Origin of the sequence: Mariniphaga sp., assembly GCF_041687215.1 — a bacterium.
Classification (GTDB): Bacteria; Bacteroidota; Bacteroidia; order Bacteroidales; family Prolixibacteraceae; genus Mariniphaga.
This window is the reverse complement of sequence record NZ_JAWLCI010000001.1, coordinates 1-55,834: the sequence shown is the minus strand read 5'-3', so window position 1 is coordinate 55,834 and position 55,834 is coordinate 1. Positions and strand designations below refer to the sequence as shown.

Below are 55,834 nucleotides of genomic sequence, written 5' to 3'. Positions count from 1 at the left end.
ACTTTTACCAGGCATGGTGGTTTTACTTCCTGGTGATTTTATTTTTTGTCGGAATTATTTATACTTTTCATCGTCAGCGGTTTAACAGGCTTCTCGCCGTTGAGCGAGTCCGGAATAAAGTGGCCCGCGACCTGCACGACGATGTGGGTTCTACACTGAGCACCATAAATATTCTTAGTTCGATGGCTAAAACAAAATTGCTGACTGACCCGGTTAAAACAAGCGAATATATTTCGAAAATTACCGACAACAGCCAGCAAATGATGGAAGCCATGGACGATATTGTTTGGAGTATAAAACCCGACAACGACAACATGCAACGAATAGTTGCACGAATGCGGGAATATGCCGCCTCCATTCTGGAACCCAAAGAGATTGGAATTGAATTCAGTATCGATGAAAATATTTACGATCTGAAACTTGATATGGAAACCCGGCGCGACGTATTTCTTATTTTTAAGGAAGCGGTTAACAACAGCGCAAAATACAGCCACTGTTCCGAAATTAAAATTCGTATAAATTTTGAAAATAAGAAACTAACAATCAATATTTCAGACAACGGAAAAGGTTTTGATGTACAAAAGGCTGATTCGGGTAACGGATTGGGAAATATGTACAAACGGGCAGAAGCATTGCATGGCACAATCAGCATTAACAGCGAAGAAGGGAAAGGGACTCATATTTCACTGATTGTGCCGGTAAACAGTTAATTTTTCACATGTTTATGTGGAAACAACATGATATTTTGTTGTTTACATTTGCATAAAACACGAAGTATGATAAAGGTTCTGATATACGAAGACAACCCTCAGTTAAGAGAAGGGCTTACCATGCTAATTGATGGCAGCGAAGGATTTAATGTGGTGGCATCCTATAATAATTGTACAAACATTGTTAGCGAACTGAAGACATGGAAACCGGATGTTATATTGATGGATATTGATATGCCGGCCATGAATGGGATTGAAGGCCTTAAAAAAATCAGGGAAATCAACCAACAGGTAAAGGTGCTGATGCTTACTGTTTTCGATGATAATTCAAATGTTTTTGAAGCCCTGAAAAATGGCGCAAACGGATACCTTTTGAAAAAAACTCCGCCTGCAAAATTGCTGGAATATATTGATGATGTTGCTTCGGGTGGCGCACCCATGACTTCGTCGATTGCCACACAGGTTTTAAAAATGTTCTCCGAACTGCCCGGTCAAACTAAAAACGAATATCACCTGAGTGAGCGTGAAAAGCAAGTATTGCAATTGCTGGTTAACGGCTACAGCTATAAAATGATTGCCAGCGAAATGTTTATTGCCATTGACACGGTGCGTTCCCATATTAAAAAAATTTACGAAAAACTTCAGGTAAACAGCAAAAGTGAGGCCGTGGCCAAAGCATTTAAGGATAAGCTGATCTAATCTTTATTCAATTACAAATACTTCCCCAAAACAGATTTTTACCATCAAAATTATGTAGGTGTTAAGCCCTCAAATAGCAAGAGAAAAACAAAACGCCAACGCTTTAGCAATATTATCAGGAGGCTCATAAACTTTCAAACCTCGTTCTGCACTTCACAATAAAGACATAAAACTCTGAAAATATGTGATAAACTATCACATTTTATTTCACTATAAACCAGCATATTTCACATTTCTATGCGATTGTGCCCCGCTCATATTTGCCTTTACTTTGCTTTAGTTCAATTTTAATTATTACAACTATGAAAACAAAATTTACAACAATTACAATGTTTGCTCTTATTTGCCTGGGAATTGCTGCCCACGGGGTAGAAAAAAATGCTGAACCCGGCAAAATACACCTTTCAGATGCGAAGAAAGCTCTGATGGAAAGATCTGAAAACTCAGGGCATCTTAAAACTCTGTTTTTTACCGGAAATCAACTCTCGGTTCCCCGTAACAGCGAAGATTATTCATGGGATGAGGATTTAAACGATTGGAAACATGTGTCAAACACCTCATACACCTACAACAATGCCGGAAAATTAACAGAAGAAATTGTCAGGGATGCAGAGACCAATTATTACCTCACAAGAGATACGTATTCAGACAATCCAGACTACATTTTTGAAGAAGTATCCTATACCTGGATTATGGATGGATGGATTTCAGTTACCGGAGAAAGAGCATCGAGGACAATCAGCGCAGAGAGCCCGTTTGAGGGTTATAACAATGGGATATTATACCAAACCCTGGAAAATGAAGAATGGGTATTCAAAACCTGGATCAAGTATATACTGAATGATTACGGAATTCCGACGATATTGGAAGAAAACCATTGGGAGAGAAACAACTGGATTCCGTACAGCAGAATGGGACTTCTTACCTGGGCCGACTGGCCAAATCGCAAGCTGGCTGCCTACACAAAGCAAAATATGCAGGGATACAACTGGGTGAATGCCGAACGTGTTTCCATACAATACAATGGTGAAAATTATACCGAAACAACCGAAATTTGGGAAAACGCAGAATGGGTAAACAGTACAAGAGAAACTTATTCGCTAACAAGCACCGAAGAAGAATTAACATTAGAAAACTGGACTGCACAGGGATGGGAAAACACTGAAAAATACCAGGGTACATTCGACAATTTTGGCAATCCTACCGGATTGAAGTACAGCTCGTGGTACGACAACGACTGGAAAGTTGATTTGGCACTCTTTATGGACCTTACCTACAACGAATCGAATGATGTTACGGAAATGGTTATTCGCCAGTGGGACCCTTCGTTAACTGCTCCCGAAAGCCTTTCAAAATACGTTTTCAGTAACTTTTTGCACTTTACAACCGATGTTCCTGAAATGAGTGTGCTTGGCAATGTGAAAGTTTTCCCCAACCCGGTAAGTAACAATTTTAATATTCAAATCAATGAAAACCTAACATCAGATTACCAGGTAAATATTGTAAGCCTTGCCGGACAGACTGTTTTTAGCAATACATATTCAGATTCTAACATATCGATAAATGCAGGAGGATTGCCTTCCGGAATGTATTTGCTGAATGTAAAAAGTGATGAGGGATGGACATACACCAGTAAATTATTAAAGAAATAAAAACATCATGAAAACAATGAAAACAGAAAACAAAAATCGAAAATTTGTTCCCGGCAGTAAATTCAGCCGGGACAAATTTTTAAATCTCAACCTCGAGAAGTTCGTTTTATTCGTACTTCTGGTCTTCCTGCTTTTACAACTGAGTGCAAAAGTTAATGCTACAAAAGATTCCTGGCAATACACATTATCGTCGGGAGTTCATTCTTTTTATGCCCCTATCGAAAATTTAAAGTGGAATAATTCGGGATTTGTAGTTTCGGGTGAAATTAACCGGCTGCTTGGGCAAAAGCAATTATTTTCTGCCGGCTTGCAGCTTCAGCACGGGCAAAACAATTACCAGGGAGACGCTACCAGCATTCAGCTTCTGGGGCAGTTTTTACCGGTAGTTTTCAGTAAAATGGAACTGGGGATTGGCACCGGTGCCGGCTACAGGTTTTCCGGGTACAACTCTTCTCCTTTAATATGGAATGGCAGTGGGTGGGAAAATGCAAAAAACTACAAAGGTATGGTACAGATACCGCTTCAGTTAAGTGCCGGTTACCGCTCAATAAATATTTCACCGCTAATGGTAACACCTTTTGTGGCTTACCAAATGCAGGCCTTGTTTGGCTATAATCCAGATATTAGTCCGTTGCCAGATTCCAGCCTCATGTTCGGGTTCAAATTTAAATTCAAATAAACATTGAAACACCATGAAAACAATTCAAATTTTAATTTTTGCAATTTCCGTTTTGGTTTTGGCGGGTTCCTGCCAGCAAAACCTGCTCGATACTGATTATCTGCCCGGAAACGATAATATTGATTCCAATCCGGATCACCCGATGAAAGACTCCATTCAGGCTTTGGTAAATAAATACATTTCCGATGGAATACCGGGAGCGCAGATTGTAGTAAAAAGCTACGATGGCTGGTTTTATTACTCAGGCGGTTATGTCAAACTTGAGACAAAAGAACCTTATCGTTCGGGGGGAACAGCCTGGTTGTTCAGCATCACAAAAACTTACACTGCAGCGCTGATAATGCTTCAGAAAGAAGCAAATAAAATTCATCCCGACACATTGATTTCAGCCTATTTGCCAGCTCATGTGGCAAATAAAATTTCGGAGCATGAAAAGATAACAGTTCGTATGCTTTTAAATCACACCTCGGGGATTGTAAATGTTACTGAACTTCCTGAATTTGTTGTTGGTCAGTTGAATGACCCGCTGAAACAACCAACAATTGACGAACGCCTGGAAATGGTAAAAGGAAAACCGCTTTTGTTTGAACCCGGAACCGATTTTATGTACTCAAATACAAATTATCTGCTACTTCAACTTATACTGGAAAATGTAACCAAAAAAAGTTACTGGGAGTTATTGGAACAGAACATTCTGCAACCACTGCATCTTACTAAAACCCGGTATAACCTTTCGGAAGGACAAACAATTGGAATGGGATTCCCGAATTATTATTTCGACCGCCATGCCAACGAACAACTGGAAAACATTACCAAATGGAACAACGCTTTGGCCAATGCCAGCGATGCTTACGGCGCACTGGCAGCCCCACCTGCCGATGTTATTCGTTTTCATGAGGCTCTGCTTGAAGGAGAAATTGTAACGGAAAGTTCACTCGAAGAAATGCAAAACTGGATTGAAGGTGTTCATTCTACCGAACCTGAATACGGCGAGGGTTTTGAATACTGGCAGTTCAACCCTGGTTCATCACCTCAATTCGGGCACGAAGGCGATGGAATTGGATGCTCAACACAATTCTTTTATGTGCCGGACAATAAAACTTACATGTACATTAACATTAATGCAGGACGACAATTGTACGGGCCGTATCTTTTTAAAATAACTGATATGAAACGCGATTTGTGCCGTTTCGTAGCAAACTGGCAATTGTAAAATTCCGGCAGAGTGAACATCGGAATTAAGACAAGCAGCTATAAAAATCACACAATTATGTGATTTACACAAATTTGTTTTTGCCCGAACTTTGTGTTTTTCAACAAAGGAAAATCTGAGTAGTAACATGAAAAAATGTATCACAAAACTTTAAATACCATGAAAAGAATTTATTTGTTCTCAGCATTTTTTGCAGCTATGCTTTTTGCCTGCGCACCAAAAACAAACGAACCGGTTGAAACCCAAAAAATTTCGCTGGACGATCAAATTGCGAAAGGAGAAAATCTGGTAACCGTACTGGGATGCAACGATTGCCATTCGCCTAAAGTTATGACTGCAACCGGACCTGGTTTTGACACATTAAGACTTCTTTCCGGTCATCCTGCCGATGAACAATTACCACCCTTTGAAAAAGAGGTTTTAAAATCCTACGTATTATTCAACATGAACAGTACAGCAACTATTGGCCCCTGGGGAACTTCGTTTGCCGCCAATCTCACTTCTGACCAAACCGGTATTGGAAACTGGACGGAAGAACAGTTTATCAGGGCAATGACGAAAGGAAAATGGAAAGGAATAGAAAACAGCAGAGATTTATTACCGCCAATGCCCTGGCAGGGTTACAGTCAGATGCCGGTAGAGGATTTGAAAGCAATTTTTGCTTATCTGAAAAGTACGAAACCAGTAAATAATGCATTTCCAATGGCTATTCCACCAACGGAATAAAATTTACAGGTTTGAATTAATTAACTCTAACTTTCATGATAATTATCTGTAATGCCTGAGCCGGGAACTTTGTTAAACCGGCTCAGGATTTTATTCTGATAATTAAAAATCTGGTTATTGTATCATTTTGATGGAATGAATTTTTACCGGTTCCTTCAAATACTGATTTTCATCAGGCAGTTGCTGAATTTTCCGAACCACATCCATGCCGTTTAAGACCTTTCCAAAAGCTGCGAATCCCTGACCGTCCGAATTTCGTTTGCCTCCAAAATCCAATTCGGGCTGGCTGCCCATGCATATAAAAAACTCGGTGGAAGCTGTGCCCGGTTCATTCCGCGCCATCGAAATAGTACCGTCCAAATGTTTCAGACCGGTTTCCTTTGTGGTTTCGTGTTGTATTCCCGGGTGCTTTTCTATTTCCGCATCCGAATACAACCCGCCCTGAATCACTTCAATTTTAATATCATTATTTGGCTGATTATCCTTTCGGACAGTGCGATAAAAAACAGCATTTTTAAAAGTGCCGTTTTCAACGTGTTCCAAAAAGTTTTTGGCAGTAACCGGTGCATGCACTGTGTCAATTTCCACAACAATTTTTCCCGGTGGAGTCTGAAATTCAACTTTGGGAAGAGGTTGGCTCCATAAAGAATAATTTGTTAAGAACAAAATTGAAAATATGAGTAAAAAGCGCATAACTTAAAAATGAATTGTTTAGGCTAATGTAAAGATTTTATTTCCTTTTTTCGTTATAAACCAAAATGAACTAAAGTTCTTTATTGAAATAATTGAATAGTTTTTATTTTTGCTTGTATGAACTACGAATGTTTGATTTGCCAGGTAAAAGCGTTGCAGCAGAGGCTTGAAAAATATGAAATCCCGGAAGAAAAACGTGACCATGTGGTAAGTGAGATGTTGAAAAAAATTGCTGCTACCGATTTGGAAACGAGTTTTTCGCCGGAAATTACGCGGAATATTCTGGCGCGTTTAAGGGAGTATTCAAATGTTGAAGATCCTTACCGGAAAGAAAAACAGGAAGGGAATCGTTTGATGCTTGAACGTTACGGTGAATTCCGCGAAATGGTGCACAATTCAAAAAATCCGTTCGATACGGCACTGCGGCTGGCTATTGCAGGCAACATCATCGATTTTGGCCCCACAAATCATTTCGATGTGGAAGGGACAATCGAAAAAGTATTGAATTCAGCTTTTGCCATTGACCATTCACAACAACTTCAAAATGAAATAAGCAAAGCAAAAACCATTTTATATCTGGGCGACAATTGTGGCGAAATGGTGCTCGACAAACTGTTTATCGAAACTATAAATCACCCCAATGTATTTTTTGCAGTGCGCGAAAAACCTGTGCTGAACGATGCAACTGAAAAGGAAGCCCGCGAAGTAGGGATTCATCACGTGGCAAAAATCATCTCCAATGGCGACGATGCTCCTTCTACACTGCTGCATCGTGTGAGTCCGGAGTTCAAAGAAATTTACCAAAAGGCCGATCTCATTATTTCAAAAGGAATGGGCAACTATGAAGGACTGATGTTTGAAACTGACCCGCGACTTTTCTTTTTGTTGATGATAAAATGCCCGGTTATTGGCCGGAAAATTGGTGCTGAAAAAGGGGAGTTTGTGGTGAAAAGGAGTGTTGTACCGGGTTAAAACGATTTTTCAGTTGTTTTCAATCATATTCTCCACTTCATTTTTTAAAAGAGGAAGATGTTTTATAATGATTGCCCAAATATTCTCGTCAGAAATATTATCATAAGCATGAATGATTTGATTTCTTAATCCCACAATCCGTCTGGCATTCTCAATCGGAAAATTTGGGTCGTTATTGAGAATTCGTTTTACGGCTTCACCAATAATTTCCAAATCCCTTTCCACAGCCCTTTTAAGAATAGTATTGTTTTTATAATATGTAAAATCCAGTGGTAGATTGGTGAAATAACCATCAATCTCGTTTAGAGCATTCCGAATATCATACAGCCACTTTAGAATCTTCTCGTCCATATAAGAATATTTTATTTCGGTTTATCGAACGTTTGAGTATCGGATTCTTTAAAGTTTGAATTTCTACCAAGTCAACATTTCTGGAGAGAAGTTTTTCCAATTGCTCTTTTAAATCCATATAATTATCGAAATATTCCCTGTGGTCAACATTTTGAAAACGAACTAAAAAGTCGATGTCACTTGATGCCGAAAAATTTTCTTTGGTAACAGAACCAAAAACATACAATTCGGCAACATGATACTTGTCACAGAGTTTTTTAATTTCGGATATATTTTTTTTAATCAGCTCCATTTTTCAAATTTATAGAAAATTAGTTCGTGTGATATAAATTCTCTAAAAGATTCTACCCTTTCGGTACCATCGTTATCAGCGGGATAATCATTTCTTCCAGCGAAATTCCACCATGCTGAAACGTATCTTTATAATAGTTTGCGTAATAGTTATAATTATTCGGATAGGCAAAAAAGTCGCTGTTGCTGGCAAAAACATAACTGGTGCTCACGTTTCTCGACGGGAGGTAAGCTAGCCTTGGGTCGCGCACTTCAAAAACATGTTTCGATTTGTAATTCAGGTTTTTACCCAATTTGTACCGCAAGTTGGTGTTGGTTTCGCGGTCGCCAATCACTTTTACCGGATTATCTACCCTGATGGTACCATGGTCGGTGGTAATTACAAGCTTAATATTGTTTCCGGCCAGATTGCGGATAAGTTCGCGCAATGAAGAATGATTAAACCAGCTCAGCGTTAACGAGCGGTAAGCCTTTTCATCGTTGGCCAGTTCGCGAATCATTTCCATTTCGGTGCGGGCATGCGAAATCATATCCACAAAATTGAAAACCATTACCGAAAGGTCGCTGTCCAGAATGTTTTTCAGGCTTTCTGAAGTCTGGCGGTCGCGCCGGATTCCTGAGCCCTTTTCATAATAGAGCTTTTCTTTGCGCCGGTGCCGCTCCATCTGTTTGCGCAGGAGTTCTTCCTCATGGCGGTTTTTATTTCCTTCATTGTCATCGTCTTCCCACAATTGCGGATATACTTTTTCAATTTCGGACGGAAGCAGACCGGCAAACATGGAATTGCGCGCATACATGGTAGCTGTGGGCAGAATACTCAAATAAAGTTCATCGGAATCGATCCTGAAATACTCTTCAAAAACCGGACTGATGGTTCGCCACTGGTCGAAACGCAGGTTGTCGATTACCAGCACGAAAACCTTTTGCCCGGAATCGAGCATCGGAAATATTTTATGGTGAAAAATGTCGTGCGAAAGCAACGGGCGCTCGCCAAAATCTTTGTTCAGCCATTCCAGGTAATTTTCCTTTATAAACTTAAAAAAAGCTTTGTTGGCATCGTCCTTTTGCATGGCCAGTATCTGATCCATGGCATCGTCTTCCGAAGTGGCCAGTTCAATTTCCCAATGAACCAGCTTTTTATAAATATCAACCCACTCATTGTAGTTTAAACGGTCGTTTATGCGCATGCCAATTTGCGAAAACTGCGTTTGGTATGCCGATGTGGTTTGCTGTGTTACCAGCCGTTTCTGGTCTATGTTTTTTTTCAGCGAGAGCAGAATTTGTTTCGGGTTCACCGGTTTGATGAGGTAATCGGCAATCTTTGAACCAATAGCCTCGTCCATAATATTTTCTTCTTCGCTTTTGGTAATCATCACCACCGGCACATTGGGCGAAACTGCTTTTATTTCAGTCAGGGTTTCCAATCCCGACATCCCCGGCATGTTTTCATCCAGAAAAATAATATCGAAAAAATTTTCTTTTACTTTTTCAATGGCATCCAGACCGTTGTTGGCTGTTTCTACTTCGTAATCTTTACTTTCCAGAAAAATAATGTGTGCTTTCAGTACATCTATTTCATCATCAACCCAAAGTATTCGTGGTTTCCTCATAATCTGCTTCTTAATTGTTTTCAATTGTTGTAAAGGTAGTAACAAAAAAAGTGCCGGGGTAATGGCTTAACAAACTTTAACCCGGTTATTCACTCAGGTAAATACGTTTGTAAAAGTCTGTATATTCGTTAATGTTTTTTTCCTGAAGGAATATTTCGAAGTTTTCGGTTGAAATAAGAAAGTTGCGATAGTTGGCAGCGCCCAGCGGTGCATACAAATCGCGGTTTTGCACCACAGTTCTTGAGTAGCGGGTTGCAGCTTCATTATCAGGCAGGCCGGAGATGACAATGGCAACGCGATAATCATCAATTGTTACCTCTTCAATTTCCATCGTTTCGTTTTTACCAGCCTGGTTAAATTGTTCCAGACCATTGATGAATTGTGTTTTATCAACACCTTGGGCAGGAATAACAAACACAAAATAATGCGGTTTATCAATTTCTGTGCTGTATGGGCCTGCATACGTTTCAGGTGTTTCTTCCGGTTCATCCATTACAACCTCTTCCGTAGTTTGAACCGGCTGTTGTGTTTCTCCTGCGGGCTGTGCTTGCTGTGTCGGACTGCGCTGAATGTAATTATCACGGAAGAAATTGATGTACTCCTCTACGTTGTTTTCTTCCATGAGTTTTTCCAGATTTTCGTCTGAAATCAGGAAGTTGCGGTAAGTGGTTTGTCCAAGCGGTTCAAACAGGCTTCGGGTAATAACCACTTTTCTGAAGTACGACATGGCCTCGTTGAGCGAAGGAATTCCCTGCACCACCATGAGCTGATATTCACCTGACGGTTTTACCTGGGTTGCCAGATTCCAGCCTCTGAACTCGTCGCGGTTAAATTGTGCAAAACCACTCAGCGCCTGGCGCAGGGACAAACGCGTGTCTTTTACCGCCAGCACAAAATTTTGGGTTGTATCAATATTTCGGGTAAACATTGAACTTGCCCCGGTTTCAACAACCCTGAATTCGCCCCGTTCACGCAGCATTTGTTCTTCTTCGCGTGCACGTGCCATCAGTTCTTCAGGTGAAATTTCAAGCTCATCGTCGCTAAAGTCGGGCCCAATGTAGCGACTGTAGTTTTTCACGAAAAACTTAAGGTAATCGGCCATGGAGCCTTCCGAAAGAATTTGCCTGTAATTGGTGGAGGAAATAGCAAAATTTACATAGTCGATTCCTGAAAGGGTTTGAAATACCGGCGCACTGCGGATAATTGCACGGTGGTAAATCACTCCGTCTTCTTTATTACTTAACGACCTGACCACTATAAAATTAATCTTTTCATTCAGCGCTTCGGTTTCAATATCGAAATCAATTTTGGTGTAATGGTCGATGTTGTAATTGGCAATGTCGAATTTTAGGCGATTTAAATCTATATTTTCATTACGTGGGTAAGCAATTATGAAATAGTGGAGCAAGTCCTCATCGTAGGTAAACCTTCCGCCAAACTCATCGTTTTCCATCCGTTCAGCCAGCAATACTTCTTCGTTTTGAATTTCTTCGTTGATGTATCCCAGGTCCACCAGCTTTTGATAGTCGGCCAGCGTGCTGTCCTGAATCAGTGTAAGTATTTCTGTTGCCAGCGGAGTTGGTTCAGCCTTAGGCCAGGTTTCAATGTAATTTTTCAGCAGGCTTTCAAAGTTATGAATATCGGTTTGTGTTCCCTGGGCCACAGTTTGCATAAAATCAATTTTCGGAACAATTATACTGTCTGGTTGCAATTGTTTCATTGAATTGGCCAGTGTAATTACATTCCGGTAATTGCCCGAGCGGTAATTTCTGAATGTTTCTTCGTACATCCGGTTCAGGCTGTCGGTGCGGGCCTCCAGTTCCACAAAAAAGTTGGGATTCACAAGATATTGTGCGTATTTGCTGTTGGGAAATTTGGAAATAATAAGGTTTCGGTAGTAATCCGATTTTTGCTTGTCGCCCATCAATTCATACAAATCGTATAAATCGAAATAAGCCGAAAGCTGATACATATTATTGGGATAACGTTTCAGCAACTCTTCAAAAGCCTCGGCAGAACGCTGGTAATTAGAAAAGTCAGATTTATAAATTTTTCCGGCGTTATAAAGTGCATCCCTTATTTTGTCGTGCGAAATGGCCATTAGCGAGTCAGTAAGCGGGAGGTCCTGAGTGTAAAACTCTTTTTGAAGGGGATCTTCGACGCGAACTACAATTTGCGAGGAATCAATAGCTTCTGCCATTTCGTCCATCTCATCCATTGAAACTGTACTTTTATTCGATCGTCTCCAGTCGTCTTCCAGTTTTCGCTGCCCCCATCGCTGCTGAAAAGTTACCTGCCCGTAAGCTACGGTTTGCGGATTATAGAAGTACCAGCCTGCACCCTGCTGCCCGCTTCCCATTCCCATCCTGTAACGGTTGGAGCGGTAATATCCTTGTTCGCGTTGGCCCTGTAAGGCCAGGCTTTCCATATTCCGCTGTAGTTCCTGTTCTTCGCGCATCAACCGGGCAATTAGAGCTTCCCGTTCCGTTTCGGGCATAAGTGCAATGCGTTGTAAACTGTCTTCCCGTTCAACGGTAACAATATTATCCACCAGGTTCGACAAACTCCGGTATTGAATGGAAAGCTTGTTATAATTGGGATATGTTTCGTCAATAATAATCATGGCGCTGTCGTAATAAGCCTGTGCTTCACGATAGTTTTGATCTTCGAAATAAAGTTCGGCCAGTGTAATTGCCGACTGAGCCCTCTGGAACTGGTTATTGTAACTGCTGGCTACCGAACTCCGGTAATTATCAATGGCTACGCTGCGGTTTCCTTCCCTGAAGAAAATATTGCCCATTGCAAAATATATCTGGTCACGAAACTCCACATTTTTTTTGTCGCGCAGCATTTTTCGTAATTCCTTTTTGGTTTTTTCCGCATTACCTTCGCCTGAAAAAACTCCGGCAGCATTTATTTTTGCGTTGAAAGCCATCCGGTAATCAGGGTTCATGCGGGTTACCTTTTGGTAAGCCTGTGCAGCCTTCATGGGCTGATCGAGTTCTTCGAAGAGTTGAGCCTCAATGTATTGTAATCTGGCTTTTTGTTTTTTCCAGAATGTTTTACTCAGGGTAATATCAATAAATTTTATCGCCTCGGCAAATTCCTGTTGTTTTATGTAATAGTCGGCCGTTGCCACAGCCAGTTCTTGCTCCAGTTGTCGCGGGAAATCGTTATCATTTTGAACAGCCTGAATCACTTCCGAAGCTTCGGCAAATCGTTCCAGTTCAGAATAACTTCTGATTAACCAGATTTGCGCTTCGTGCCGGGCATCACCATCGGGATATTTCCTGAGAATGTAGGAAAGATTATCGATAGCAGCCATAAAGTTGTGCTGGTAAAAATAGGCTTTCCCCATTAACAGATAGCTGTCGTCAACCCAGGGGTTAAATTCTTCCTGGCTGGCAAATTCCTGATACCGGCGTGTACGGTTTCGTCTTCGTTTGGGTTTTTCGGTAATGGAATGCAGTTCAACAAGTTTTGAAGCTTTGATTACTGCATTGTCCATATCGGATTTGGCCAGGTTGGCTGCCGAAGGATCACTTTCTTTGTAGATAGGAAGTAACCGGGTAAAATCGTCTTCAATGCTGGTTTCTATACGCTCAACTCCGGCTTTAAAACTTTCATTTCCGTTAAAATATACATTGTATTGCGACGTAACATTATGGTACGCACGTGAAGCAAACGTGTTCTTTTCAGTAGAACACCTTTGATAAAGCGGCATAAGGAGCAGCAGACCTATGGTATGTAGAAAAAATCGCTTCAAATACAGTTTATAAGTGGCTTTAGGAATAAACTAAGATTTTGCCAGAATATTGTCAATTTTATCCCAATTTTATTCCATTGTGCAAAGGCACAAAAATAATAATTTTTACAGGCCTGATGCTGCAAACGGGAGTTATGTTCTGTTAAAGAAACCGAAGACTATTTTCTGGTTATTTTTACTTTTTTTGTTGGTGCGCGTTCTATGTTGCGCAAATGCACCTGATGGGCCACATTTTTAGCCACTTCAGCAAATGCAATTCCGGTAATGGAATCTGTATCTGTGGCAATTGGAACTCCTGAATCGCCCCCTTCGCGAATGCTTTGAACGATGGGAATTTGCCCCAGCAGTTTCAGCCCCAGTTTATCAGCAAGCCGCCTGCCTCCATCCTGCCCAAAAATGTAGTACCTGTTGTTGGGAAGTTCGGCAGGTGTAAACCAGGCCATATTTTCTATCAACCCTAAAACAGGTACATCAATAGATTTGCTTTGGAACATGCTTGTGCCCCGAATTACGTCGGCCAGGGCAACATCCTGCGGAGTGGTGACAATTACAGCCCCGGTTACCGGAAGCGTTTGAACCAGTGTAAGATGTATATCGCTGGTTCCGGGAGGAAGATCGATGAGCATATAATCGAGTTCGCCCCAGTTGGCGTCCATAATAAGTTGCTTTAGTGCATTGGAAGCCATTGGACCACGCCAGATAATTGCATTTTCGGTTTCCACAAAAAAACCAATGGACAGGAATTTTAAGCCATATTTTTCCACCGGGTTAATCATGTCGCGGCCATCAATTTTTTCACCGGTAGGGCGATCTTGTTCGGCTCCAAACATTTTGGGAATGGAAGGCCCGAAAATATCGGCATCAATCAAACCTACTTTTGCTCCGGCATTGGCAAGTGCCACAGCCAGGTTAACCGCAACGGTTGATTTTCCAACGCCACCTTTCCCCGAAGCTACTGCAATAATATTTTTAACGCCCGGCAAAACAGGGCGTTCCATGTTGTGTATAAACTTAACGGTAATGTTGTCTTCAATTTCAACCTGTTCGCCCAAATATTCTTTAATTGCTTTTTCACATGCCAAAACCAGCGACTCAATATTTTCGTCGTTGCTTTTCTGGAATACCAGCGAAAAGCTTACCCGCTGGCCGGCAATCCGGATTTCCTGAACCATGTCGAGTGAAACCACATCTTCATCACTGCCGGGATATTTTACATTTCGAAGAGCATCGGTAATATTTTTGGGAACAATTAATTTACGAGGTATATCATTCATGATAATTCATTTTTTTAGTGGACTACAAAATTAAAAAATATCTTTAGGTATTTTAAATTATTTAAAACGATATAATCTCTGTTCATTTGTAATAAATTGAGTCGCGAACATAAATTTGAAATTATTCTAACTTTGCTGACGAAAGGTTGAAATAACAATTTCAGAAGGAGTATTAAAATGGAAAACAATCAGTTTGTCAAATATTTTTCTGAAGAATCGCTTTGGAAAAAAATCAAAAACTACTCAAAATCGGCAGGAACCACTGTTGTTTACGGGGTTCTGCTTTTGTTTTATGTGATGAAAGACAAAGATGTTGCCATGAGAAAGAAACTTTCCATTGCGGCGGCTTTGGGCTATTTTATTCTACCAACCGATGCTATTTTCGATCTTACTCCGCTCATTGGGTATTCTGATGACTTGGGAGTTTTGTTGTTTGCGTTAACTCAGGTTTCTTCGAGCATTTCACCCGAAATAAAAGAAAAAGCACGCAGTAAACTGGCCGACTGGTTTGGCGAAATTAGCGATGAAGAGCTGCAGGAGCTGGAAAACAAGATTTTTTAAGATTCTGCTCCTTTTGTCAGCACAAATGATTTCACTTACCTTTGGAATCCAAAATCCAGACGAATGATAGATTTTACACTTTTACAATGGCTCCTGTTGTTTTGTTGTGCCATGTTAATTGGTATGTCGAAAGTTGGTGTGCCAGGTGTTTCATTGATTGTAGTTCCGGTTTTGGCTATCATTTTTGGCGGAAAAGCTTCAACCGGAATTTTACTGCCCATTTTAATGATGGCCGATTGGTTTGGCGTTGGTTACTATCACCGGCACGCACAGTGGAAATACCTGTGGAAATTGCTTCCATGGGCGTTTGTGGGAGTTGGAATTGCCCTTTGGGTGGGCGAGGTTGTAAATGACATTTGGTTTAAAAACATCATTGCTATTTTAGTGTTTGTTTGCATTGCCCTGATGCTGTTGAAAGACCGGCAGAAAGGCAGAAATTTTTTTCCGGATACCTGGTGGTTTGCAGCATCGATGGGAGTTTTAGGCGGTTTTGCCACCATGATTGGAAATGTTGCCGGGCCAATTTTTGCCATTTATTTGCTGGCCATGCATCTGCCTAAAAATAGTTTTATCGGAACCGGTGCCTGGTTTTTTCTCATCATCAATATCAGCAAATTTCCGTTGCACATTTTTGTGTGGAAAACTATAAACTGGCAAACCCTGAAACTTGATTTTATTTTACTGCCGGGTATTGCGCTGGGTGCATTTCTGGGCGTTTGGCTGGTGAAAAAAATTCCGGATAAAACCTACCGGGCTTTTGTAATTGTTGTAACTGCTTTATCAGCATTTTTACTGCTCATTTAACCAAACCCATAAATTTCATATAAAAGGGATTTTTTACTTTTGCATGAACAGAACAAGAGACTTAAAATCAATTAAAACGAATTTCCGAAAACATGGAGCCACTTATAAACTATTTTAAAGATATTGAAGTTCACCGAATTCTTGACGTTGGAACGGGCAGAGGCGGGTTTATTCATGTATTGAAAAAAACATTTCCTTATGCCAAAATTATCGGCGTCGATCCGCACCTGAAGTCACTTGAAGCAGCTTGGGAGAATTTTCCGGATGTATCTTTTATTGAAATGGAAGCAGAAAAACTGGACTTCGACGATAACTCGTTTGATGTAGTAAGTATTTCCATGGCACTGCACCATTTGCCCAAAATAAAAAAAGGATTGAAGGAAATTAAACGGGTGGTAAAGCCTGAAGGTTATATTATTATAAATGAAATCATTAGTGATAATCTGAATTCCGCACAGGAAGTGCATAAAATGTTTCACCATTTTCGCAGTCAAATTGACAGGTTGACAGGTAAATTTCACCGAAAAACCTTTACTAAAGATGCAATTATACAAATGCTTAAAGTTGCTGAACTTCCTGTTCAATTCTTTTTCGAGCAGCGAAAAAATGTGAATCTGGTGGAAAACGATGCTGATCTTGCAGAGAAAGTAAATAAAATGAAATTGCTGCTGGAAAAAATAAAGGGCCGGCCGGAATATGATACACTTCATCCTCAAATTGAAGAATTCAGAACTAAAGCATTAAAATACGGATTTCAACCGGCAACCAATCTGGTTATTGTAATTCGGAAAAAGATGAAAGCCTAACCTTTCAAAGCTTCTGCACCGCTTACAATTTCAAGAATTTCGTTGGTAATAGAAGCTTGGCGAACTTTATTGTATTGAAGTGTTAAATCTTTAAGCAGCTCGGTGGCATTGTCGGTAGCCTGGTGCATAGCTGTCATTCGGGCGCCATGTTCTGCAGCGTGTGAATCGAGCATGGCTTTGTAAAATTGTATTTTCAGACTCTTGGGAATCAGTTCTTTAATCATGTATTCTTTTGAGGGTTCAAAGATATAATCGTAAAACTGTTTCCCTTGTTCCTCAGTTTCTAGTTCAATTGGAAGAAATTGCTCGGTAGCATTTATTTGGGTGGCTGCATTTAGAAACTGGTTGTAAACCAGCTCCACTTTGTCGTACTTTCCATCTGCAAAACTCTTCATAATTTTTTCTGCAAGAAGATAAACATGGTCAAAATCAAGGGTTTCGAAAAGTTCATGATGGCTTTCCACCACATTCATTCCCCGGAGTTTCACTTGTTTTTCAGCCTGTTTACCAATGCACATAAAATCTACTTCGCCCAGTTGCAACTGGAGGCTGTATTTTTCATGAACCAGTTCAACCGATTTTTTGGCAATATTCATGTTAAATCCGCCACACAAGCCCCGGTTCGATGATACCAGCACAATTAAAATCTTTTCCGGCTCCCTTTGCTGCGTGTAAACCGATTCGTCTGCATCTTCGAGACTTGCACCAAGTGAAATAAGAATATGGTGCAATTTGTTCACGTAAGGACGAATTTGCAAAATGGCATCCTGTGCTTTTTTGAGCCTGGCTGCTGAAATCATCTTCATGGCGCTGGTAACCTGCCGGGTGGTTTTAACCGATGATATGCGTGTGCGTATTTCTTTTAACCCTGCCATCTTTTAACAATTCAACCTTTTTTTACATATCTGACAGCTACTTCAGCAGCTACATCTGTTAAAACTTTTTCAATTTTTTCAGTCATATTTCCTTCTTTTATGGAATCGAGTACATCGCGATGTTCCATTTCCATCAGCTCGAGGAAAGCATTTTCAAACTCCTTAACTTTTTCCACCGGAACCATCCTTAACAATTCATTTACCCCGCAGTAAATAATGGCTACCTGGTGTTCCACTTTCATGGGCGAATACTGATTTTGTTTCAGTATTTCCATGTTTTTCCGACCCTTGTCGAGTACGCGCATGGTGGCCGGATCGAGATCGGAACTAAACTTGGAAAAGGCTTCCAGTTCACGAAACTGTGCCTGGTCGAGTTTCAGTGTACCGGCAATTTTTTTCATTGATTTGATTTGCGCGTTACCACCCACACGCGAAACAGAGATACCCACATTAATTGCCGGTCTGAACCCGGAATTAAACAGGTTCGATTCCAGAAAAATCTGCCCGTCAGTGATTGAAATTACGTTGGTTGGAATATAAGCCGAGACGTCGCCGGCCTGGGTTTCAATAATTGGGAGCGCAGTAAGTGAACCTCCTCCTTTTACTTTATTTTTTAGTCCTTCGGGCAGGTCGTTCATTTGGGCTGCAATTTCGTCCGATTCAATGATTTTGGCTGCACGCTCCAACAATCTGGAGTGCAAATAAAAAACATCTCCGGGATAAGCCTCGCGGCCAGGTGGACGACGCAACAACAATGAAACTTCGCGGTAAGAAACAGCCTGTTTCGAAAGGTCGTCGAGCACAATCAGTGCATCCCGGCCTGTATCGCGGAAATATTCTCCGATAGACATTCCTGCATAAGGTGCATAAAACTGCAGTGCTGCCGGATCCGATGCAGTGGAGGACACGATAATGGTGTAGTCCATTGCTCCGTATTTCTGAAGTGTGGAGGCAATATTCGCCACAGTCGATCCTTTTTGTCCAACGGCAACATATATACAATAAACCGGTTTCCCTTTTTCAAAATTTTCACGCTGGTTAATAATGGTGTCAATGGCTACAGCAGTTTTCCCGGTTTGCCTGTCGCCAATAATCAGTTCACGCTGTCCGCGGCCAATGGGAATCATGGCATCAATAGCTTTTAGCCCTGTTTGGAGAGGTTGTTTAACCGGTTGACGGTAAATTACGCCTGGTGCTTTACGTTCCAGTGGAAATTCAATGAGTTCACCCGTAATGGGACCTTTCCCGTCTATTGGCTCGCCAATGGTATTAATTACCCTGCCAACCAGGTTTTCACCAACATTAATGGAGGCAATTCGCTGAAGGCGTTTTACTGTATCGCCTTCTTTTACTTCTTCCGAAAGGCCAAGTAAAACCGCACCCACATTATCCTCTTCCAGGTTCAGAATAATGCCTTTAATTCCGCTTTCAAATTCAATCATTTCATTCGATTCCACATTCGAAAGACCGTAAATACGGGCAATTCCATCGCCAACCTGCAAAACGGTACCAACCTCTTCCAGTTCGGCTTCCGATTTGAAGCCTTCCAGTTGCTGCTTCAGAATTTCAGATATTTCAGCCGGTTTAATGTTTATCATTTTTAATATTTTCTTTTTGAAATTTTTACAATTGTGCTTTCAGCATTTCCTGTTTCAATTTATTAAGCTGCGTTAAAATGCTGGCGTCGTATTGTTTATCATCAATGCGTAAAATCATACCACCAATAAGTTCGGAATTTACTTTTGCCGAGAGTTCAACTTTGGTTCCCAGCTCTTCTTCCAGTATTTTTTTTGCCTTTTGCAGCAATTTTTCATCTATAGCTTGTGCAGTGGTAATTACTGCTGTTTTTATATTTTTTTCTTTTCGAATAAGTGTTAAAACGTTTCTGCAAATTGAGGGGATAAAAACCTCCCGGTTGTTTTGTACAACCAGTTCGAGAAACTGCAGGGTAAGCGAACTTATTTTTTTTTGAAAAATGAGCTGGATAATGTGCACTTTTTTCGAAGTTTTTACCACAGGACTTTTCAGCAGAAGGATAAAATCTTCAGACTGGCTGGAAACACCTGAAATCAAATCCATGTCTTCTTTAAGCGAAACAAGCTGGTTTTTTTCTTTGGCCAGCGAAAAAATCGCTTTAGCATACCTTACTGTTATTGCGCTTTCGTCCATGCCCCTAATTCAGTTTTATTTCGTCCATTAGGTTGTTAACCATTTCCTGTTGCTGTTTGTTTCCGGCCATTTCTTTCCTGATAACTTTTTCAGCAATCATAAACGAAATTTCAGTCATTTGACGTTTCATTTCGTTAATGGCTTTGGCTTTTTCATTTTCAATTTGCTGCCGCGCATTTTCAAGGCTTTTTTGGGTTTCGAATGAAGCTTTTTCTTTGGCTTCTGCAATAATGCCATCTTTTAGTTTCATGGCTTCGCGCATGATGGCATCTTTTTCCTTTTTTGCTTCTGCCAAAAGCTGTTCGTTTCCGGCTTTCAGATTGGCCATTTCCTGTCGGGCTTTTTCTGCTGCATTCAATGCATTTTCAATGGATTCTTCACGCTCATACAAAGCATTCAGAATAGGCTTCCATGCGAATTTTTTCAACACAAATGCCACCACTCCAAATATGATGACCATCCAGAAAATTGTTCCTAAATTAGGAGTAACAAGTTCCATAATTTTTCATTTATATTTATGAATTTCCTGAGTTCTGTTTAAAGGCAGCTAATCTCTGGCAATCCCAAAGATTGCTGCCTGAAAACGGTTGCTACACAAACAAAATTAGTGCACAAACAATTACGGCGAAGAAGCAAACTCCTTCAATCAGTGCGGCAGAAACAATCATGTTGGAACGGATGTCTCCACTTGCTTCCGGTTGGCGGGCAATGGCTTCCATTGCGCTTGAACCAATGCGGCTGATTCCGTAAGCTGCGCCAATAGCGGTAAGCCCGGCTCCAAGAGCTGCGCCAAATTCGCTCAGGCTAACTGCACCTGCTGTGGCTTGTAGCAATACGCTTAAAATAGCTGATAACATAGCAATTAATTTTAAAAATGAATATTAATGATGGTCTGCTGTGGCCATTCCAAAATAAATAGCCGACAACAGGGTAAAAACATATGCTTGTATAAATGAGACTAATACATCGAGCAACATTATAAATACCGAAAACAGTATAGAAACCGGGCTCACTCCGTAACCGGCGGCAGGTCCCATTAAGTTGCTGAATATAAAAATTAAACTCAGGAAAACTGTTACAATGAGGTGGCCTGCAAGCATGTTGGCAAACAACCGCACCATTAAAACAAAAGGTTTAGTAATCATGCCGGTTACTTCCAGCAGTGGCATTAGCGGGATTGGAAGTTTTAACCAGATTGGAACATCCGGGTTAAAAATTTCTTTCCAGTAATGTTTGTTTCCGTTAATATTGGTAACAAAAAAGGTAAATAAGGCCAAAACCAATGTTACGGCAATATTTCCGGTTACATTGGCTCCAAACGGAAATATGGGTATCAATCCCAGTAAATTGTTCAGCAAAATAAAAAAGAAAAGAGTGAGGAGTGGGGCCATAAATTTTTTATAATTTTTTTCGCCAATGGAAGGTTTTGCAATTTCATCGCGAATGAAAACGATAACCGGTTCAATAAAGTTCTGAACGCCTGAAGGCGCTTTGCCCCTGCTATGTTTTGCAGCCCGCACTGCTGTAAATAAAAGGGAGAATAGCACAATTACTGAAACCAGGGCACCCGCAATGGCTTTCGTGATGGAAAAATCCAATGGTCTTCCAATTTCATGTCCTTGTTCGTCAAGTTCAACAATTTTTCCGTTAAATTCTTCGCTGTGTGAAATCCGAAAACCCTTATAATCATCATGCCCGTGGTGAAATTTTGACGACATAAAAACATGTAGCTTTTTGCCGCCATGCAATTCGGGGGATTTGCTGTATAAAATTACCGGGAGGGGAATACTGAAGTGTTTGTCGCCAAAAGAAGCAATATGCCAGTCGTAGGCATCCAAAACGTGTTCAATAACAAATTTTCCTGCATCAAATCCTTCTTCAGAATGGGAGCTATCGCCCGGGTGGCTTTGGTAGTCCCCGTTATTTTGAGCTGTCACCGGAGTTAACCAGAAGACAGTCATCATTAAGATCAGAAACAGCCCTTTGAAAATTGCCGGCATAGTTTTTATTTGTTTTACAAGCTGCACAAAAATAAAAGAATTTTCAACTCAGGTGAACTTATTTGTATTTAAATTCCAAATAGTAAAAGACAATCAGGTGTTTTGTTGATATATATCAATGTTTTAATTATCAGATGCTTATTTTTTAAAGTTTTTCGTAATTCGGGTTAACTCGGCCACTTCCAAAAAAGTAAAAACAAGGTAGAAAATGACCAGGCAGACTACAAAAACGGCTGCATTTTCGGGCCTTTTTGCAAGGTAAATAAACGCAAAAGCTGAGTATAGGACAAGCCTGAAAAAAGATACAAGTAAACTAATATTAGAAAAACGGGCCATGTTTTTTTTGGCCACCCGTAATTGAAAAATGAAAGTAACCAGTGTAATAATTAAAAATATTAACATCATCCAGGGTAAAACAGCTATATATTTACCAGGAACAAAAAAGGTGAAAATAATCCACCCAAATGCTAATAAAATTAAAGCCGCCGAAAATATTTTAATGATGAACTTATTTAATTCCCTGTTCATTTTTTTAAGAGATTTCGTATTGAATAAAAAACTGCCCCAATTACTGAAAGAATCATGAGTCCAAGGGTAAATCCTTTGAATTCGTTTGCCATCCATTGGTCAATTTTGTAGCCCAGGAATGTGCCAATTGCAATAATGCCCATCATTTCGAATGCCAGGCTGGAATAACGAATAAAAGAATCAAACTTTTTTTTGTTCTTTTGAAATTGGTTCTTTTGGAATTGGTTTTTCATATTGTTCTTTGGTATCTCCCATGGTGCAGGTTCCAGTGAAAAGCGAGCCTGGTTCAACGGATAATTTTCCTGCAATTACATCGCCAAAAATACGCGCAGAGGATTTCATGGTGAGCAATTCCGATACAGAGATTTTCCCTTTCAAATATCCTGAAACCTCAATGTTGTTGCAGTCAACTTCACCTTCAACCTTTCCCTTAGGACCAATTACCAGCCTTCCCTTTGCTTTGATATTTCCCCTTAGTTCACCGTCAATCCTTATGTCGCCATTAGCCGAAATGTCTCCTTTAATCAGGGTTCCTTCGCTAATAATGTTTATGGATTGATTGAGGTTGTCGCCATAGTTTGATGTTTGTTTTGCCATTTTAAATTTCATTTTATTATATGTTCATTGAAACCGGAAATTTATAATATTTTGTCAGGTTTACTAAAGACAATTTAATGCTCTTTAGTTTTCATTTATATTATCAGTAAAACCAGATTCAGGAAAATAAACCTCTCTTCCTGTTAAAAACCGGATGAAATTACAAATAATTCCTTGTACAACAATGCCTGCGGTTAATTTATCTGTTCAGAAGTGAAGAAGACCAATGGCATATTTTAAAATCGCTGGAAATCTTTATTGACTGTTATAAGCCCATTTCAGGTAAACGCTTCCCCAGGTAAAACCAGCGCCAAAGGCAGCCAGAATAATATTGTCACCTTTTTTTAACTTTTTTTCGTAATCCCACAGGCACAACGGAATGGTTGCTGCTGTTGTGTTGCCATATTTCTGGATGTTGATCATTACCTTGTCTTTGCTAACGCCCATCCTTCTGGCTGTGGCATCAATAATGCGCATATTGGCCTGGTGCGGAACCAGCCAGGAAACATCTTCAGATTTGAGTTGGTGGCGTTCCATAATTTCGGCAGCAACATCGGCCATCCCGGTTACAGCATATTTAAAAACTGTCTGACCTTCCTGGTAAACAAAGTGTTCTTCGTTTTCAACTGTTTGGCAGGAAGCCGGTCGCAATGAACCGCCTGCTTTCATGTGCAGGTGATGGCGCCCCAAACCGTCAACACGGTGAATGTAGTCCATTACACCAACTTCGTCTATGGTAGGTTCCAGCATAATAGCGGTTCCGGCATCGCCAAAAAGTGGGCAGGTTGTACGGTCTTTGTAATTGGTAATGGCCGACATTTTATCAGCGCCAACCACAATTACTTTGCGGTACCGGCCCGATTCAATAAATTGGGTTGCAGTTGCCAGGGCGAAAATAAATCCGGAGCAGGCAGCATTCAAATCGAAACTCCAGGCATTATGTATTTCGGCTTTATGTGCGATAATGTTTGCTGTGGCGGGAAATGGCATGTCTGGCGTAATGGTTGCACAAATGAGCAAATCCACCTCGTCCGGCGAAGTGTTGGTTTTTTTTAACAGTTCTTTTACTGCCTCAGCTCCCATAAAGCTGGTAGCTTTTCCTTCTTCTTTCAGAATACGGCGCTCTTTAATTCCAATTCGTTGCATAATCCATTCGTCTGAAGTATCAACCATGGTGCTAAGCTCCTCGTTTGTCAATCGGTATTCCGGCAAGTATGCACCCACACCGGTAATTGCTGCCCTTATTTTAGCCATTTGAATATAATTTTTGCTTTACAGGGCGCGAAGGTATAATGAATTTAAGACGAAAAGGTATTGAACTGGGGATAAAGGAACAGGATGTTAAATAAAACTTAAGTTTTTGTTGAACAATCAATTCTTAAGTTCGAAAAGTCCGGGTGATTAGTCAAAAAAAGCTGGCCATTTTTATTTGACCAGCTTTTTTTTAAACTGCAATTTCTTTTTCAATTACCTGTTTGCCTCTGTAGTATCCGCATTCAGGACAAATGTGATGGTATTTTACCGTTGCCCCGCAGTTTGAACAAGTAGCAAGTGTTGGAAGGGATGCTTTGTAATGTGTACGCCTTTTGTCCCTTCTTGTTTTCGAAATTCTGCTCTTTGGATGTGCCATGATATTTCAATTTTAATTATTATTCCAATTTTTTAAAGCCGCCCATCGCGGATCGACTATTTCTACTTTTTCTTCCTCTTTGTGTTCGTATTTTTTCAGTTCTTCAAGCATTTCCATGTTGCATCCGCTAACACCTTTTTTTTGGGGGTGCACATGCCTTATGGGAATGCTTAAAACAATGTATTCATAAATTAACTGGGCCAGGTTAATCCGGTGCTCTTCGGGCAAAACCCAAATAATTTCGTCGTCTTCATAATCATTTTCGCCGAACTTTACAAAAAGCTCGCTTTTGTGTTTAATCTTTTGCCGGTAGTTTTCGAGGCAACGGTCGCAGGTGAGTTCCACCCATCCGTTAAGTTTAAAGAAGAGTTTCAAAAATGAACTTCTTCTTTCAAGTTTCAACTTAACCTTGATGTTGCCAACGCTAACCAGTCCCTGTTCAAAATGTTCAAAGAACGTGTCCTGAACCTCAAATTCGAACTCGTGAAGGCCTTTTTTAAGACCTTTAAACTCTACATCGTATTTTGCTCTCCAGCCCATGGTTCGAAAAAAGTGTTGCAAAAGTATAAATTTTTTGGAAACAGGTGAAAGATAGTGAGAAAAATAGTGGATTTCACCCCAACAGACACTTCCGGAAATTGAAACAGAAAAATGGTTTCTGTTTATTTCAATCCTGAAGCTGCTTTGCTTTTTGCGTATTCAAATTTAATTCTCATTTCATCAAGTACGTTTTTATAATCCTTGTTGTCAGCAAGATTCACAAGTTCCTCCGGATCATTGTTGTGATCATACAATTCTTCATTTTCCTGTTCAATGTTTTCACCCCAGCGGGTATATCTCCAGCGGTCGGTACGAAGGGTAGCATCACGCCCCTGATATGAAACTGTATATGCGTAAGCATCCGTATTATCCGGGTTTGCCCCATTAAGGTAACCTGCCAGACTTTTCCCCTGCAAAATTTCCGGCTCTTTACCGGCGAAACCACACAATTCGGTGAGCGTGGGATACAAGTCGAGCAGCTCGGTAATGGTGGAGCACGAAGTTCCGTAATTACTTTCATAACCCGGTACTGAGATGATAAGAGGAACACGAACGCTTCCTTCCCACAGACTTATTTTCGACCAGCAGTCGTGTTCGCCCAGATTATAACCGTGGTCGGATAAAAAAATGACAATGGTTTCTTCCCTCAGGTTTAACCGGTCGAGTGCATGGAGCAGTCGTCCTACCTGTTGATCCATAAAGCGGACACTCGCCATGTATGCACTGATGGTCTGGCGTTTTTGAAGTTCATTCATTCCAAAAACTTTTCCGTTTTGCCGTCGTAATGCCTGTTCCGGAACATTTTCCCCAATTTTAAGCGGTGGCAAAACCACCTCATTTTCAGGGTAAGGAGCAAAACAATTTTCGGGTGCAATTAGTGGCACATGTGGCCTGACAAACCCTACAGCCAGGAAAAACGGAGAGTCTTTTTTAATACGCTGTTTGTTTGTCCCATCCTCCGGGATTTTTCCTGCCCGGTTTTCCAGAATGGCAATAGCCTGGGTTGCAGCCATGTAATCGGCCTGAGTTTCTTCCAGTTTGTCGGGGATGATCATCCGGGCAAAATTGGAACCGTAATGAGTATTTTTTGGAGATAGAAGCTCGAGTTTCCCTGGCCCAAGAGTTTCCGGAGCCATCACATTATAAGCGTAATCCCACGAGTCAGGTTCATCGCCACCGGGTTCACCGCGCTCAATACCGCCGGGAACGCCCATGTGATAAATTTTTGAAACCCGTGCTGTGAAGTAGCCGTTTTCGCGAAAAAAGCCGGCCATTGAAGGATGTTCAGCGAGTTCCGGTGTCTCTTTTTTGTAGCTTCCGGGCTGGTCGTTATTGTTTAAAACGCCATTGGTTTCAGGGTAAAGCCCGCTCATAAACGAAGCCCGCGAAGGCCCGCAAATCGGGTACTGGCAAAAGGTACGTGTAAATTGTACACCTTCATTGGCCAGCCGGTCGAGATGTGGCGTGTGTTTGTCAATATTCATGTAAGGTCCGATTCGGGTGTTCAGGTCGTCGGAAATAATGAGAAGTATGTTGGGTTTTTGGGCAATTGTTTCCGGTATTGCAAAAAAAAGACATATTATTACTGTTAAAAGAAAATTGCTTTTTTTATTGACTTGATTTTCCATGATAATAATAAGTTGCAGTCATTTATAAAAACTTTTTCCTGACAGAGAAAAAACTGAGATGTAAAAGTAACCAAAACTACTTTCCTTCAAATCATTTCTGCAATTTATCACGCTTTATCTGAATTTTGTTTATTTATTTTGTAACACTAAAATATATATTTATGTACGGCCAAATGAAACAAAATCTGCTCAAAACACTTGAAGAACTGAAAGAGCAGGGATTATACAAATCAGAACGAATTATTTCTTCATCACAGGATTCTGAAATCCGTGTATCTACAGGTGAAACGGTATTGAATTTTTGTGCCAACAATTACCTCGGACTGGCCAACCATCCCGAGGTGGTAAAAGCAGCCCAGGAAGTAATGAACTACTGGGGGTTTGGATTGTCGTCGGTGCGTTTTATCTGCGGAACACAGGAAATTCATAAAGAGCTGGAACAAAAAGTTTCGGAGTTTTTGGGTACCGAAGATACCATTTTATACTGTGCCTGTTTCGATGCCAACGGCGGGGTTTTTGAACCATTGTTGGGCGAAGATTCAGCTATCATTTCCGACGAATTGAACCATGCTTCCATTATTGATGGGGTTCGCCTTTGCAAAGCACAACGCTTTCGTTATAAGCACTCCAATATGAAAGATTTGGAAAAATGCCTGAAAGAAGCATCGGAAGCCAAATACCGGTTGATTGTTACTGACGGTGTTTTTTCCATGGACGGCGATATGGCCAAACTGCCCAAAATTGTGGAACTGGCTGATAAATACGATGCTCTGGTTATGGTTGACGATTCGCACGCAACTGGTTACATCGGAAAAAACGGACGCGGCACGGCAGAGCATTTCGGGTTACTGGGAAAAATTGACATCATAACTACAACTTTTGGCAAAGCTCTGGGTGGTGGCAACGGAGGTTGCACTTCGGGCCGAAAAGAAATTATTGAAATGCTTAGGCAGCGGTCACGTCCATACTTGTTTTCGAATACACTGGCGCCGGCAACTGTTGGGGCTACCATGAAAGTTTTGGAAATGCTTACTGAATCGAACAAACTGCAATCCAAAACCATGAAGAATGCCAAGTATTTCAGAGACAAAATGAAAAAAGCCGGTTTCGACCTGGTAAAAGGAAATACGGCCATTGTTCCTGTTATGATTTACGACGAACCACTGGCCATAAAGTTTGCTGACGAATTGCTAAAAGAAGGAGTGTATGTGATTGGTTTCTGCTTTCCGGTGGTTCCACGAGGAAAAGCACGCATTCGTGTTCAACTATCGGCTGCCCATAACACAGAAGAAATTGACCAGGCCATAGAAGCCTTCATAAAAGTAGGGAAGGAGTTGAATATTATTTAATTCCGCGGATGGAAAGCAGTGAAATCCCTTTTTGGTTTTTCTGCTTTCCGTTTAAACGATTTACCTGGCATTTCTAATGGTAACCATTTCAATGTCGCTTTTTACCTTTTCTACCATTTTTTCAAATTTCTTTGGCTTTTGTGCTCTCATCTCAAGCGTAAAACTGGCGTTGTTGCTGCTTGCTTCAAATTTTCCAATTTCAACAACCTTAACATCTCCATCGTAAAAAAGATTGTAAACCGGTGTGATGTTTTTATTTTCCAGTCGTTTTATTTTGGAATAGTTGAATGTGAAAAAACCTTCCGGTTCACGCAAAAAATATTGTTTTTTGTCGCTGTGGTAACCTACCTGCAGTTCACAATCAATATTATCGCGCCCGCGCATCAGTTTGCCTGATTGTTGCGGAAGAGTAACCTCAATACGGTAAACTCCGCTTGTGAGGTGCGAAAAAGTGACTTTCCCGTTATCGCCTGTTTGCATAAAAGCAGCCGGTTGATTGTTTCCTTCCTGCCTGATATAAACCTCAGCTCCCGGTACAGGTTCACCCGGCGTAAAAAGAAATCCAATAATTGCAAAAACGCTTAAAATTGTAGAAAGTAGTATCGTTTTCATGATGATGATTTTTTATTTATTCAAATATCAGCTATTTTTTTCAGAAATAACCTTATTTTTTTCTGCTCAGTTAAAATTAAATTACAGAATTCAACAGGTTAAAAAGTCGAAATAAGAGCCATTTCTGCATCTTGTTCGTATTTTTTTACCTGTTTTTGAAATTTCTTTTCTGAAAGTGCTGATAATTTGATTGCTAACTTTCCATAATTACCATTAACTTCCATTTTGCAAATTGCAATTCGGGCATTTGATTCAGTGCCTTCTGTTTCGTGCATAGGTGTAATGTTTGATTCGGCCAGTTTTTCAACATCAGTAAATTTCACCAAAAAATTTCCTAATGGATTTTGAAAAAGCAGGATCATTTTTTTGCTGTGGTAACCAACCAAAAAATTGGCTGCTGCACTTTCTGACTTGTCCTGCAGGCTGTCTTTTTGTTTGGGAATCTCCAAAAAGATTTTGTAAACCCCTTTGTCAAGATGAGAAAAAGTTGCTCCACCTGCATCCCCGGTTTGCTGAAAAGCAATAAGTTTTTTGCCTGGTTCAGTTTCGAGGTAAATTTGGGCTCCCGAAACAGGACTTCCCGGATTTGACTTGAATAATCCGAATAAAGCAATTCCTGATGTATTTTTTATTATTTTCATTTTTATTGTTTTTAATTGTTTCATTATAGTTAAAATTTTTGATTTTTCAAAATCGCAGGTTAACTAATTCCTTAATTTTCAGAAATAATCGGTATATTTTTTTTGTATTCTTCCTCCATTTGGCAGATTATTCATTTGAGGATTTTCCTCTATCTTTGCCTTAAATTTTTCAGGATGAAGGAAAAGCTTTACGGAAAGACACTTACAGAGTTGCAACTGGTGGCAAAAGAACTTGGTTTGCCCAAATTTACCGCCAGGCAAATGGCCGACTGGTTGTATAAAAAAGAGATTTCGACCATTGAGGAGATGACCAACCTTTCTAAAAACGCCAGAGAACAACTTACTGAAAAGTATGAAATTGGATTAGTGGCTCCCACTCGGATACAGAAAAGTAAAGATGGAACCAAAAAATATTTGTTCCCTACCACCGGCCACAAATTTGTTGAAACGGCCATGATACCCGAACGCGACCGCATTACGGTTTGTGTAAGTTCGCAGGTAGGCTGCAAAATGGGTTGCCTGTTTTGTTTTACGGCCAAACAAGGTTTTCAGGGGCAGCTCACTGCCGGCGAAATTGTAAATCAGGTAAAAAGCATTGAAGAAGCCGGTGAGGTTACCAACATCGTTTACATGGGTATGGGCGAACCGTTCGACAATCTGGATGAAGTGCTGAAAAGCCTTGAAATATTTACTGCTGACTGGGGTTTTGCCATGAGTCCGCGGCGGATTACGGTTTCCACCATCGGCATCATTCCGGGGATGCTCACCTTTCTCGAAAAAAGCGAAGCACACTTAGCTGTAAGTTTGCACACACCATTTAACGACGAACGCCAGAAACTGATGCCGGTGCAGGTGGCATATCCGGTTGACGAGGTGGTGAATGAAATTAAAGGCTGGGATTTTGGCCGGCAGCGGCGTGTGTCGTTCGAGTATATTTTGTTTGAAGGACTGAATGATTCGCCTCGTCATGTAAAGGAGCTGGCCCGGCTGCTCAGCGGATTGAAATGCCGCATCAACCTTATCCGGTTTCACCCGGTGCCTGGAACGCCATTGAAAAGTCCGGGCGAAGACACCATTCAGCGGTTTAAGGAACAACTCAACCAAAAGGGAATTTTAACTACAATCCGTGCTTCGCGTGGCCAGGATATTTACGCAGCTTGTGGGTTGCTTTCTACTAAAGAGTTGAGCGGTGCTTAGGTCAGCATCAGCTTTTCCACATAAATATCCTGAAAATCCGAATTTGCTTCCAGATTGATGTGCGAAGTTTTTTCCAGAATTTTTTGAATGGATGAATCATTTTCGAACAAAAACATTTTGGCGCCAATGAGCGCTGTGTTTCCCATTTTTATGATTTTTTCTTCTGGAGTTTCAATTAATCCGGTTTGAATAACATGTCGCAGGTTTAGGAAATTCCCGAAACCGCCGGCAATAAAAACGTTTTCAACTTCATTGAAGGTGATTTTAAACGTATTCAGAAGTATTTGTAATCCGGCTGCAATGGCGGCTTTGGCCAGTTGAAACTCTCGAATGTCTTTTTGGGTCAGAAAAACACCGGACGCCAATTTTATTTTGTCTTCACCTGAGTTGATTTCACCAAACATCCCGATTTTTTCCTGCTGAAGCAATACGGCCATGGCATCAATAAGACCGCTGCCACAAAGTCCTTTTGGCGGCACATTGCCAATTACATGGCATTTCATTTTCCCGGATTCAACCTGAACGGATGAAATGGCGCCCGTAACCGCCCGCATTCCCTGACTGATTTTTGCTCCCTCGAACGCCGGCCCTGCTGCCGTTGAAGCACAGATTATTTTTTCTCGGTTGCCCAGTACAATTTCACCGTTGGTGCCCAAATCAATTAGAATGGAAAAGTTTTCCTTTTCAGCCATATTGGTGGCGGCAATTCCGGCCAAAATATCGCTGCCCACAAAACTGCCAATGGAGGGGTAAAAACGATTTGTTGTTTCGCGGGGCAACTTCCATTTTAGTTGTTCTCCTGAAAAATGCTGCATACCAAGGTCTGGCGATTCAAAAGGGTAAAACGAAAGCGACTGCACATTCAACCCCGAAAAAATATGGTGCATGACTGTGTTGCCCACCAGAACCACTTTTGAAATTTCCACCTGATGTTTTTCCAGTAGGGACTGAATCATTTCCCCGGTTTTTTTGCGTATCAGCATTTGCATTTCATCCTGTTTTCCATCAAGGCAACTTTGGATGCGCGAAATAAGGTCGCCACCAAATTTTACCTGTGGGTTTAAAGCCGTAGCCGCATCCAGCACATGGCCTGTTTTTAAATTGAGCAACTGGGCCACCAGGGTAGTGGTTCCAACATCCACCGCAATACCAAAGCCTTCGCCCGGCGAAAAACTGAATGTAGAATTGTCGGCCAGAATGATCTCTTCAAACTGTGAAATTTCTATAGTAAAGTCGGATTCTGCCTTGCAAAAACAAGCCAGGCGCCAATCTTTCCCCAAATTCAGTTTTTTCAGTTTTTTCTGCTGAACAGCATCTGCCTGCAATTTGCCTTGTAAAAGTTTCACCTTGCAGCGTCCGCAGGTTCCTTTACCGCCACAAGGAAACTCCACACCGTATTCATGCAGCACATCAATTAACGGCGTGCCCTGGTTAACCGAGATTCTTTTTCCAAGGGGCTGAAGTGAAATTTGTACTTTTTTTAACATGAATGGCCCAAATGGTAAAATATTAATTTGGCAAGTCAACTTCCCAAATTTAGCTAAATTCGGCAAGTCATCTTCCTTAATTTTTATTTTTTCCAATTTCTTCCCTGAATTTCTTCTTATTAAACGCTGAATTAGATTTTTTAACAACCGGTTTGTTGCCTGGTCTGCAAACTATTTTTAATTTGGCTGCGGTTTTTAGAACAGTCATTTACAACGCGCAACATGAAAATGGAGGCAAAAATTATAATACTTTTTATATTTCTGGCTTTTTTTTCCTGCAGCAAACCAACGGTTGAAAAACCGGAAGTTTTACTTCAGGAAGAAAAAATAATTGATATGCTGGTGGACATTCATTTGGCCGAAGCCACCTTTAATTCACGCCGGCATCGCGATTCGCTGGTGATGAAAAGCAGCTCGGCTGACTTCTACTACTCTATTCTCGATAAACATCAGGTGGCTGATTCTGTTTTTGAACAATCGTTTGTTTTTTATGCCAGCCAGCCGCGAAAATTTGAAAAAATGTACCGGCAGGCAATGAATAAACTGAACGAGATGGAACAGGAATATTCAGGCCGAACTACTGAACCACAGGAACTTGAACTTCAGCGTAACCGGTAGTGAGAAAAATTTCGGCAACCTGGATATTCCCCGGCAATCAGCCTCCTTTAAAAAATGGCATTTTAATTTGTGAAGATGATGGTACAGTCGTTGATTTGATTGATACCGGTGGCCATCTTCGTGAACAGGCCGGACTGGAACAATACAGCGGAATTCTGGTACCCGGATTTGTAAATGCACACTGTCATCTGGAACTTTCGCATTTGGAGGGAAAAATTTCTGAAAAAACAGGTCTTGGCGAATTTCTGGGCGCCATCAACAAATTTCGGAATTCGGAAGCCGAAGATCAGGAAGAAGCTATGAAACACGCTAATTTTCAAATGTGGAATTCAGGAATAGTAGCTGTTGGCGATGTTTCCAACTCGTATTCCTCGCTCGAAACCAAGCGTACCAGTAAAATGCATTACCACACGTTTGTTGAGGCATTTGGATTTCACCCGTCGCGGGCGGAAAAGGCTTTTGCGTTTGCTGAGTTTGTGGAAGCAATGTTCAGGGAAGTGGGTTTACCGGCATCGGTTACTCCGCATTCCCCGTATTCCGTTTCTGAATTGCTTTTTCGGAAAATCAGGAAAAAAGCGCTGGCCGAAAACACCATTTTGACTGTTCATAACCAGGAAAGCCAGGCTGAAATAGAATTTTTCCTGAAAGGAACCGGGCCTGTTTTTCAACATTTAAGTCAAACCCTTGCGCTTGATATTTCGCACTGGGAACCCACAGGGAAAAGTTCGCTGGAATTTACCTTGTCGTTTATTCCGAGGGAAAATCCGTTACTACTGGTGCATAATACATTTACTTCATCGGAAGATATTGAGATATTAAAACAGCAACGCAATTTGGAGAATACTTTCCTGGTGCTTTGTCCCAATGCCAATCTTTACATCGAAGACCGCCTTCCTCCGGTATTACTTTTTCAGAATGAAAAAATGAATATTTGTTTGGGAACCGACAGTCTGGCATCGAACCAAACGCTTTCGATTTTGAACGAAATGATTACACTTCAGAAATTTTTTCCTAAGATTTCTTTGTATGATTTGGTAGAGTGGGGATGTTGGAATGGCGCACAGGCATTGGGATTAACAGACTTATTTGGAAGTTTGAAACCAGGGAAAAAGCCGGGTGTAAATCTTATTACCGGAGTTGATTTGAAGGGGCTGAAACTCACTGAGAAAAGCAAGGTAAAAAAGTTAATGTAAAAGCCCCGGACTTGTAAAAAACCCAGGGCTTTTGTTTCAAATTTTCTCTTTTCCTTTTCAATTACCAGCCTCCGCGGTTTCCTCGACCATAGCGGCAACCGCCAAAATTTCCCTGTCCGCGCGGGCCTCCTTGTCGGTAGGCAAATCTAAGGCTACGGTTAAATCCGGCATCCTGCAACACCTCGTATTTTTTCTGTTGGTCTTCCGAAAGCAGACTTTGCACTTCGTTGCGGTGGGCCTTTACTTTTTTCAGCATTTCCCCGCGGATTTCATTTTTTTCAATAGGGTCAAAAGTTGAGCGCATTTTTACCCGTAGTTCAGCCATTGAATCAAAATGCAAAGTTCTTAATTCTTCGATTTTAGCCTGCTGATCCTCGGTTAAATCCAGCAGAATATTCATGCGGGCACCAAGGTCGGAATTGCGCAACGGGCGGTTGTTATTTCCCCGTCCCTGTGCAAAAAGAGTGGTGGTTCCCAGCAGGAGAGCGATTAAAGCAAATGCAAATTTTCCGGTTTTCATGATTTTTGAATTTTAAAGTTTCTAAAATATTACTATCTGTTATTTCTGAATCGTCCGCCGCGTTGGGGCAGCCTAACATCTTCATTTCTTTGTAAAACCGAAATGAATATTTCATTTAGTTTTTCTTTTTGTTCGTCGTTACATTCCTCTTTCATTCCCAGATAATAGGTGATGGTTTCATTTTTAATCTGTGCGTGCAAATCACCAATTTCCCGTGCAATTTTACTCAGTTTTTTTCGGTCGGGATTTTTCCTGCCCATCTCAGTCACCATTTCAATACGTAAACTTTCAAGCCGGTGTTTGATTTGCCATGCAGAGCGGTTATAATTACGGTTTAGCTCCCTGAAAACATCCATCTGCTCAGGTTGCAGGTTCAGTTGTTCCCTGAAAAACCGGGCGCGCTGCTGTGCCGGAAGTTCAATGGCTTGCTGCTCTGTTTTTTCCGCAAGTTTTTTGTCCTGCTGCTTGTGGTACAGAAAGGAAAAACCCATGGAGAGGTTGGTGGCTATCAGAATGATAATCACCCAAACAAGCAAGCGGTATTTATTTTCTATTGCCATATTTTACTCCATTAAAAAGGTTTCAAGGGGCTCTGTTTCCATTTCGTTTAAAAAAGGAACAAGTTCAGTTTCGGCAAAAATGTTTTGGTTTTTTTCAGAAGTTGCCGGCTGCCCGATTTTTATTCCGGTATAAATTCCTGCCAGCAAAAGCAATGAAAAGAACGCGGGCTGCAACACTTTTTCCCAAACCGGAAAACCCACCCGCTGTTTTACTTTAACTTCCTCATTCTCCATCCGGGCTTTCAAACGGGTATAGAAAAACGGATTCACTTCGGGCGATTTTTCAATCTGAATAATTCCCAGTGTTTTCTGCATGTCTTCGGCAAAAGCGGCACACGATTCACATTCAGCAAGATGCGCTTTCATTTCATTTGCTTCATTTTCGGGCAAATCACCCTCAAGGAAGAAAATCAGTTTTTTATGTAGCGTTTTGCATTTCATCACATTTTTTATTTATTGGTTTGACACATAATCGGTTAAAAACTTGCGGTTAAATACATTTTTTTTGGTAGCATTTGTACAATTTTTTTTGAAGGTTTTTTTTGGCCCGGTGTATCAACGATTCCACCGACGAAACCGAAAGGTTCATCACGTCAGAAATTTCTTTGTAAGCCAAGTCTTCGTATTTATTCAACGTAAAAGCGACACGCTGGCTCTCGGGCAGTGAATCAATAGCTTCGTGGAGCAATATTGCCCGTTGACTGTTTTCCAGTTCTGATTCCGGGTCGCCGGCACTTTGGTGATTCAACTGGTTCAACATTTCTTTTTTTGATTCCACTACATCGTCGAAAGATTGAAACCATTTGCGTTTTTTGTTGTCGCGAATAAAATTGAGGGAGCGGTTTACAGCAATTCGGTAAAGCCAGGTTGAGATTTTGGAGTCGGCCCTGAAATTTTCAACCGAACGAAACACTTCGATAAAAACATCCTGGGCCACATCTTCGGCATCTTCTGAATTGTGTAGCAATCCGAAACAAGTATTAACTACCATGTTCCGGTAGCTTTCCACCAGTTGTTTAAACGCCAGTTCGTTTCCCTGCTTGAGTTTTCCTATAATTTCGGTTTCGCTCATTCAATCATTTGTCCCGATAAATTTAGGAATAAGACACGGCAAATCGATAAAACTTGCGGAAGAATAATGAATATTTGATTTGATCAATCAATCCTCATTGTTTTCATCGTGGTATGGCGATTCCATTTTTTTACCACGGTATGAAAAACGTTCCGACATGAGGTTTAGAATTTCATTGGCTGTACTTTCAATGGGTTTATTGGTTACATTCAAAACGGAAAATCCGCCCCGGTCGAAAACAAACATAGCATGCCGGATTTCCTCCTTTACTGATTGTTCATCGATATACGATTCATTTTGGTGGTTAATCCAGGTTTCCATTCGTTTTTTACGGTGAGTGATGAGTTGGTGAACACCGATATGTAATCCGAAGACCCGCTGAGGGTCCACTTCGAACAATTCTTTTGGGGGTTGGATTCCTTTTACCAGAGGGACATTGGCCACTTTCCAGCCAAACATGGCGAGGTAAACGCTCAGGGGTGTTTTTCCGGCCCGCGAAACGCCTGTCAAAATAATTTCGGCATTGTGCAGGCGCTCAGGGCCAAGCCCATCGTCGTGCGAAAGGGTGTATTCGATGGCTTCAATCCGTTCAAAATATTCCTGGTTTATTTTACGGTAAAGACCGGGATGTTGCAGCGGTTCAACATCAAGCTGTTCATCGAGGTATTCGGCCAGTTCGCCCATATAGTCAATTTTTCTGACCCCGAATTCTTCGCACATTTCATTGATTTTTTTTCGCAGGTTCGGGTCAACCATAGTATGCGTAATCAATGCTTTTTCAGCTTTTGCCTGCATCACCAAATCAAAAAGCTGGTCTTCACTGTTTACACCCGGAACAATTATCACCGGAATTTTATTGTTTGGATACTGAATAAGCAACGATTGCACCATATTGTTTCCGGCCAGTCCGCGGCCACCGGAAACTACGTATATGGGGGGAGGAGTATTTTTTTTGTTTTCGCTCATGGCAGGTAATTTATTCTGTAACAAAAGTATGTCCTTTGTAGTTTTTACCTTCAGCAATTTTTGAAAATGTAATTCCTTCAAAGGCTAAAAAAAAGATGAACGTTTTTGTCGATTGGATGGACAATATTTCTAATTTTAAATTCTTTAAATTGAACATCAAATTAGTACCTATGAAAAAATTAGTTGTTATTATTTTCCTGAGCATTTATGCAATTGCCGGCATTGCGCAGGAAGCCGATAAAATTACCGGTATCTGGTGGAACGACGAAAAAACCACCAAAATTGAAGTGGAGAAAAAAGGCGGAAAATACATCGGAACCATCGTTTATATGATTCCGGAAAAGTATGAAAACGGCCAGCCTCCCAAAGACGACAATAATCCTAACGAGGCGTTGCAAAGCCGTTCCCTGATCGGATTACAGATTTTAAGTGGTCTGGAATATGATGCAGGAGACAAAGAATGGGAAAACGGTACAATTTACGACCCAAAATCAGGAAAAACCTACGAATGTTACGTATGGCTCGAAAGCAACGACTTGATGAAACTCAAAGGTTTTGTGGCCGGAATTCGCATGCTTGGCCGCAGCTCGGAATGGTACCGGACAGAGCTTTAAAGTATTTTCAATACGAAATCTGGGTCCTAAACCCTTCATTTTCCACCTGCCGGGCAATGGCATCCAGTTTTTCTGCCGGAATTTTTTCAAGCGTATCAATTGGTGTATCGCGGGCAATGGTGTAAATCATTACCTGTTGGGGTTTAATTTTTTGTAAAAGCTCCAGCCAGGTTGAAATTTCTTTTTCGGTTGTATTGTCAACTGTTTGTCCTTTAAATTCGCCTTTCACAAAAAGAGTTTGGATGGTCAATTTTCCTTTGAAACCTTTCAATTGTTCCACTACTTTTTGCAGGCTGAAATTTCCGCGGGGGCAATCGAGCAACTCAATCGTTTCCTCAAAAGCTGAATCAAGTTTCTGGATGTTTTCTTCCACCTTCAACAAGGCATTGAAAACTTCGGGTTTGTGCAGCATGGTGGCATTGGACAAAACGGCTATCCGCGCTTTTGGCGCCAGTTGATTGCGCAGTTCGATGGTATCGTCAATGATTCCGGCAAACTCCGGGTGGAGCGTGGGTTCGCCATTTCCGGCAAAGGTAATTACATCGGGCTTTTGGCCGCCAGCAGCCATTTTGGGCAGTTTCTCTTCCAGTTTTTGTTTTACTTCCTGGCGAGTGGGGAGAACGGCTTTCTCCTTGTATTTTTTTGGGGTGAATCCGCATTCGCAGTAAATGCAGTCGAACGAGCAAACTTTAACATTTACAGGCAGCAGGTTTACACCCAGCGAAACGCCCAGCCGGCGGCTCTGCACCGGCCCGAAAATAATTTCATCGAATAAAAATGTGGCCATAGCGATTTAAATACGTGGCAAAGTTAGTTTCAATCGAGAAAAATCGGAAACAGAATCTGTTTTTCAACCAAAATTTAAAAATAAAGCCTTCCGTCAACCGACAGAAGGCTTTGCAAATTTGATTTGGTTAGATATTATAAAACGCTTTCGACTTTTTCGAGTGGTAAATTGAAAGCTTCAGCTACTCCTTCGTAAACTACTTTTCCGTCAACCACATTCAATCCTTTACTTAAAGGCACGTTATCGATGCAGGCTTGTTTCCAGCCTTTACCAGCAATTTGAATGGCATAAGGCAGTGTGGCGTTGGTAAGGGCCATGGTTGAAGTCCGTGGAACCGCGCCCGGCATATTGGCTACGCAATAATGTATTACATCATCTATGGTAAAAGTCGGGTCGGCATGTGTTGTGGCTACGGTGGTTTCAAAACATCCTCCCTGGTCAACAGCAACATCAACCAGCACGGTACCCGGATGCATGGTTTTCAGCATGTCGCGGGTAACCAGGTGGGGAGCTTTGGCACCGGGAATCAGCACGGCGCCAATAATTAAATCGTGGCTTTTTACCATGTGCCTGATGTTGAATTCGTTGCTCATCATGGTATTCACGTTGGCCGGCATAATATCGTCGAGGTAACGCATCCGTTTCAGGCTGATGTCCATAATGGTAACGTCGGCTCCAAGTCCGGCGGCCATTTTGGCGGCTTCCGTACCAACAATCCCACCCCCGAGAATCAGCACTTTTGCCGGCAAAACTCCTGGTACTCCACCCAAAAGTACACCCGATCCTCCAAAGGTTTTTTCGAGGTATTTGGCGCCTTCCTGAACTGACATTCGTCCTGCCACTTCGCTCATGGGAACCAGCAACGGAAGTGAGCCGTCGGGAAGTTCTACCGTTTCGTAAGCCAGGCAAACCGAACCATTTTCAATCATGGCCTTGGTTAGGGTTTCTGAGGAAGCAAAATGAAAATAGGTGTAAAGAATCTGTCCCTTTTTAATTAGTCCATACTCCGATTCAATGGGTTCCTTTACCTTGATAATCATTTCGGCAATGCCGTAAACATCTTCAATGGTGGGAAGCATTCTGGCTCCGGCTAAAAGATAATCTTCGTCTAAAAATCCGCTGCCGTTGCCGCCACCTGCCTGCACATACACTTCGTGACCGCGTTTTACAAGTTCCGCCGCACCGGCAGGAGTCAGGGCTATTCGGTTTTCGTTATTTTTTATTTCTTTAGGTACTCCAATAATCATGGTTTCAATGTTTTAATTTTGACCAAAAATAGGTACCTCAACTTTATCAAAATATGATAAAACTTCATAATCTGGACTTGTTTTAAAGCAGAGAATGGAATGAATCTGAACTTTCTAATAATTTGAAAGTTAATTTTTTAATAATATGGCGAAATGAAATTTTTTAATCATTATTGTTTTCAGATTGATACTTGTATATTTGCTTCCTTATAAAATATATTTTACAACATGCCACGAGTTTCAGACAGAGGAAGGGCCATGCCCGATTCACCCATACGGAAATTGGCTCCACTGGCCGAAAAGGCCAAAGAGCGGGGAGTGAAGGTTTATCACTTAAATATTGGTCAGCCCGATTTACCCACCCCGCCCGAAGCGTTGGCAGCCATTAAAAACATTGATCGAAAAATTCTTGAATATACCCCCAGTGAAGGGATCCGTTCGTTCCGTGAAAAACTGGCGAAGTATTACCACAAGTTCAACATTGAAGTAACCGCAGATGATATTATCATCACCACCGGCGGGAGTGAGGCAGTTACTTTTGCATTTATGAGTTGTCTCGATCCGGGCGATGAAATTATTATCCCGGAACCAGCTTATGCCAACTACGAAGCGTTTGCCATTGTGGCCGGTGCGGTTATTAAATCCATTGCTGCCAGCATCGACGATGGTTTTGCCCTGCCTCCGGTTGAGGAGTTCGAAAAGCTCATTACGCCTAAAACCAAGGGCATTATGATTTGTAACCCCAACAATCCCACCGGGTATCTGTACACACGCGAGGAGATGAACAAAATTCGCGACCTGGTGAAAAAATACGACCTGTACCTTTTTTCTGATGAGGTTTACAGGGAATTTTGCTATACCGGCTCACCTTACATTTCGGCGTTTCATCTGGATGGAATCGAACAGAATGTAGTGCTCATCGATTCAGTTTCAAAACGATACAGCGAGTGCGGATTGCGAATCGGAGCGCTGATTACCAAAAACAAAGAGGTAAAACGAAACGTAATGAAGTTTTGTCAGGCCCGGCTGAGTCCGCCGCTTATTGGCCAGATTGCCGCCGAAGCTTCGCTGGATGCCGACCCGGAATATATGCTGAATAATTACAATGAATACGTCAACCGCCGAAAATTTTTGATTGACGGACTAAACCGCTTAGAAGGCGTTTATTCGCCCATTCCCATGGGCGCATTTTACACGGTTGCCCGTCTGCCTGTTGACAATGCCGACGATTTTTGTGCCTGGCTGCTTTCCGATTTTGAATACGAAAACCAAACGGTTTTTATGGCCCCTGCATCGGGTTTTTATACAGCCTCTGACAAAGGAATGGACGAGGTGCGTATCGCTTACGTATTAAAAAAGGAAGACCTGGCTGTTTGTCTAAAAATTCTGGAAGCGGCATTGAAAGTGTATCCCGGAAGCAAAGTACGAAAAGAGATTTCGGTGAAGGAATCGGTTTAAAAAAATGAACCGTTCTTCTGATAAAGAACGGTCCCATTCTTTTTCCTCCCTTTTGGGAAGGTTAGGAGGGGCTTTCTCCTATTTCAAATTCTTAATTCGCTCCATGGCTTCAATGGTATTTTCCCTGTCGGCAAATGCAGAGAAACGGAAATACCCTTCGCCGGCAGGTCCGAATCCCGAACCGGGCGTTCCTACCACATTGGCTTCGTTCAGCACTTTGTCGAAAAAATCCCATGAACTCATGCTGTTTTTGGTTTTCACCCAAATGTAAGGCGCATTAACGCCGCCAAAAACTTCGTAGCCGGATTCGGTGAGGCTTTCCTTCATAATCCGGGCATTCTCGAGGTAGTAGGCAATTACATCGGCCACTTCTTTTTTGCCTTGTTCGGTATAAACAGCCGCAGCCGCTTTTTGCACAGGGTACGAGACACCGTTGAATTTGGTGGATTGCCGGCGATTCCAAAATGGTTTTACAGAATGAGCTTTTCCGGCTGAATCGTAAGCTTTCAATTCTGACGGAACAACAGTGAAAGCACAGCGTGTGCCTGTAAATCCTGCGGTTTTTGAGAAGCTGCGGAATTCGATGGCCACCTCTTTGGCTCCATCAATTTCGTAAATGGAATGCGGAATGCCTGCTTCGGTTATAAAAGCTTCGTAAGCCGCATCATACAAAATGATGCTTTTATTTTCGCGGGCGTACTCCACCCATTTTTTTAACTCTTCTTTACTGGCTACTGTACCGGTTGGATTATTCGGGTAACACAAAAAAATCAGGTCGGGAGTTTCGGCTGGCAATTGGGGAATGAAGCCGTTTTCTTTGGTGCAGGCCATGTAAATAATTCCTTTATAATGCCCGGAATCATAGCCGCCTGTTTTGCCCGACATAACAGTGGTGTCGGCATAAACCGGGTAAACCGGGTCGCAAATGGCAATTTTGTTATCGTTCCCAAAAATTTCCTGGATGTTTCCGGTGTCGCATTTTGAACCATCGGAAATGAAAATATCATCAGCAGAAATATTAATACAATTATCCTGATAAGCATTTTTTGCAATAGCTTCGCGTAAAAAAGCGTATCCCTGCTCCGGTCCGTAACCTTTAAACGTTTCAGCTTTGGCCATTTCGTCTACACCTTCATGAAACGCTTTCACCACACTCGGCACCAGCGGCTGGGTTACGTCGCCAATGCCCATTTTTATTACTTTTTTATCGGGGTTTGCAGCCACAAACTCGTTTACCCTTCTCCCTATTTCCGGGAAGAGATAGCCCGCCTGAAGTTTCAGGTAATTTTCATTGATTTTTGCCATATATTTTCGATGTTTTAATTCGATTTGAATATTTCTGCCGGATTGCAGCAAGTTTCTTTTCTCTTAGTTCGGGATTTAATGTGTATTCTTCATGGTGCTTTTGACGGATATTTCTCATCATCTTTACAGCATCAAATTCTTTTTTAGTTTCCATCATCGTTTATATTAATTATTTCTCTTGGAGTTCTAATTTCCAAAATCGAATATCCGTTTTTTAAATTCACTGCGTTATACATCCTTATCTTGTCAAGATTTACTATATGCTTAAAATTCCAACTTGCCAGAACATTTACCCGACTAATAGTAGAAATGGCGATATGTAATGCATCTTCATAATATTTTGATGTAACTGCTCCTTCTTTAATGTATAAATCAGCTAAAGCTTTTGTTTCATCATCTGAAATTAATACTTCCAAATTATTTTCTGGAATTGTACTGAAATTCTCCTGAACTTTTTCAGGTGCATCTGCTAATTCATCTAATGTAATGTCAGAAACAACTGCAATTCTTTTACCTGATTTAAAATCATCGAATAATAAATTTGACCATTTTTTAAATTCAATGTCAAAGCATCCTCCAATAACCGAAGTATCGATATAAACTTTTTGTTTCATTGAGTCTAATTTATGTAATGAAACTTCACCTGACGCAAAGTTAAAAATAAAATGCTCAGCAAAGAATTCGTTCTGATTTGCCGGAGAAAATTGATTGATGTTTAATACTTTTGTAAAATTAAAATAGCTGTTATGCAAAATTCATTTGTAAAATCCCATGGTTTGGGAAACGATTATATTGTTTTAAATAAAAATGAAATCAGTTTTGAACTCACAGAAAAGGCCATCCGTAAAATCTGCGATGTGCATTTTGGCATCGGTTCTGACGGAATTCTTTTGAAAGTGCCCAGTTTTAATGCCCAGTTTGGTTTGCGTATTTTGAATCCTGATGGCTCGGAAGCAGAAAAAAGCGGCAACGGACTACGCATTTTTGCCAAGTATCTGTACGATTATCAGTTTGCCAAATCGAGGAAGTTTACCATCGAAACGTTGGGCGGATTGGTGCAGGCGGAAATCATACAGGAGAAAAACGGAAAAGCAAAAACGGTGAAGGTGGATATGGGGAAAGCCATTTTTTCTTCACCCGAAATTCCGGTGAATTGCCAAAAAGAGGAGTGCATCGATGAAACGCTTCACCTTGAGTACCGCGATTATTTAATAAGCTGTGTTTCGGTGGGCAATCCGCATTGCGTGATTTTAACCGATAATCTCGACGAAAAAGAGGTGAAAACATTCGGCCCGCAAATCGAAAACAACCCGTTTTTCCCCAACCGCATCAATGTGCAGTTTGCAAAAGTTATTTCACCCACTGAGGTGGAAGTGATGATTTGGGAACGCGGTGCCGGCTGGACCCTGGCTTCAGGAAGTTCATCGTGTGCAGTAGCTGCAGTAATGGTAAAAAAGGAACTGGCTCAACGCTGTCTGACTGTAAAAATGCCTGGTGGAGATTTAAAAATTGAAACCGACGAAAATTGGGAAATGCGCATGACCGGCGAAGTGAGCGAAATTGCCAGCGGTGTTTTAAGCCGCGAATTGGTTGCGGAACTGATTTAATAATACCGATTTTTTGATTTTAAATAAACGTGTGGATTGAATTATTAATTCTCTACTAAATATTCCAATCATTATTTAGAATTATTCCAAAAAGTCGAACCCGAAACAGTACTTTTGTGTTAAATGAAAAGAATATAAAAAGTTATGGCAGAGAAAAATATACCGTTTTCAAAAAAAGAAATTGAAAAAATAATTGAAAAATACCCCACGCCGTTTCATATTTACGATGAAAAAGCCATTCGTGAAAATGCCCGCCGGTTTAAAAATGCATTCGATTGGAATGACGGATTTAAGGAATACTTTGCCGTAAAAGCTACCCCAAATCCTTACCTGGTAAAAATTTTGCGTGAAGAGGGCTTTGGCGCCGACTGCAGCTCAGAGGCCGAACTGGAACTTGTGAAACGCGTTGGTATGAGCGGTGATGAAATTATGCTAACGTCCAACGACACTCCGGCTTCGGAATTCCGCGCGGCCAAAGAGCTGGGAGCCATCATCAATCTCGATGATATTTCACACATCGAATACCTGGAGAAAAATGTGGGTCTTCCTGAAACCGTTTGTATGCGTTACAACCCGGGCGACCTGAAACAGGGGAACCTGATTATTGGCCACCCAGAAGAAGCCAAATACGGATTTACCCACGAGCAGATTATCGAGGGCTACCGCATTCTGAAAAGCAAAGGCGTAAAACAGTTTGGCGTTCATACCATGGTGGCTTCCAACGAGCTCGACCCCGATTATTTTATTGAAACAGCGGAATTGCTTTTTAATCTGATTGTTGAGGTAAACGAAAAAGCCGGTGTGAAAATTAGTTTTGCCAATCTGGGTGGTGGCGTTGGAATTCCCTACAAACCAGGTGAAAAGGCAGTGGATTTGGAATATGTGAGTGCCGGAATCAAAAAACTGTACGAAGAAAAAATTGAAAAAAATGGTCTGGCTCCGTTGAAAATATTTTTTGAACTGGGACGCGCCATCACCGGGCCATACGGATATCTGGTTTCCAAAGTCCTTCACATCAAAAAAACCTACAAACAATTTGCAGGTCTTGATGCCAGCATGGTGAACCTGATGCGCCCTGGAATGTATGGCGCTTATCATCACATCACTGTTTTAGGAAAAGAAAACGAACTGCATAACCAAAAATACGATGTAACTGGTTCGTTGTGCGAAAACAATGACAAGTTTGCCATCGACCGCATGTTGCCTGAGATTGAAACCGGTGATATTGTGGTGATTCACGATGCAGGCGCCCACGGACACGCCATGGGATTCAATTACAACGGCAAGCTGAAATCGGCCGAGTTGTTGCTGCGTGAAAACGGTGAAGTGATGCAAATTCGCCGTGCCGAAACTGTAGTGGATTATTTTGCTACCCTCGATTTTGGCGGGTTGAAGGATTTTAAAGTTTGAGCGTTAAAGAAATAATATATTTGAGGTCGGGCGTTTTACCCGGCCTTTTTTGTAATTTCGAACTATGAAAATTGGTTTTGATGCAAAACGGGCATTCCTCAACTCTTACGGCCTGGGAAATTATAGCCGGAATACGCTGAATGCGCTTTACCGGTTTTTCCCGGAGAACGATTACATTTTATTTACCCCGGAAGTTAAAGACTCGCTTTTCGATAACTACAAGCGGTTTAAAGTAGTTTCGCCACAAAACCGGATTGCCAAAAAAATGAAATCACTTTGGCGGAGTTTGTTCCTGGTTCCTCATATAAAAAGACACAACGTGGAACTGTTTCACGGACTGAGCAACGAACTTCCCAAAGGAATTCACAAAAGCGAAATCCCCTCGGTGGTTACCATTCACGATTTGATTTTTATGCGCTACCCCGAATTTTACAAACCCATCGACCGGAAAATCTATTTCAAAAAGGTAAAATACGCCTGCCATTCAGCCGATAAAGTGATTGCCATCAGTAAACAAACAAAACACGATATTGTAACATTTTTTCACGTTCCGCCCGAAAAAGTGGAATTGATTTATCAACCTGTTTCTCCGGTATTCTTTGAAAAACAGAATGTTCCTGAGATTCTTTCGAAATACCAACTTCCCGATAAATTCATTTTGTCGGTAGGCACACTTGAACCACGCAAAAACCAGTTGGCGTTGCTGCAGGCTATTCAATCCAAAGAGATTAAGGTACCGGTTGTTTTTGTGGGCAAACAAACCACTTCGTACATGGCTGAAATGAACCGGTTTATTGAAGAAAGCGAAATGGAAAGCCAGGTGAAGTTTTTAAGCAACATTTCAGAATCCGATTTGGCAGCACTTTATCAAACAGCCATTCTTTCGGTTTATATTTCTGTTTTTGAAGGATTTGGCCTTCCGGTAATCGAATCCATGGCTTGTGGGTGCCCGGTTGTCACCTCTTCAGTTTCAGTTTTGCCCGAAACAGCAGGCGAAGCAGCCGTTCTTTGCAACCCTGCAAAAGTGGAAGAGATTGCGCAAAAAGTTTTGTTACTTCTCGAGAATGAGGAGTTCAGAAATACTATTATTGAAAAAGGCACACAACGGGCAGAACTGTTTCACCCAGAGAATTATGCTCAAAAATTAATTTCTTTGTACACTGAAATTTTGAACAGAAAACATGCATAACGACATTAAAAAAGCCGTTGACGTGCTTAAAAGCGGCGGTATAATATTATATCCCACCGATACGATTTGGGGAATTGGCTGCGATGCCACCAACCCGGAAGCTGTTGCAAGGATTTATCAGATTAAACAGCGGGAAGACTCTAAAAGCATGCTCGTGTTAATGGAAAATCCGGCTTTGCTGGAAAGGTATGTGAACGATGTGCCTGAAATTGCCTGGGATTTGGTGGAAATCAGTACCACACCCCTCACTGTAATTTATCCGGGAGCCAAAAACCTGGCATCTAATCTTATTGCAGAAGACGGAAGCATTGGAATTCGGTTCACTAAAGAGGAATTCACACAAAAGTTGTTGCAGCGATTTCGCCGGCCCATAGTTTCCACATCGGCCAATCTCAGCGGGCAAAAATCGCCGGTTTTTTTTAATGAAATTTCAGAAGAAATTAAAAACCAAATGGATTACATTGTGGAATACCGGCAAGACGATGTCAATCCGGCACAACCGTCGAGCATTATAAAACTCTGGCCCGGTGGCCGGATTGACATTATCCGCAAGTAATTTTTCAGCTTATTTTTTTTCTTTCAGTATATCCCTGATTTCACCAAGTAAAACTTCTTCTTTTGAAGGTGCTGGCGGAGCAGCAGGGGCTGCTTCTTCTTTCTTTTTCATCCGGTTGTATCCTTTCACCACCATAAAAATGGCAAATGCTACAATCACAAAATCCAGAACTGTGTTCACAAATGCTCCATAGCGGATAGAAACTTCGGCAATGGCCGGGGTAATTATATTTTCCCCATCCATTACAGCTTCGGTGCCATTTTTCAAAATAACCCTCAGGTTGCTAAAATCAGTGTTTCCGAGCAATAATCCGATAGGGGGCATAATTACATCATTCACAAACGATGTAACAATTTTGCCAAAGGCACCGCCAATAATTACGGCAACAGCCAAATCGAGCACATTGCCCTTCATGGCAAAGCTCTTAAATTCTTTTAACATTCCCATAATAAGTGATTTAAGTTAAAACTAATTTTGTTTCCAGGTGGTCAGTAAGATGTTGATTCTGGCCTGTGCGGAAAACCTTGGGAAATTTAAAGAATTTAATTTACATAAAGGAGAAATTTTGTCAAAGTTTTTTAACCTTGCCCGAACCTACAACAGAAGTGTCAATTTGCGGATTTCCTTTATACAAAACATTTCCGGAACCCGAAACCTTTGCCTTTAAATATTCAGTGGCATATATGCTACAACTTCCTGAGCCGGCAATTTTTACCTCCACATTTTTTACTTCAAAGTTTTCTGCTTTCACATTGCCAGACCCCGAAATGGCAACTTCAAGTTCATCGGCTACGCCACCTTTGTTAATCAGTATGTCACCCGACCCCGAAACAGCAGTTTTTATCCGCTCGGCATCCAGGTTTTTCAGTGAAATGTCGCCACTACCGCTTACGGCCAAATCCAGAATGCGCGATTTGATTTTGCTTTCGGCCACAATATCGCCTGAACCTGATACTGACAAGGCATTGATTTCCGGTACGGTAATGTAAATATCCACACGGCCAGGATTGAACGACCGCCTGAAAATGTTGTTGCTTTTAAACCGGATGATTAATGTGCGGCCTTTTACTTCGGTAATAATTTCTTCAAGCGTGGACGATTTTGCTTCTACCCTTACACTTTGCCGGTTCCCCTGTTCAAGGTGAACTTTGCCGGAAATACGCAATGAAATTTCTGAAAAAGAAGAAACTTCGCGCTCTTCACGCTCTGCAAAGGCTGCATTCGAAAAGATAAATCCCAAAATAAATAGTAAAAGAAAGAATTGTTTTGTTTTCATGGTTGTTGTTTTTTTATTCGATTTTTGTTTGCAATGTAGTAAGGACGTACAAAATGGATGAAAGTTGCACCTCAGATGAAAAAAGATCTGCTTTTGTTACAATCATTTCAGCAATGAAGAACCGTTTTTATTCCATCAATCCTTCCGGCAACCTAAGTTGAATGGTTTTTTGCTTTTCGTCCAGTTTCATTAGAAAATCTTCGTTAAACGGAACCAGAATTTCCCCATCTTCTGCATCCACTGTAAAAACAATGTTTCCGGAGTAATCGTCAACAGCCGATATTTTGCCTACTTTTTTGCCGTTTTCATCCAACAAGCAAAAATGCAAAAATTGCGAAATTGCAGCTTCTTCAGGTTCATCCACAATTTCGTGGTTGAAAAGATAAACCGGACTGCCCACCAGGCGGCGGGCATATTTTTCGGTGTTCACCCAGTCGAAAGTTACCAGCACCGTTTTGGCCGACCTGAACCGGAGTCCCTCTTCTGCCGCAAAAAACGGTACCAGCAGCCCGTCAATTTCCAGGAAAAAACGTTCGGCTTCAGCTACCGATTCTTCAAATTCCTGTTCGTATTCCAGCACCAGTTCGCCATGCACCCCGTGAGTTTTGCGAATGAAGCCAATTTTTTGGCAATCCGATTTTGGTATTGTTTCCATTGGTTGCAAATATACGCAAATCAGGGTTCAGCGCATAAAAAAACCACCTGCCAAAAGCACGTGGTTTCTATTTCGTGTGAAAAACTTCTGATTATGATTCGGCGCCCTTTTCTTTTGGTGCTTCTTCGCTTTCAGCGGTTTTTTCTTCAGCGGCCGGAGCCTCTTCGGCTTTTTCTGCAACCGGTTCTTCAGCAGCTTTTTCCTCAGCCGGAGTTTCAACTTTCTCTTCAGCAACAGGTGCTTCTTCGGTGACTTCTTTTGCAACCTCTGCAGCTTTTTCTTCAACAGAAGCTTCTGTTTTTTCTTCAGCAACCGGAGTTTCAGTTACTTCTTCGGCCGGAGCTTCTTCCGCAACTTCTTCTTCTGCCGGTGCGGCAGCAGCTTTTGCTTCCGCAGCTAATTTAGCATTTCTGGCAGCAATTTCAGCCTCTTTTGCTTCCCTCAGTTTAGCTTCAGCATCAAGCTGTTTTTTAACGGCAGCACTCTCTTCCCCGGCCAGGCGTTCACGTTTTGCCTGAATCTGGGCTTCTTTTTCAGTGAGCCATTTTTCCAGTTTGCGTTCAGCTTCTTCTTCGCTGAAAGCTCCTTTTTTCACTCCACCCATCAGGTGTTTTTTGTAGAGCACACCTTTGTAAGACAAAATTGCCTTCATGGTGTCGGTAGGTTGGGCGCCTTTTACAAGCCAGTCGTAAGCTTTGTCAAAATCGAGATCTATCGTAGCAGGATTCGTATTCGGATTATACGTGCCAATCCGTTCAATGTACCTGCCATCTCGTGGCGCCCTGCTATCTGCTACCACAATGTGGTAGTAAGCATAACGTTTGCGGCCGTGCCGCGCTAATCTCATTTTTACTGGCATAATTCTAAAATTATTTTTTTGAAAATGTGGGCGCAAAGATAGTATAAAATTCTGTTTACGAAACCCATTACCGCTTTTTTCGCCCTTGTGTAAAATTGAGGTGATTTACACAAACGGTAGAACGGAATTGGGTAATAATTCGATTATTACGAAATTTGGCTGCAAACTGAAACTGTTCACTGCGACTGGGAACTGTTCCCTTCTACCGGCTGGCAGCCGGGCTTTCCGCTTTACCTGTTTTCCCCGCTTCCGGTTTTGCAACTCCGGCAAGTAGCTCATTTCAATCGCTCTTGCCGTTCTGCAAAACCTGGTCGCGGTGTGCACCAGGGTGCCGCTCCAATCCCTGCCAGATCGCTTTGTTCAGTGTTTTTGCCCCTTCTTGGGAAGTCTGTTTTTTTAACGGCACACATTACAATTGTGCGTTAGCAGAGAAGTGGTATTTTCACTGACAAGAAGAACCGGCATGTTGTTTTCCAGGCTCAGTATTTTTCGAATGCGGTCCCACGCAGCCAGGGCAAGCTGAAAATTGGCTCGGAGTGATGCAAGCTGCTGCACCTGATTGTAAAACAGCACATCCGATAAAAAAATCAGTAAGAATAAAGAATACTTCAAATTAAATGGAAAAACAACGGTTTATATTACCATTGTTTTATCCTGATATTTCTGTATTCAATTTTCATAGGTGGACCCACATGAACCTGAACTCCAATCAAGCCTTTTAATCTTCGGTTTTTTACATCATTATCAGTCACATCGCTCATTAAAATGCCGTTGATAAAATGTTGCAATCTGTTATTATTGGCAATAATGTGCACGCTGTTCCAGTCTTCGCTTTTAATATTCCGATTCAACTCATTAATATCGCCCAGTGTATCCAGTACAATTGCTTTTGTCCAGGCATTTTTTGCTGTAAATTCTGAAATTGGATATTTATCCAGCGAGTCGGGTAGTGTTTCGAGCAACACTTTTTGTCCGTGATACGCCAGAGTCCTGCGCATTTGTTCCTCGTAATTCTGTCCGGTATATTTGTTTGCACCATCGATGTCACATTGGTATCCGCGCAGCGCGAACGGAACGCCTTCAATTATTCCGCTTCTGTAATTAATGCCGCTGTTTCCGTCTTTGCTCACTCTATAATCAAGCTTTAATTCAAAGTTTCCCGGTTGTCCACCCTGCCAGATTATAAATGAATTTCTTTTTAAGATGGTTTCCGGTGTTACCTTACCGATGAGGTTGCCGTTTTCAACCGACCAGTAAACCGGGTCACCTTCCCATCCATCAAGCGATTTGCCATCAAAAATTTGTACAAATCCTTTTTCGTTATCCTGTTCCTTTTTTAAATTACTACAGCTTAAAAAGATGCAGCAAAATAATACAACCACAATTGATTTAGTTCTACCGTCAATAATCATAACTTTATTTTTTTTAACTATTTTACTCGTCCCGGGTTCTTTTTCACAAAATCGCCCCAACCTTTGTACTCCTTGTTTTTTTGCGGTTTTCCCTGCTGAATAAAGTGGCAGATGGCCACAGCCACGGCATCGGTGGCATCCAACGCCTGGTCGAGGTCGGTGAGATGATACACTTTTTGCAGAAAATATTTCACCTGTTCTTTGGAGGCGCGACCCATTCCGGTAATCGACTGTTTTACCAGCAGCGGCGCGTATTCCTGAATGGGCACCGAATGAAACAATGCTGCAGCCATAATCACGCCCTGCCCGCGTCCCAGCTTTAGCATACTTTGCACATTTTTCCCATAAAACGGCGCTTCAATGGCCATCACGTCGGGGCGGTATTCTTCAATGAGGTGCAGCGCCCGCTCATGTAAATGTTTCAGCCGTTGGTAGTGGTCGGAAAATTTACCTGGCACCAGCGTTCCCATGTTCAGAATCACCGGCTGGTTGTTCCGTATTTCCACCAATCCATAACCGGTGACTGTCGTTCCGGGGTCGATGCCCAGTATTTTAAGCGGTTTTTGGTTCATGAAACTTTTTGTTTTTTCCGGTCGAGCCGCTGGGTAAAAATGCCTGATACTATAAAAACCAGTCCGATAAAAGTAGTGATGTAAATGGTTTCTTTCAAAATAAAATGGATAAAAATGAGTGAAACAAACGGCGCCAGAAAAACAAGATTTCCGATTTTGGCGTTGTTGGTACTTAGTTGCATGGCTTTCATCCACAATACATAAGTAATGCCCACTTCAAAAATGCCTACATAAACTGCAGCCACCAAACCGGGGCCTGGTTTCACGTTAAAGTCAGAAAAGAAATACATGGCAATGGTCAGGAAAATCAAACCGAAAAAGAAGTTAAGAAACAGTTTTACAATTTCGTCGCGTTTGTCGCGCACACTCAAAATCCAGTAAACCGACCAGAGTACCGAACTACTCAGTGCCAGCAAAACCCCGGTAAAACTGGTGTTTCGAAAACCACTCCATCCGCCCTGCGACGAAATAAATACCACGCCAATAAAACTGACGAACAACCCGGCAATGCTCCATTTCCCGATTTTTTGCCCAAGAAAAGGCACTGAAAGCAGCGCCAGCACAATGGGCCAAACCATGTTGAGCGGCTGCGCCAATTGAGCTGGCAGCAGCGAATATGCTTTGAATAAAACAATGTAGTAAAACAGCGGGTTAAACGCACCCAGCAAAACCGACGAAATAACTTCGCGTTTTGTTTGCCGGAACAACATTCCGGTTTTTCCCTGCACGAGTAAAAGCATAAAAAGCACCAAAACGGTAACAACCGATGCGAAGAAAATAAGCTGTATGACATCCAACTCGCGCAGGGCAATTTTAAAGGCGGTGGCCACGGTTGACCAGAAAAAGACGGCCAGTGCGGCAAAAAGGTATGCTTTGTTAGTTGAATTCATCGGGAATACTATCCTGAATAAAGAGTTCTTCTTCGGGGCTGGTCAGCACATCGGGATAAATTTCCCGCAGTTCACGGAATTTTTCCCGCGACTCCTCGGTGAACACACTTCCCGGGTGCCGGGTCAGCATCATCCGGTAAAGTTCCTTTGCTTTTTCTTTTTCATCCAGATTGTAATTAAACAGTTCGGCCAGCATGAACAGCGCATCGTCGGCCAGCAGTCCGTAACTGAAATTATCTGTTATTTCCTGCAGGTATTCTGCTGCCGTTTCAAAATTATTCTGGTCGATTTCAATTTTTGCTTTTCTGAAAAGAATATTATCGGTAAGTGAATGGTATGGAAAAATTTCTGCAATGGAGTCGAGTGTGGCCAGTGCCTCGGTTTCTTTGTTTCTGAAAAACAGCAGGTCGGCGCGGGCAAACATTTGCAGCGGAACGGCTGTGGTATCCAGGTTCAGGTTGTTGCCAATAAGCATGGAAAGTTCCATGGCATCGTTGGCCGTGAGTTTCGAAGTACTTGCTTTGAGCACATCGAGTTGCGCTTTGGCCCAGCTAAAGTTGCCCATGTAGTAGCCCAGTTTGGCTTTCTTTAGTTTTACCTCGTCGCCCAGTGTGTTGTTTTTGTTGGCGTCGATGACCTGTGAATAGAGCAAGGTGGCTTCCCACGGATCGCCGGCAAAAACTGAGATGTCAGCCATTTCGGTTTTCAGCATTCCCGATTCCTCGGGTTTCAAACGGGGAATTTCCAGGCCTTTTTTCAAAACAGAAATGGCTTTTTCAGTATCATCTAGATAGAAAGCCAAAAGGTGGGCATAATCGCTGATTAAACCCAGCGTACCCGCTGAATACCCGAGCATTTCCAGGCTGTGTTCAAACTTGCCGGCCAGTTCCAGACCATCAGTTTGAGATTCTTCATCACCAGTGGTATAGCGCAGGTAAGCAGCATGAATATTCTGCACATAGGCCGGAACATAAAGCGGCGCTTCTTCACCTTTATCCACCAGATAGTTAAAGGCGCGTTCTGCCTCGTCGTACATTTTGTTGTTAAGCGCCATTTGCCCCAACTGAAAAATCTGGGTGTCCTCGGCTCCAGTTCTGCGGTCTAATGCCAGCGACTGTCGAAGTGCACCGCCAAATTGTTTTTCCTGAAGAAAAAACCAGATAAGCAGCCGGTTGTAGCCAATTACACTGGGTTCGGCCTGAATGCGCCTTAAAACCTGCGAACGAAATCTATCGCGCAATCCATCGTCCACGTCAATGCGCATGGCCGATGAAAGGGCGCTTTGCACCCGTTGGATTTGTTTTTCATCCTGCCGAATCAGATTCAGGTATTCCTCCATCATTTGTTCGTAATCGCGCAAATACAGGAAAGCTCGGGCCAACTCGTAATTAAACTGCTCCTGCGGAATTTCCTTGCGGCCTTTCAGGTAAACTTTTTTGGCCCATTCAAATTCCTGCCACTGCGTAAAAGCATTGGCAGCAACCAGGATACTCCCTTTGTTGGCCTGAATTTTATTTAAGGCTTCTGCATATTTTTCTTCGGCCTCTTTTAATTTATTTTGCGCTTTTAACACATAGCCATGGTGAATAAGAAATTCAGGGTTTGGCGTGCCTTGTTTTTTAATTTCATTTTGAATCTGTGTTTCTGCTTCTTCAAAATTTTGTGTTTCCAACAACGCATTCAGGTAAAGTCTGAAATAATAATTGTTTTTCGAAAGGTTGTAAACTTCGAGCAACAGGGGAGCAGCCTTTTCGAAATCATTGGCATTGTAATATGCCAGGGCAAGTTTCGAAGTGGTTTGAAGTTCATTTGGCTGGTTTTGCGCGTCCAAATGGTTCAAACTGAAAAATAATACTATGATAATTAAAAAGTGCTTCATATTCATGTTTGCAATACTACAAAAATAACGTGTAAATCTGAATTCTGTTTTTGTCTGGTTTTTACTTTTCACTTTTAAAGCTATTTTTGTACGAAATTTTGGATTATGGCGCACGAGTTGAAAGAGAGGCAACGTTTGCCGCGATGGATGAAGATGAAAATGCCAAAAGGCGAAAGCTATTCGAAGGTAAAGAACCTGGTTGAAAAGCACGGACTGCACACAATTTGTACCAGCGGAAACTGCCCTAATATTGGCGAATGCTGGAATCGTGGGACTGCAACATTTATGATTTTGGGGAACATTTGTACCCGCCGCTGCAAGTTTTGTGCAGTACCCAATGGAAAACCACTGGCCCCCGATTTACATGAACCTGAGAAACTGGCCGAAACCGTGAAAATAATGGGCGTAAAACACTGCGTGATTACCTCGGTTGACCGCGACGATTTGGACGATCAGGGCGCCGGAATCTGGGCGCGCACCATTACCGAAGTAAAAAGGGTGAATCCCGAAACCCGCATCGAAGTGCTTATTCCGGATTTCAGGGGAAAAGAAGAACTGATTCATCAGATAATTGATGCCGGGCCGGATGTGATTTCGCACAACCTGGAAACGGTGGAGCGGTTGACTCCGTTTGTGAGGTTTGCTTCGAAATACCGCCGCAGCCTCGATGTGGTGCGGTATGTGGCACAGAACTACAAAATTGCCAAATCGGGCATTATGCTTGGCCTAGGCGAAACCCACGAAGAAGTGCTTCAAACCATGGATGACCTGCGCGAAGCCGGCTGCAAGGTGATGACCATTGGACAGTACCTGGCACCAACCGCCACACACATGCCGGTGGTGGAATATATTGAACCTGCACAATTTGCCGAATATCGCCGGATTGGCCTCGATAAAGGATTTTCGTTTGTGGAAAGTTCGCCACTGGTAAGGAGTTCGTACCGGGCGGAAGAGCATGTGAAGGCGTAGTAAGTTTAAAGTTCTGAGTTTAAAGTTTAAAGTTGTGGCACAATTTAATTACAACGATATCGGTCTGAAAGACTACAAAGTAGTGTGGGACTTGCAGGAGCAAATTCTTGCAGAAATAATTGCAGAAAAAAGGGAAACCAAAAATCCGTCTTCCAAAAAT

61 protein-coding genes and 1 pseudogene (1 of these 62 cut by a window edge) are annotated in these 55,834 nt (G+C 41.7%); 23 read left to right on the top strand and 39 right to left on the bottom strand.

Features of this window, described 5'->3' with window-relative positions; translation table 11 throughout:
- From ACESMA_RS00310 to ACESMA_RS00285, 6 genes are all read left to right on the top strand, one after another.
- On the top strand, positions 1-710 hold the final stretch of the coding sequence (locus ACESMA_RS00310) for a two-component regulator propeller domain-containing protein (RefSeq protein WP_372946740.1). The gene continues 2,350 nt to the left of window position 1, outside the view; only the last 710 of its 3,060 coding nucleotides appear in the window; the start codon falls outside the window, past its left edge; its stop codon occupies positions 708-710.
- A gap of 66 nt (positions 711-776) precedes the next feature.
- Positions 777-1,409 (top strand): response regulator, encoded by a 633-nt coding sequence (locus ACESMA_RS00305; protein ID WP_372946739.1) that lies wholly within the window; start codon positions 777-779, stop codon positions 1,407-1,409.
- 302 nt (positions 1,410-1,711) lie between these two features.
- Entirely contained in the window at positions 1,712-3,061 is a 1,350-nt protein-coding gene (locus ACESMA_RS00300; RefSeq protein ID WP_372946738.1) for a T9SS type A sorting domain-containing protein, read from the top strand.
- 7 nt (positions 3,062-3,068) lie between these two features.
- Complete coding sequence (locus ACESMA_RS00295; RefSeq protein ID WP_372946737.1) at positions 3,069-3,740, top strand: hypothetical protein; 672 nt, start codon at positions 3,069-3,071, stop codon at positions 3,738-3,740.
- Between the two features lie 13 nt (positions 3,741-3,753).
- On the top strand, positions 3,754-4,953 hold the full coding sequence (locus ACESMA_RS00290) for a serine hydrolase domain-containing protein (RefSeq protein WP_372946736.1): 1,200 nt from the start codon (positions 3,754-3,756) through the stop codon (positions 4,951-4,953).
- A gap of 159 nt (positions 4,954-5,112) precedes the next feature.
- Positions 5,113-5,679, top strand: a complete 567-nt coding sequence (locus tag ACESMA_RS00285) for a hypothetical protein (protein ID WP_372946735.1) — start codon at positions 5,113-5,115, stop codon at positions 5,677-5,679.
- Between the two features lie 114 nt (positions 5,680-5,793).
- Here ACESMA_RS00285 and ACESMA_RS00280 read toward each other — a convergent pair whose 3' ends face one another.
- Positions 5,794-6,372: a peptidylprolyl isomerase gene (locus ACESMA_RS00280; protein ID WP_372946734.1), complete on the bottom strand. Its 579-nt coding sequence runs from the start codon at positions 6,370-6,372 to the stop codon at positions 5,794-5,796.
- Between the two features lie 117 nt (positions 6,373-6,489).
- On the opposite strand from ACESMA_RS00280, the gene ACESMA_RS00275 reads away from it, so the two are divergent.
- Entirely contained in the window at positions 6,490-7,344 is an 855-nt protein-coding gene (locus ACESMA_RS00275; RefSeq protein WP_372946733.1) for a damage-control phosphatase ARMT1 family protein, read from the top strand.
- A 9-nt stretch (positions 7,345-7,353) separates the two neighbouring features.
- Here ACESMA_RS00275 and ACESMA_RS00270 read toward each other — a convergent pair whose 3' ends face one another.
- From ACESMA_RS00270 to ACESMA_RS00260, 3 genes are read right to left on the bottom strand one after another with little or no spacing between them, the layout of a single operon-like run.
- Positions 7,354-7,695, bottom strand: coding sequence for a DUF86 domain-containing protein (locus ACESMA_RS00270; protein WP_372946732.1), 342 nt, complete (start codon positions 7,693-7,695; stop codon positions 7,354-7,356).
- Positions 7,664-7,987 carry a nucleotidyltransferase family protein gene (locus ACESMA_RS00265; protein ID WP_372946731.1) on the bottom strand — a complete coding sequence of 108 codons (324 nt, stop codon included), beginning with the start codon at positions 7,985-7,987 and terminating at the stop codon, positions 7,664-7,666. Before ACESMA_RS00265 ends, ACESMA_RS00270 begins: the two co-directional genes overlap by 32 nt.
- Positions 7,988-8,039: 52 nt before the next feature.
- Positions 8,040-9,596 (bottom strand): response regulator, encoded by a 1,557-nt coding sequence (locus ACESMA_RS00260; RefSeq protein WP_372946730.1) that lies wholly within the window; start codon positions 9,594-9,596, stop codon positions 8,040-8,042.
- 832 nt (positions 9,597-10,428) lie between these two features.
- Between ACESMA_RS00260 and ACESMA_RS00255 the strand changes: the two genes are divergently transcribed.
- Entirely contained in the window at positions 10,429-10,527 is a 99-nt protein-coding gene (locus ACESMA_RS00255) for a hypothetical protein (RefSeq protein WP_372946926.1), read from the top strand.
- Between the two features lie 1,056 nt (positions 10,528-11,583).
- Here the strand turns inward: ACESMA_RS00255 and ACESMA_RS00250 are convergent.
- Both ACESMA_RS00250 and ACESMA_RS00245 read right to left on the bottom strand, forming a co-directional pair.
- Positions 11,584-12,954, bottom strand: a pseudogene (locus tag ACESMA_RS00250) (tetratricopeptide repeat protein); the annotation flags it as partial.
- 566 nt (positions 12,955-13,520) lie between these two features.
- Complete coding sequence (locus ACESMA_RS00245; RefSeq protein WP_372946729.1) at positions 13,521-14,636, bottom strand: P-loop NTPase; 1,116 nt, start codon at positions 14,634-14,636, stop codon at positions 13,521-13,523.
- A gap of 177 nt (positions 14,637-14,813) precedes the next feature.
- Between ACESMA_RS00245 and ACESMA_RS00240 the strand changes: the two genes are divergently transcribed.
- The 3 genes from ACESMA_RS00240 to ACESMA_RS00230 all read left to right on the top strand — a co-directional run bounded on the left by ACESMA_RS00240 (position 14,814) and on the right by ACESMA_RS00230 (position 16,807).
- A complete protein-coding gene (locus ACESMA_RS00240; RefSeq protein WP_372946728.1) occupies positions 14,814-15,197 on the top strand; it encodes a YkvA family protein in 384 nt (127 codons plus the stop codon).
- Positions 15,198-15,260: 63 nt separating this feature from the next.
- Positions 15,261-16,001, top strand: coding sequence for a sulfite exporter TauE/SafE family protein (locus tag ACESMA_RS00235; protein WP_372946727.1), 741 nt, complete (start codon positions 15,261-15,263; stop codon positions 15,999-16,001).
- A gap of 92 nt (positions 16,002-16,093) precedes the next feature.
- On the top strand, positions 16,094-16,807 hold the full coding sequence (locus ACESMA_RS00230; protein ID WP_372946726.1) for a class I SAM-dependent methyltransferase: 714 nt from the start codon (positions 16,094-16,096) through the stop codon (positions 16,805-16,807).
- Here the strand turns inward: ACESMA_RS00230 and atpG are convergent.
- The 6 genes from atpG to atpB all read right to left on the bottom strand — a co-directional run bounded on the left by atpG (position 16,804) and on the right by atpB (position 21,851).
- On the bottom strand, positions 16,804-17,682 hold the full coding sequence (atpG, locus tag ACESMA_RS00225) for an ATP synthase F1 subunit gamma (protein ID WP_372946725.1): 879 nt from the start codon (positions 17,680-17,682) through the stop codon (positions 16,804-16,806). The two genes, ACESMA_RS00230 and atpG, sit on opposite strands and share 4 nt — an antisense overlap.
- 11 nt (positions 17,683-17,693) lie before the next feature.
- The gene (atpA, locus tag ACESMA_RS00220) at positions 17,694-19,280 is read right to left on the bottom strand and encodes a F0F1 ATP synthase subunit alpha (RefSeq protein ID WP_372946724.1); all 1,587 of its coding nucleotides are present in this window, start codon (positions 19,278-19,280) and stop codon (positions 17,694-17,696) included.
- A gap of 25 nt (positions 19,281-19,305) precedes the next feature.
- A complete protein-coding gene (atpH, locus tag ACESMA_RS00215) occupies positions 19,306-19,851 on the bottom strand; it encodes an ATP synthase F1 subunit delta (protein WP_372946723.1) in 546 nt (181 codons plus the stop codon).
- Positions 19,852-19,855: 4 nt separating this feature from the next.
- Positions 19,856-20,350, bottom strand: a complete 495-nt coding sequence (atpF, locus tag ACESMA_RS00210) for a F0F1 ATP synthase subunit B (RefSeq protein ID WP_372946722.1) — start codon at positions 20,348-20,350, stop codon at positions 19,856-19,858.
- 91 nt (positions 20,351-20,441) lie between these two features.
- Positions 20,442-20,708: an ATP synthase F0 subunit C gene (atpE, locus tag ACESMA_RS00205; protein WP_372946721.1), complete on the bottom strand. Its 267-nt coding sequence runs from the start codon at positions 20,706-20,708 to the stop codon at positions 20,442-20,444.
- A gap of 24 nt (positions 20,709-20,732) precedes the next feature.
- Complete coding sequence (gene atpB, locus ACESMA_RS00200) at positions 20,733-21,851, bottom strand: F0F1 ATP synthase subunit A (protein ID WP_372946720.1); 1,119 nt, start codon at positions 21,849-21,851, stop codon at positions 20,733-20,735.
- Positions 21,852-22,215: 364 nt separating this feature from the next.
- On the opposite strand from atpB, the gene ACESMA_RS00195 reads away from it, so the two are divergent.
- Positions 22,216-22,437 (top strand): hypothetical protein, encoded by a 222-nt coding sequence (locus ACESMA_RS00195; protein ID WP_372946927.1) that lies wholly within the window; start codon positions 22,216-22,218, stop codon positions 22,435-22,437.
- Here the strand turns inward: ACESMA_RS00195 and ACESMA_RS00190 are convergent.
- The 6 genes from ACESMA_RS00190 to ACESMA_RS00165 form a co-directional block, all read right to left on the bottom strand.
- Positions 22,376-22,522: an AtpZ/AtpI family protein gene (locus tag ACESMA_RS00190; protein WP_372946925.1), complete on the bottom strand. Its 147-nt coding sequence runs from the start codon at positions 22,520-22,522 to the stop codon at positions 22,376-22,378. The two genes, ACESMA_RS00195 and ACESMA_RS00190, sit on opposite strands and share 62 nt — an antisense overlap.
- Positions 22,523-22,559: 37 nt before the next feature.
- Positions 22,560-22,976 (bottom strand): polymer-forming cytoskeletal protein, encoded by a 417-nt coding sequence (locus tag ACESMA_RS00185; protein WP_372946719.1) that lies wholly within the window; start codon positions 22,974-22,976, stop codon positions 22,560-22,562.
- Between the two features lie 255 nt (positions 22,977-23,231).
- On the bottom strand, positions 23,232-24,230 hold the full coding sequence (locus ACESMA_RS00180) for a beta-ketoacyl-ACP synthase III (RefSeq protein ID WP_372946718.1): 999 nt from the start codon (positions 24,228-24,230) through the stop codon (positions 23,232-23,234).
- Between the two features lie 190 nt (positions 24,231-24,420).
- Complete coding sequence (gene rpmF / locus ACESMA_RS00175) at positions 24,421-24,606, bottom strand: 50S ribosomal protein L32 (RefSeq protein WP_372946717.1); 186 nt, start codon at positions 24,604-24,606, stop codon at positions 24,421-24,423.
- A gap of 12 nt (positions 24,607-24,618) precedes the next feature.
- A complete protein-coding gene (locus ACESMA_RS00170) occupies positions 24,619-25,167 on the bottom strand; it encodes a YceD family protein (RefSeq protein WP_372946716.1) in 549 nt (182 codons plus the stop codon).
- A gap of 101 nt (positions 25,168-25,268) precedes the next feature.
- Complete coding sequence (locus ACESMA_RS00165; protein ID WP_372946715.1) at positions 25,269-26,774, bottom strand: sulfatase; 1,506 nt, start codon at positions 26,772-26,774, stop codon at positions 25,269-25,271.
- Positions 26,775-26,935: 161 nt separating this feature from the next.
- Here ACESMA_RS00165 and ACESMA_RS00160 point away from each other — a divergent pair, with 161 nt between their 5' ends.
- The gene (locus ACESMA_RS00160) at positions 26,936-28,123 is read left to right on the top strand and encodes a glycine C-acetyltransferase (RefSeq protein WP_372946714.1); all 1,188 of its coding nucleotides are present in this window, start codon (positions 26,936-26,938) and stop codon (positions 28,121-28,123) included.
- A gap of 60 nt (positions 28,124-28,183) precedes the next feature.
- On the opposite strand, the gene ACESMA_RS00155 is transcribed toward ACESMA_RS00160, so the two are convergent.
- Positions 28,184-28,735, bottom strand: a complete 552-nt coding sequence (locus ACESMA_RS00155; protein ID WP_372946713.1) for a carboxypeptidase-like regulatory domain-containing protein — start codon at positions 28,733-28,735, stop codon at positions 28,184-28,186.
- Between the two features lie 98 nt (positions 28,736-28,833).
- Entirely contained in the window at positions 28,834-29,376 is a 543-nt protein-coding gene (locus tag ACESMA_RS00150; protein WP_372946712.1) for a hypothetical protein, read from the bottom strand.
- Positions 29,377-29,550: 174 nt separating this feature from the next.
- Here ACESMA_RS00150 and rlmN point away from each other — a divergent pair, with 174 nt between their 5' ends.
- A complete protein-coding gene (gene rlmN / locus ACESMA_RS00145) occupies positions 29,551-30,573 on the top strand; it encodes a 23S rRNA (adenine(2503)-C(2))-methyltransferase RlmN (RefSeq protein ID WP_372946711.1) in 1,023 nt (340 codons plus the stop codon).
- Here the strand turns inward: rlmN and ACESMA_RS00140 are convergent.
- Positions 30,570-32,060 carry an ASKHA domain-containing protein gene (locus ACESMA_RS00140; protein ID WP_372946710.1) on the bottom strand — a complete coding sequence of 497 codons (1,491 nt, stop codon included), beginning with the start codon at positions 32,058-32,060 and terminating at the stop codon, positions 30,570-30,572. The genes rlmN and ACESMA_RS00140 overlap by 4 nt on opposite strands.
- A gap of 228 nt (positions 32,061-32,288) precedes the next feature.
- Here ACESMA_RS00140 and ACESMA_RS00135 point away from each other — a divergent pair, with 228 nt between their 5' ends.
- Positions 32,289-32,678: a DUF4296 domain-containing protein gene (locus tag ACESMA_RS00135; RefSeq protein ID WP_372946709.1), complete on the top strand. Its 390-nt coding sequence runs from the start codon at positions 32,289-32,291 to the stop codon at positions 32,676-32,678.
- A complete protein-coding gene (locus ACESMA_RS00130) occupies positions 32,678-33,871 on the top strand; it encodes an amidohydrolase family protein (protein ID WP_372946708.1) in 1,194 nt (397 codons plus the stop codon). Before ACESMA_RS00135 ends, ACESMA_RS00130 begins: the two co-directional genes overlap by 1 nt.
- Before the next feature lie 61 nt (positions 33,872-33,932).
- Here ACESMA_RS00130 and ACESMA_RS00125 read toward each other — a convergent pair whose 3' ends face one another.
- The 5 genes from ACESMA_RS00125 to ACESMA_RS00105 form a co-directional block, all read right to left on the bottom strand.
- Positions 33,933-34,391, bottom strand: a complete 459-nt coding sequence (locus ACESMA_RS00125; RefSeq protein WP_372946707.1) for a Spy/CpxP family protein refolding chaperone — start codon at positions 34,389-34,391, stop codon at positions 33,933-33,935.
- A gap of 32 nt (positions 34,392-34,423) precedes the next feature.
- Complete coding sequence (locus ACESMA_RS00120) at positions 34,424-34,951, bottom strand: Spy/CpxP family protein refolding chaperone (RefSeq protein WP_372946706.1); 528 nt, start codon at positions 34,949-34,951, stop codon at positions 34,424-34,426.
- 3 nt (positions 34,952-34,954) lie between these two features.
- Complete coding sequence (locus ACESMA_RS00115; RefSeq protein WP_372946705.1) at positions 34,955-35,392, bottom strand: anti-sigma factor family protein; 438 nt, start codon at positions 35,390-35,392, stop codon at positions 34,955-34,957.
- A 49-nt stretch (positions 35,393-35,441) separates the two neighbouring features.
- Positions 35,442-36,023, bottom strand: coding sequence for an RNA polymerase sigma factor (locus ACESMA_RS00110; RefSeq protein ID WP_372946704.1), 582 nt, complete (start codon positions 36,021-36,023; stop codon positions 35,442-35,444).
- An 87-nt stretch (positions 36,024-36,110) separates the two neighbouring features.
- Positions 36,111-36,989, bottom strand: a complete 879-nt coding sequence (locus tag ACESMA_RS00105) for a pyruvate, water dikinase regulatory protein (protein WP_372946703.1) — start codon at positions 36,987-36,989, stop codon at positions 36,111-36,113.
- 170 nt (positions 36,990-37,159) lie between these two features.
- Here ACESMA_RS00105 and ACESMA_RS00100 point away from each other — a divergent pair, with 170 nt between their 5' ends.
- On the top strand, positions 37,160-37,603 hold the full coding sequence (locus ACESMA_RS00100) for a DUF2147 domain-containing protein (RefSeq protein WP_372946702.1): 444 nt from the start codon (positions 37,160-37,162) through the stop codon (positions 37,601-37,603).
- Between the two features lie 7 nt (positions 37,604-37,610).
- On the opposite strand, the gene ACESMA_RS00095 is transcribed toward ACESMA_RS00100, so the two are convergent.
- Positions 37,611-38,390 carry a radical SAM protein gene (locus ACESMA_RS00095; protein ID WP_372946701.1) on the bottom strand — a complete coding sequence of 260 codons (780 nt, stop codon included), beginning with the start codon at positions 38,388-38,390 and terminating at the stop codon, positions 37,611-37,613.
- A gap of 134 nt (positions 38,391-38,524) precedes the next feature.
- Positions 38,525-39,637, bottom strand: a complete 1,113-nt coding sequence (gene ald, locus ACESMA_RS00090; protein WP_372946700.1) for an alanine dehydrogenase — start codon at positions 39,635-39,637, stop codon at positions 38,525-38,527.
- Positions 39,638-39,865: 228 nt separating this feature from the next.
- Here ald and ACESMA_RS00085 point away from each other — a divergent pair, with 228 nt between their 5' ends.
- A complete protein-coding gene (locus tag ACESMA_RS00085; protein ID WP_372946699.1) occupies positions 39,866-41,095 on the top strand; it encodes a pyridoxal phosphate-dependent aminotransferase in 1,230 nt (409 codons plus the stop codon).
- A gap of 78 nt (positions 41,096-41,173) precedes the next feature.
- Here the strand turns inward: ACESMA_RS00085 and ACESMA_RS00080 are convergent, their stop codons facing one another.
- From ACESMA_RS00080 to ACESMA_RS00070, 3 genes are read right to left on the bottom strand one after another with little or no spacing between them, the layout of a single operon-like run.
- A complete protein-coding gene (locus ACESMA_RS00080; RefSeq protein WP_372946698.1) occupies positions 41,174-42,400 on the bottom strand; it encodes an LL-diaminopimelate aminotransferase in 1,227 nt (408 codons plus the stop codon).
- A complete protein-coding gene (locus ACESMA_RS00075) occupies positions 42,384-42,554 on the bottom strand; it encodes a hypothetical protein (protein ID WP_372946697.1) in 171 nt (56 codons plus the stop codon). The genes ACESMA_RS00080 and ACESMA_RS00075 overlap by 17 nt, the downstream gene beginning before the upstream one ends.
- Complete coding sequence (locus ACESMA_RS00070) at positions 42,544-43,014, bottom strand: hypothetical protein (protein WP_372946696.1); 471 nt, start codon at positions 43,012-43,014, stop codon at positions 42,544-42,546. The genes ACESMA_RS00075 and ACESMA_RS00070 overlap by 11 nt, the downstream gene beginning before the upstream one ends.
- Positions 43,015-43,146: 132 nt before the next feature.
- On the opposite strand from ACESMA_RS00070, the gene dapF reads away from it, so the two are divergent.
- From dapF to ACESMA_RS00050, 4 genes are all read left to right on the top strand, one after another.
- Entirely contained in the window at positions 43,147-44,007 is an 861-nt protein-coding gene (gene dapF, locus ACESMA_RS00065; protein ID WP_372946695.1) for a diaminopimelate epimerase, read from the top strand.
- 144 nt (positions 44,008-44,151) lie between these two features.
- On the top strand, positions 44,152-45,417 hold the full coding sequence (locus ACESMA_RS00060) for a diaminopimelate decarboxylase (protein ID WP_372946694.1): 1,266 nt from the start codon (positions 44,152-44,154) through the stop codon (positions 45,415-45,417).
- A gap of 64 nt (positions 45,418-45,481) precedes the next feature.
- The gene (locus ACESMA_RS00055) at positions 45,482-46,606 is read left to right on the top strand and encodes a glycosyltransferase family 4 protein (protein ID WP_372946693.1); all 1,125 of its coding nucleotides are present in this window, start codon (positions 45,482-45,484) and stop codon (positions 46,604-46,606) included.
- Entirely contained in the window at positions 46,599-47,162 is a 564-nt protein-coding gene (locus ACESMA_RS00050) for an L-threonylcarbamoyladenylate synthase (protein WP_372946692.1), read from the top strand. The genes ACESMA_RS00055 and ACESMA_RS00050 overlap by 8 nt, the downstream gene beginning before the upstream one ends.
- Positions 47,163-47,171: 9 nt before the next feature.
- Here ACESMA_RS00050 and mscL read toward each other — a convergent pair whose 3' ends face one another.
- The 8 genes from mscL to ACESMA_RS00010 all read right to left on the bottom strand — a co-directional run bounded on the left by mscL (position 47,172) and on the right by ACESMA_RS00010 (position 54,705).
- Positions 47,172-47,609 carry a large-conductance mechanosensitive channel protein MscL gene (mscL, locus tag ACESMA_RS00045; RefSeq protein ID WP_372946691.1) on the bottom strand — a complete coding sequence of 146 codons (438 nt, stop codon included), beginning with the start codon at positions 47,607-47,609 and terminating at the stop codon, positions 47,172-47,174.
- 121 nt (positions 47,610-47,730) lie between these two features.
- A complete protein-coding gene (locus tag ACESMA_RS00040; protein ID WP_372946690.1) occupies positions 47,731-48,438 on the bottom strand; it encodes a head GIN domain-containing protein in 708 nt (235 codons plus the stop codon).
- A gap of 127 nt (positions 48,439-48,565) precedes the next feature.
- Positions 48,566-49,093, bottom strand: a complete 528-nt coding sequence (gene rimM / locus ACESMA_RS00035) for a ribosome maturation factor RimM (protein ID WP_372946689.1) — start codon at positions 49,091-49,093, stop codon at positions 48,566-48,568.
- Positions 49,094-49,184: 91 nt separating this feature from the next.
- Positions 49,185-49,940, bottom strand: coding sequence for a 30S ribosomal protein S16 (locus tag ACESMA_RS00030; RefSeq protein WP_372946688.1), 756 nt, complete (start codon positions 49,938-49,940; stop codon positions 49,185-49,187).
- A 650-nt stretch (positions 49,941-50,590) separates the two neighbouring features.
- On the bottom strand, positions 50,591-51,364 hold the full coding sequence (locus ACESMA_RS00025; protein ID WP_372946687.1) for a DUF1080 domain-containing protein: 774 nt from the start codon (positions 51,362-51,364) through the stop codon (positions 50,591-50,593).
- Positions 51,365-51,381: 17 nt separating this feature from the next.
- Positions 51,382-51,936 carry a crossover junction endodeoxyribonuclease RuvC gene (gene ruvC, locus ACESMA_RS00020; protein WP_372946686.1) on the bottom strand — a complete coding sequence of 185 codons (555 nt, stop codon included), beginning with the start codon at positions 51,934-51,936 and terminating at the stop codon, positions 51,382-51,384.
- Positions 51,933-52,826 carry a DMT family transporter gene (locus ACESMA_RS00015; RefSeq protein ID WP_372946685.1) on the bottom strand — a complete coding sequence of 298 codons (894 nt, stop codon included), beginning with the start codon at positions 52,824-52,826 and terminating at the stop codon, positions 51,933-51,935. The genes ruvC and ACESMA_RS00015 overlap by 4 nt, the downstream gene beginning before the upstream one ends.
- Positions 52,813-54,705, bottom strand: a complete 1,893-nt coding sequence (locus ACESMA_RS00010) for a tetratricopeptide repeat protein (protein ID WP_372946684.1) — start codon at positions 54,703-54,705, stop codon at positions 52,813-52,815. Before ACESMA_RS00010 ends, ACESMA_RS00015 begins: the two co-directional genes overlap by 14 nt.
- Before the next feature lie 105 nt (positions 54,706-54,810).
- On the opposite strand from ACESMA_RS00010, the gene lipA reads away from it, so the two are divergent.
- On the top strand, positions 54,811-55,674 hold the full coding sequence (gene lipA, locus ACESMA_RS00005; protein WP_372946683.1) for a lipoyl synthase: 864 nt from the start codon (positions 54,811-54,813) through the stop codon (positions 55,672-55,674).
- Positions 55,675-55,834 lie beyond the last annotated feature (160 nt).

Excerpts from the sequence above, each read along its gene's own strand:
- ACESMA_RS00305 (WP_372946739.1), top strand. The coding sequence starts at position 777 with ATGATAAAGGTTCTGATATACGAAGACAACCCTCAGTTAAGAGAAGGG.
- ACESMA_RS00300 (WP_372946738.1), top strand. The coding sequence starts at position 1,712 with ATGAAAACAAAATTTACAACAATTACAATGTTTGCTCTTATTTGCCTG.
- ACESMA_RS00295 (WP_372946737.1), top strand. The coding sequence starts at position 3,069 with ATGAAAACAATGAAAACAGAAAACAAAAATCGAAAATTTGTTCCCGGC.
- ACESMA_RS00290 (WP_372946736.1), top strand. The coding sequence starts at position 3,754 with ATGAAAACAATTCAAATTTTAATTTTTGCAATTTCCGTTTTGGTTTTG.
- ACESMA_RS00285 (WP_372946735.1), top strand. The coding sequence starts at position 5,113 with ATGAAAAGAATTTATTTGTTCTCAGCATTTTTTGCAGCTATGCTTTTT.
- ACESMA_RS00280 (WP_372946734.1), bottom strand. The coding sequence starts at position 6,372 with ATGCGCTTTTTACTCATATTTTCAATTTTGTTCTTAACAAATTATTCT.
- ACESMA_RS00275 (WP_372946733.1), top strand. The coding sequence starts at position 6,490 with ATGAACTACGAATGTTTGATTTGCCAGGTAAAAGCGTTGCAGCAGAGG.
- ACESMA_RS00270 (WP_372946732.1), bottom strand. The coding sequence starts at position 7,695 with ATGGACGAGAAGATTCTAAAGTGGCTGTATGATATTCGGAATGCTCTA.
- ACESMA_RS00265 (WP_372946731.1), bottom strand. The coding sequence starts at position 7,987 with ATGGAGCTGATTAAAAAAAATATATCCGAAATTAAAAAACTCTGTGAC.
- ACESMA_RS00260 (WP_372946730.1), bottom strand. The coding sequence starts at position 9,596 with ATGAGGAAACCACGAATACTTTGGGTTGATGATGAAATAGATGTACTG.
- ACESMA_RS00245 (WP_372946729.1), bottom strand. The coding sequence starts at position 14,636 with ATGAATGATATACCTCGTAAATTAATTGTTCCCAAAAATATTACCGAT.
- ACESMA_RS00240 (WP_372946728.1), top strand. The coding sequence starts at position 14,814 with ATGGAAAACAATCAGTTTGTCAAATATTTTTCTGAAGAATCGCTTTGG.
- ACESMA_RS00235 (WP_372946727.1), top strand. The coding sequence starts at position 15,261 with ATGATAGATTTTACACTTTTACAATGGCTCCTGTTGTTTTGTTGTGCC.
- ACESMA_RS00230 (WP_372946726.1), top strand. The coding sequence starts at position 16,094 with ATGGAGCCACTTATAAACTATTTTAAAGATATTGAAGTTCACCGAATT.
- atpG (WP_372946725.1), bottom strand. The coding sequence starts at position 17,682 with ATGGCAGGGTTAAAAGAAATACGCACACGCATATCATCGGTTAAAACC.
- atpA (WP_372946724.1), bottom strand. The coding sequence starts at position 19,280 with ATGATAAACATTAAACCGGCTGAAATATCTGAAATTCTGAAGCAGCAA.
- atpH (WP_372946723.1), bottom strand. The coding sequence starts at position 19,851 with ATGGACGAAAGCGCAATAACAGTAAGGTATGCTAAAGCGATTTTTTCG.
- atpF (WP_372946722.1), bottom strand. The coding sequence starts at position 20,350 with ATGGAACTTGTTACTCCTAATTTAGGAACAATTTTCTGGATGGTCATC.
- atpE (WP_372946721.1), bottom strand. The coding sequence starts at position 20,708 with ATGTTATCAGCTATTTTAAGCGTATTGCTACAAGCCACAGCAGGTGCA.
- atpB (WP_372946720.1), bottom strand. The coding sequence starts at position 21,851 with ATGCCGGCAATTTTCAAAGGGCTGTTTCTGATCTTAATGATGACTGTC.
- ACESMA_RS00195 (WP_372946927.1), top strand. The coding sequence starts at position 22,216 with ATGAAAGTAACCAGTGTAATAATTAAAAATATTAACATCATCCAGGGT.
- ACESMA_RS00190 (WP_372946925.1), bottom strand. The coding sequence starts at position 22,522 with ATGGGCATTATTGCAATTGGCACATTCCTGGGCTACAAAATTGACCAA.
- ACESMA_RS00185 (WP_372946719.1), bottom strand. The coding sequence starts at position 22,976 with ATGGCAAAACAAACATCAAACTATGGCGACAACCTCAATCAATCCATA.
- ACESMA_RS00180 (WP_372946718.1), bottom strand. The coding sequence starts at position 24,230 with ATGGCTAAAATAAGGGCAGCAATTACCGGTGTGGGTGCATACTTGCCG.
- rpmF (WP_372946717.1), bottom strand. The coding sequence starts at position 24,606 with ATGGCACATCCAAAGAGCAGAATTTCGAAAACAAGAAGGGACAAAAGG.
- ACESMA_RS00165 (WP_372946715.1), bottom strand. The coding sequence starts at position 26,774 with ATGGAAAATCAAGTCAATAAAAAAAGCAATTTTCTTTTAACAGTAATA.
- ACESMA_RS00160 (WP_372946714.1), top strand. The coding sequence starts at position 26,936 with ATGTACGGCCAAATGAAACAAAATCTGCTCAAAACACTTGAAGAACTG.
- ACESMA_RS00155 (WP_372946713.1), bottom strand. The coding sequence starts at position 28,735 with ATGAAAACGATACTACTTTCTACAATTTTAAGCGTTTTTGCAATTATT.
- ACESMA_RS00150 (WP_372946712.1), bottom strand. The coding sequence starts at position 29,376 with ATGAAAATAATAAAAAATACATCAGGAATTGCTTTATTCGGATTATTC.
- rlmN (WP_372946711.1), top strand. The coding sequence starts at position 29,551 with ATGAAGGAAAAGCTTTACGGAAAGACACTTACAGAGTTGCAACTGGTG.
- ACESMA_RS00140 (WP_372946710.1), bottom strand. The coding sequence starts at position 32,060 with ATGTTAAAAAAAGTACAAATTTCACTTCAGCCCCTTGGAAAAAGAATC.
- ACESMA_RS00135 (WP_372946709.1), top strand. The coding sequence starts at position 32,289 with ATGGAGGCAAAAATTATAATACTTTTTATATTTCTGGCTTTTTTTTCC.
- ACESMA_RS00125 (WP_372946707.1), bottom strand. The coding sequence starts at position 34,391 with ATGAAAACCGGAAAATTTGCATTTGCTTTAATCGCTCTCCTGCTGGGA.
- ACESMA_RS00120 (WP_372946706.1), bottom strand. The coding sequence starts at position 34,951 with ATGGCAATAGAAAATAAATACCGCTTGCTTGTTTGGGTGATTATCATT.
- ACESMA_RS00115 (WP_372946705.1), bottom strand. The coding sequence starts at position 35,392 with ATGAAATGCAAAACGCTACATAAAAAACTGATTTTCTTCCTTGAGGGT.
- ACESMA_RS00110 (WP_372946704.1), bottom strand. The coding sequence starts at position 36,023 with ATGAGCGAAACCGAAATTATAGGAAAACTCAAGCAGGGAAACGAACTG.
- ACESMA_RS00105 (WP_372946703.1), bottom strand. The coding sequence starts at position 36,989 with ATGAGCGAAAACAAAAAAAATACTCCTCCCCCCATATACGTAGTTTCC.
- ACESMA_RS00100 (WP_372946702.1), top strand. The coding sequence starts at position 37,160 with ATGAAAAAATTAGTTGTTATTATTTTCCTGAGCATTTATGCAATTGCC.
- ACESMA_RS00095 (WP_372946701.1), bottom strand. The coding sequence starts at position 38,390 with ATGGCCACATTTTTATTCGATGAAATTATTTTCGGGCCGGTGCAGAGC.
- ald (WP_372946700.1), bottom strand. The coding sequence starts at position 39,637 with ATGATTATTGGAGTACCTAAAGAAATAAAAAATAACGAAAACCGAATA.
- ACESMA_RS00085 (WP_372946699.1), top strand. The coding sequence starts at position 39,866 with ATGCCACGAGTTTCAGACAGAGGAAGGGCCATGCCCGATTCACCCATA.
- ACESMA_RS00080 (WP_372946698.1), bottom strand. The coding sequence starts at position 42,400 with ATGGCAAAAATCAATGAAAATTACCTGAAACTTCAGGCGGGCTATCTC.
- ACESMA_RS00075 (WP_372946697.1), bottom strand. The coding sequence starts at position 42,554 with ATGGAAACTAAAAAAGAATTTGATGCTGTAAAGATGATGAGAAATATC.
- ACESMA_RS00070 (WP_372946696.1), bottom strand. The coding sequence starts at position 43,014 with ATGAAACAAAAAGTTTATATCGATACTTCGGTTATTGGAGGATGCTTT.
- dapF (WP_372946695.1), top strand. The coding sequence starts at position 43,147 with ATGCAAAATTCATTTGTAAAATCCCATGGTTTGGGAAACGATTATATT.
- ACESMA_RS00060 (WP_372946694.1), top strand. The coding sequence starts at position 44,152 with ATGGCAGAGAAAAATATACCGTTTTCAAAAAAAGAAATTGAAAAAATA.
- ACESMA_RS00055 (WP_372946693.1), top strand. The coding sequence starts at position 45,482 with ATGAAAATTGGTTTTGATGCAAAACGGGCATTCCTCAACTCTTACGGC.
- ACESMA_RS00050 (WP_372946692.1), top strand. The coding sequence starts at position 46,599 with ATGCATAACGACATTAAAAAAGCCGTTGACGTGCTTAAAAGCGGCGGT.
- mscL (WP_372946691.1), bottom strand. The coding sequence starts at position 47,609 with ATGGGAATGTTAAAAGAATTTAAGAGCTTTGCCATGAAGGGCAATGTG.
- ACESMA_RS00040 (WP_372946690.1), bottom strand. The coding sequence starts at position 48,438 with ATGAAAACAAAACAATTCTTTCTTTTACTATTTATTTTGGGATTTATC.
- rimM (WP_372946689.1), bottom strand. The coding sequence starts at position 49,093 with ATGGAAACAATACCAAAATCGGATTGCCAAAAAATTGGCTTCATTCGC.
- ACESMA_RS00030 (WP_372946688.1), bottom strand. The coding sequence starts at position 49,940 with ATGAGATTAGCGCGGCACGGCCGCAAACGTTATGCTTACTACCACATT.
- ACESMA_RS00025 (WP_372946687.1), bottom strand. The coding sequence starts at position 51,364 with ATGATTATTGACGGTAGAACTAAATCAATTGTGGTTGTATTATTTTGC.
- ruvC (WP_372946686.1), bottom strand. The coding sequence starts at position 51,936 with ATGAACCAAAAACCGCTTAAAATACTGGGCATCGACCCCGGAACGACA.
- ACESMA_RS00015 (WP_372946685.1), bottom strand. The coding sequence starts at position 52,826 with ATGAATTCAACTAACAAAGCATACCTTTTTGCCGCACTGGCCGTCTTT.
- ACESMA_RS00010 (WP_372946684.1), bottom strand. The coding sequence starts at position 54,705 with ATGAAGCACTTTTTAATTATCATAGTATTATTTTTCAGTTTGAACCAT.
- lipA (WP_372946683.1), top strand. The coding sequence starts at position 54,811 with ATGGCGCACGAGTTGAAAGAGAGGCAACGTTTGCCGCGATGGATGAAG.